Source organism: Streptomyces sp. ASQP_92 (assembly GCF_025399895.1).
Classification (GTDB): domain Bacteria; phylum Actinomycetota; class Actinomycetes; order Streptomycetales; family Streptomycetaceae; genus Streptomyces.
The window spans coordinates 1-57671 of sequence record NZ_JAODUA010000021.1 but is presented as its reverse complement, the minus strand read 5'-3'; the positions used below and the strand labels follow the sequence as shown (position 1 = coordinate 57671).

Annotated in this window: 45 protein-coding genes (1 of these 45 running past the window's edge); 30 read left to right on the top strand and 15 right to left on the bottom strand. The window is 72.3% G+C overall.

What is annotated here, in order from left to right:
* From N4G70_RS31280 to N4G70_RS31245, 8 genes are all read left to right on the top strand, one after another.
* Window positions 1-78, top strand: the 3' portion of a protein-coding gene (locus N4G70_RS31280; RefSeq protein WP_261716144.1) for an aldehyde dehydrogenase family protein. It extends 1368 nt beyond the left edge of the window; only the last 78 of its 1446 coding nucleotides appear in the window; its start codon lies off the left edge, out of view; its stop codon occupies window positions 76-78.
* A gap of 202 nt (window positions 79-280) precedes the next feature.
* Window positions 281-2203 (top strand): acyl-CoA dehydrogenase family protein, encoded by a 1923-nt coding sequence (locus tag N4G70_RS31275; RefSeq protein ID WP_261716143.1) that lies wholly within the window; start codon window positions 281-283, stop codon window positions 2201-2203.
* Between the two features lie 156 nt (window positions 2204-2359).
* The gene (gene dxr / locus N4G70_RS31270) at window positions 2360-3610 is read left to right on the top strand and encodes a 1-deoxy-D-xylulose-5-phosphate reductoisomerase (RefSeq protein WP_261716142.1); all 1251 of its coding nucleotides are present in this window, start codon (window positions 2360-2362) and stop codon (window positions 3608-3610) included.
* Entirely contained in the window at window positions 3607-4908 is a 1302-nt protein-coding gene (locus N4G70_RS31265) for an RIP metalloprotease (protein WP_261716141.1), read from the top strand. The genes dxr and N4G70_RS31265 overlap by 4 nt, the downstream gene beginning before the upstream one ends.
* Window positions 4909-5127: 219 nt before the next feature.
* A complete protein-coding gene (ispG, locus tag N4G70_RS31260; protein WP_261716140.1) occupies window positions 5128-6285 on the top strand; it encodes a flavodoxin-dependent (E)-4-hydroxy-3-methylbut-2-enyl-diphosphate synthase in 1158 nt (385 codons plus the stop codon).
* 321 nt (window positions 6286-6606) lie between these two features.
* Window positions 6607-7452 (top strand): GNAT family N-acetyltransferase, encoded by an 846-nt coding sequence (locus N4G70_RS31255; RefSeq protein ID WP_261716139.1) that lies wholly within the window; start codon window positions 6607-6609, stop codon window positions 7450-7452.
* 15 nt (window positions 7453-7467) lie between these two features.
* On the top strand, window positions 7468-8031 hold the full coding sequence (locus tag N4G70_RS31250; RefSeq protein WP_261716138.1) for a GNAT family N-acetyltransferase: 564 nt from the start codon (window positions 7468-7470) through the stop codon (window positions 8029-8031).
* 91 nt (window positions 8032-8122) lie between these two features.
* A complete protein-coding gene (locus N4G70_RS31245; RefSeq protein ID WP_261716137.1) occupies window positions 8123-9823 on the top strand; it encodes a proline--tRNA ligase in 1701 nt (566 codons plus the stop codon).
* A gap of 653 nt (window positions 9824-10476) precedes the next feature.
* Here the strand turns inward: N4G70_RS31245 and N4G70_RS31240 are convergent.
* From N4G70_RS31240 to N4G70_RS31230, 3 genes are read right to left on the bottom strand one after another with little or no spacing between them, the layout of a single operon-like run.
* Complete coding sequence (locus tag N4G70_RS31240) at window positions 10477-11388, bottom strand: aminoglycoside phosphotransferase family protein (RefSeq protein ID WP_261716136.1); 912 nt, start codon at window positions 11386-11388, stop codon at window positions 10477-10479.
* A gap of 38 nt (window positions 11389-11426) precedes the next feature.
* On the bottom strand, window positions 11427-11873 hold the full coding sequence (locus N4G70_RS31235) for a ferritin-like domain-containing protein (protein WP_261716135.1): 447 nt from the start codon (window positions 11871-11873) through the stop codon (window positions 11427-11429).
* Entirely contained in the window at window positions 11873-12382 is a 510-nt protein-coding gene (locus tag N4G70_RS31230) for a hypothetical protein (RefSeq protein ID WP_261716134.1), read from the bottom strand. Before N4G70_RS31230 ends, N4G70_RS31235 begins: the two co-directional genes overlap by 1 nt.
* Before the next feature lie 234 nt (window positions 12383-12616).
* Here N4G70_RS31230 and rimP point away from each other — a divergent pair, with 234 nt between their 5' ends.
* From rimP to N4G70_RS31185, 9 genes are all read left to right on the top strand, one after another.
* Complete coding sequence (gene rimP / locus N4G70_RS31225; protein WP_261716133.1) at window positions 12617-13165, top strand: ribosome maturation factor RimP; 549 nt, start codon at window positions 12617-12619, stop codon at window positions 13163-13165.
* 2 nt (window positions 13166-13167) lie between these two features.
* Entirely contained in the window at window positions 13168-14157 is a 990-nt protein-coding gene (nusA, locus tag N4G70_RS31220; protein WP_261716132.1) for a transcription termination factor NusA, read from the top strand.
* Window positions 14158-14274: 117 nt separating this feature from the next.
* Window positions 14275-14553 carry a YlxR family protein gene (locus tag N4G70_RS31215; RefSeq protein WP_261716131.1) on the top strand — a complete coding sequence of 93 codons (279 nt, stop codon included), beginning with the start codon at window positions 14275-14277 and terminating at the stop codon, window positions 14551-14553.
* 149 nt (window positions 14554-14702) lie between these two features.
* Window positions 14703-17837: a translation initiation factor IF-2 gene (gene infB / locus N4G70_RS31210; protein ID WP_261716130.1), complete on the top strand. Its 3135-nt coding sequence runs from the start codon at window positions 14703-14705 to the stop codon at window positions 17835-17837.
* A gap of 178 nt (window positions 17838-18015) precedes the next feature.
* Window positions 18016-18309: a DUF503 domain-containing protein gene (locus N4G70_RS31205; protein ID WP_161248660.1), complete on the top strand. Its 294-nt coding sequence runs from the start codon at window positions 18016-18018 to the stop codon at window positions 18307-18309.
* 33 nt (window positions 18310-18342) lie between these two features.
* On the top strand, window positions 18343-18780 hold the full coding sequence (rbfA, locus tag N4G70_RS31200; protein WP_261716129.1) for a 30S ribosome-binding factor RbfA: 438 nt from the start codon (window positions 18343-18345) through the stop codon (window positions 18778-18780).
* Window positions 18781-18782: 2 nt separating this feature from the next.
* A complete protein-coding gene (gene truB / locus N4G70_RS31195; protein WP_261716128.1) occupies window positions 18783-19688 on the top strand; it encodes a tRNA pseudouridine(55) synthase TruB in 906 nt (301 codons plus the stop codon).
* Between the two features lie 187 nt (window positions 19689-19875).
* Window positions 19876-23448 carry a serine protease gene (locus N4G70_RS31190; protein ID WP_261716127.1) on the top strand — a complete coding sequence of 1191 codons (3573 nt, stop codon included), beginning with the start codon at window positions 19876-19878 and terminating at the stop codon, window positions 23446-23448.
* A 44-nt stretch (window positions 23449-23492) separates the two neighbouring features.
* Complete coding sequence (locus tag N4G70_RS31185; RefSeq protein WP_261716126.1) at window positions 23493-24491, top strand: bifunctional riboflavin kinase/FAD synthetase; 999 nt, start codon at window positions 23493-23495, stop codon at window positions 24489-24491.
* Here N4G70_RS31185 and N4G70_RS31180 read toward each other — a convergent pair.
* From N4G70_RS31180 to eccE, 8 genes are all read right to left on the bottom strand, one after another.
* Window positions 24488-25480 carry an ABC transporter ATP-binding protein gene (locus tag N4G70_RS31180; RefSeq protein WP_261716125.1) on the bottom strand — a complete coding sequence of 331 codons (993 nt, stop codon included), beginning with the start codon at window positions 25478-25480 and terminating at the stop codon, window positions 24488-24490. The two genes, N4G70_RS31185 and N4G70_RS31180, sit on opposite strands and share 4 nt — an antisense overlap.
* Window positions 25477-26445: an ABC transporter ATP-binding protein gene (locus N4G70_RS31175; protein ID WP_261716124.1), complete on the bottom strand. Its 969-nt coding sequence runs from the start codon at window positions 26443-26445 to the stop codon at window positions 25477-25479. Before N4G70_RS31175 ends, N4G70_RS31180 begins: the two co-directional genes overlap by 4 nt.
* On the bottom strand, window positions 26442-27350 hold the full coding sequence (locus N4G70_RS31170) for an ABC transporter permease (protein WP_261716123.1): 909 nt from the start codon (window positions 27348-27350) through the stop codon (window positions 26442-26444). Before N4G70_RS31170 ends, N4G70_RS31175 begins: the two co-directional genes overlap by 4 nt.
* Window positions 27347-28414 (bottom strand): ABC transporter permease, encoded by a 1068-nt coding sequence (locus N4G70_RS31165; RefSeq protein ID WP_261716122.1) that lies wholly within the window; start codon window positions 28412-28414, stop codon window positions 27347-27349. Before N4G70_RS31165 ends, N4G70_RS31170 begins: the two co-directional genes overlap by 4 nt.
* Window positions 28415-28417: 3 nt before the next feature.
* Complete coding sequence (locus N4G70_RS31160; RefSeq protein ID WP_261716121.1) at window positions 28418-30265, bottom strand: ABC transporter substrate-binding protein; 1848 nt, start codon at window positions 30263-30265, stop codon at window positions 28418-28420.
* Between the two features lie 218 nt (window positions 30266-30483).
* Complete coding sequence (locus N4G70_RS31155; RefSeq protein ID WP_261716120.1) at window positions 30484-34302, bottom strand: SCO5717 family growth-regulating ATPase; 3819 nt, start codon at window positions 34300-34302, stop codon at window positions 30484-30486.
* Window positions 34303-34665: 363 nt separating this feature from the next.
* The gene (locus tag N4G70_RS31150; RefSeq protein WP_261716119.1) at window positions 34666-35400 is read right to left on the bottom strand and encodes a hypothetical protein; all 735 of its coding nucleotides are present in this window, start codon (window positions 35398-35400) and stop codon (window positions 34666-34668) included.
* Window positions 35400-36761 carry a type VII secretion protein EccE gene (gene eccE / locus N4G70_RS31145; protein ID WP_261716118.1) on the bottom strand — a complete coding sequence of 454 codons (1362 nt, stop codon included), beginning with the start codon at window positions 36759-36761 and terminating at the stop codon, window positions 35400-35402. Before eccE ends, N4G70_RS31150 begins: the two co-directional genes overlap by 1 nt.
* A gap of 180 nt (window positions 36762-36941) precedes the next feature.
* Here eccE and eccB point away from each other — a divergent pair, with 180 nt between their 5' ends.
* The 5 genes from eccB to N4G70_RS31120 all read left to right on the top strand — a co-directional run bounded on the left by eccB (window position 36942) and on the right by N4G70_RS31120 (window position 41410).
* Window positions 36942-38468, top strand: a complete 1527-nt coding sequence (gene eccB, locus N4G70_RS31140) for a type VII secretion protein EccB (RefSeq protein ID WP_261716117.1) — start codon at window positions 36942-36944, stop codon at window positions 38466-38468.
* 14 nt (window positions 38469-38482) lie between these two features.
* Window positions 38483-39724 (top strand): type VII secretion-associated serine protease mycosin, encoded by a 1242-nt coding sequence (gene mycP / locus N4G70_RS31135; protein WP_261716116.1) that lies wholly within the window; start codon window positions 38483-38485, stop codon window positions 39722-39724.
* Window positions 39725-40042: 318 nt separating this feature from the next.
* Window positions 40043-40459 carry a hypothetical protein gene (locus N4G70_RS31130; RefSeq protein ID WP_261716115.1) on the top strand — a complete coding sequence of 139 codons (417 nt, stop codon included), beginning with the start codon at window positions 40043-40045 and terminating at the stop codon, window positions 40457-40459.
* A 130-nt stretch (window positions 40460-40589) separates the two neighbouring features.
* On the top strand, window positions 40590-40955 hold the full coding sequence (locus N4G70_RS31125; RefSeq protein WP_261716114.1) for a WXG100 family type VII secretion target: 366 nt from the start codon (window positions 40590-40592) through the stop codon (window positions 40953-40955).
* 152 nt (window positions 40956-41107) lie between these two features.
* Window positions 41108-41410 (top strand): WXG100 family type VII secretion target, encoded by a 303-nt coding sequence (locus tag N4G70_RS31120; RefSeq protein ID WP_261716113.1) that lies wholly within the window; start codon window positions 41108-41110, stop codon window positions 41408-41410.
* A gap of 150 nt (window positions 41411-41560) precedes the next feature.
* Here the strand turns inward: N4G70_RS31120 and N4G70_RS31115 are convergent, their stop codons facing one another.
* Both N4G70_RS31115 and eccCa read right to left on the bottom strand, forming a co-directional pair.
* Window positions 41561-41869, bottom strand: coding sequence for a DUF397 domain-containing protein (locus tag N4G70_RS31115; protein WP_261716112.1), 309 nt, complete (start codon window positions 41867-41869; stop codon window positions 41561-41563).
* A 121-nt stretch (window positions 41870-41990) separates the two neighbouring features.
* Window positions 41991-45956, bottom strand: coding sequence for a type VII secretion protein EccCa (gene eccCa, locus N4G70_RS31110; RefSeq protein WP_261716111.1), 3966 nt, complete (start codon window positions 45954-45956; stop codon window positions 41991-41993).
* A gap of 230 nt (window positions 45957-46186) precedes the next feature.
* Between eccCa and eccD the strand changes: the two genes are divergently transcribed.
* The 6 genes from eccD to N4G70_RS31080 all read left to right on the top strand — a co-directional run bounded on the left by eccD (window position 46187) and on the right by N4G70_RS31080 (window position 53343).
* A complete protein-coding gene (gene eccD / locus N4G70_RS31105) occupies window positions 46187-47692 on the top strand; it encodes a type VII secretion integral membrane protein EccD (protein WP_261716110.1) in 1506 nt (501 codons plus the stop codon).
* A gap of 197 nt (window positions 47693-47889) precedes the next feature.
* A complete protein-coding gene (gene rpsO / locus N4G70_RS31100; RefSeq protein WP_120721052.1) occupies window positions 47890-48180 on the top strand; it encodes a 30S ribosomal protein S15 in 291 nt (96 codons plus the stop codon).
* A 325-nt stretch (window positions 48181-48505) separates the two neighbouring features.
* Window positions 48506-50725, top strand: coding sequence for a polyribonucleotide nucleotidyltransferase (locus N4G70_RS31095; protein WP_261716109.1), 2220 nt, complete (start codon window positions 48506-48508; stop codon window positions 50723-50725).
* Window positions 50722-52101, top strand: coding sequence for a pitrilysin family protein (locus N4G70_RS31090; protein ID WP_261716108.1), 1380 nt, complete (start codon window positions 50722-50724; stop codon window positions 52099-52101). Before N4G70_RS31095 ends, N4G70_RS31090 begins: the two co-directional genes overlap by 4 nt.
* 19 nt (window positions 52102-52120) lie before the next feature.
* Window positions 52121-52873 (top strand): 4-hydroxy-tetrahydrodipicolinate reductase, encoded by a 753-nt coding sequence (gene dapB, locus N4G70_RS31085; protein WP_261716107.1) that lies wholly within the window; start codon window positions 52121-52123, stop codon window positions 52871-52873.
* 17 nt (window positions 52874-52890) lie between these two features.
* On the top strand, window positions 52891-53343 hold the full coding sequence (locus N4G70_RS31080; RefSeq protein ID WP_261716106.1) for a hypothetical protein: 453 nt from the start codon (window positions 52891-52893) through the stop codon (window positions 53341-53343).
* An 18-nt stretch (window positions 53344-53361) separates the two neighbouring features.
* Here the strand turns inward: N4G70_RS31080 and N4G70_RS31075 are convergent, their stop codons facing one another.
* Both N4G70_RS31075 and N4G70_RS31070 read right to left on the bottom strand, forming a co-directional pair.
* Complete coding sequence (locus N4G70_RS31075; RefSeq protein ID WP_261716105.1) at window positions 53362-53922, bottom strand: hypothetical protein; 561 nt, start codon at window positions 53920-53922, stop codon at window positions 53362-53364.
* A 125-nt stretch (window positions 53923-54047) separates the two neighbouring features.
* The gene (locus tag N4G70_RS31070) at window positions 54048-54287 is read right to left on the bottom strand and encodes a hypothetical protein (protein WP_261716104.1); all 240 of its coding nucleotides are present in this window, start codon (window positions 54285-54287) and stop codon (window positions 54048-54050) included.
* Between the two features lie 457 nt (window positions 54288-54744).
* On the opposite strand from N4G70_RS31070, the gene dapA reads away from it, so the two are divergent.
* Window positions 54745-55644 (top strand): 4-hydroxy-tetrahydrodipicolinate synthase, encoded by a 900-nt coding sequence (gene dapA / locus N4G70_RS31065; protein ID WP_261716103.1) that lies wholly within the window; start codon window positions 54745-54747, stop codon window positions 55642-55644.
* Window positions 55645-55770: 126 nt separating this feature from the next.
* Window positions 55771-57456, top strand: coding sequence for a ribonuclease J (locus N4G70_RS31060; protein ID WP_261716102.1), 1686 nt, complete (start codon window positions 55771-55773; stop codon window positions 57454-57456).
* The last annotated feature ends 215 nt before the right edge of the window (window positions 57457-57671 follow it).

Here is a 57671-nt window from a genome sequence, read left to right as displayed (position 1 = left end):
GGCCGCGAGGGCGTCCGCTACGCGATGGACGACTACACCTACGAGCGCGTCCTGGTCCTGACGGGCCTCGCCCTGTAGGACACCGCGCCCCCGGGCCGGCGGCCGGAACCCATTGTGCGGGGGTTCCGGCCGCCGTCGTACGTCCGGGTGGGCACAAGGGGTGGTCCAACGCCGGGGAATCGGGTACATACGGTCGGGTAGCACCACCCGGTAACGGGTGGCACCACCCGGTGACGGGCAGCCGCCCGCAGCCGTCGGCCCGCGGCGAGGAGAACCCCTCATGACCGCACCACAGCACAAGCCCAAGGTCTCCGAGCGCGAGGCGCGCCAGGTCGCCGAGGCCGCCCGCGAGCAGGACTGGCGCAAGCCGAGTTTCGCGAAGGAACTCTTCCTCGGCAGGCTGCGCCTCGATCTGATCCACCCCCACCCCCAGCCCGCCCCCGAGGACGTGGAGCGCGGCGAGGCCTTCCTCGCGAAGATGCGCGACTTCTGCGAGACCCGGGTCGACGGCCGCCTCATCGAGCGCGAGTCGAAGATCCCCGACGAGGTCGTGAACGGGCTCAAGGAGCTCGGCGCCCTCGGGATGAAGATCGACACGAAGTACGGGGGCCAGGGGCTCACCCAGGTCTACTACAACAAGGCGCTCGCCCTGGCCGGTTCGGCCAGCCCCGCGATCGGGGCGCTGCTCTCCGCGCACCAGTCGATCGGGGTGCCCCAGCCGCTGAAGCTCTTCGGCACCCAGGAGCAGAAGGACACCTTCCTGCCGCGCTGCGCCCGTACCGACATCTCCGCCTTCCTGCTCACCGAGCCGGACGTGGGCTCCGACCCGGCGCGGCTCGCGACGGCCGCGGTGCCGGACGGGGACGAGTACGTCCTGGACGGCGTGAAGCTGTGGACGACCAACGGCGTCGTCGCGGACCTGCTCGTGGTGATGGCCCGGGTGCCGAAGTCCGAGGGCCACAAGGGCGGGATCACCGCCTTCGTCGTCGAGGCGGACTCGCCGGGGGTCACCGTCGAGAACCGCAACGCCTTCATGGGCCTGCGCGGCATCGAGAACGGCGTCACCCGCTTCCACCAGGTGCGGGTCCCGGCCGCGAACCGGATCGGACCCGAGGGGTCCGGCCTGAAGATCGCCCTGACCACCCTCAACACCGGCCGGCTCTCGCTGCCCGCGATGTGTGTCGGCAGCGGCAAATGGTGTCTGAAAATCGCCCGTGAATGGGCGGGCGCACGCGAGCAGTGGGGGCGGCCGGTCGCGCGGCACGAGGCCGTCGGCGCGAAGATCTCCTTCATCGCCGCCACCACGTTCGCCCTGGAGGCCATGACGGACCTCTCCGCGCAGATGGCCGACGAGAACCGCAACGACATCCGCATCGAGGCCGCCCTCGCCAAGCTGTACGGGTCCGAGATGGGCTGGCTGATCACGGACGAGCTGGTCCAGATCCGCGGCGGCCGCGGCTTCGAGACCGCGGACTCCCTCGCGGCCCGCGGGGAGCGGGCCGTGCCGGCCGAGCAGATGCTCCGGGACATGCGGATCAACCGGATCTTCGAGGGCTCCACCGAGATCATGCATCTGCTGATCGCCCGCGAGGCGGTCGACGCCCATCTGTCCGTGGCGGGCGACCTCATCGACCCCGACAAGACCCTCCAGGACAAGGCGAAGGCGGGCGTGGGAGCGGCCGGGTTCTACGCCAAGTGGCTGCCCAAGCTGGTCGCGGGTCCGGGGCAACTCCCCAACTCCTACGGTGAGTTCGGGCCACTGGCCCAGCACCTGCGTTATGCCGAGCGCTCCGCGCGCAAGCTGGCCCGCTCGACCTTCTACGCGATGTCGCGCTGGCAGGGCCGGATGGAGACCAAGCAGGGTTTCCTCGGCCGGATCGTCGACATCGGGGCGGAGCTGTTCGCGATGAGCGCGGCCTGCGTACGGGCCGAGCACCTGCGGGCCGCCGGCGAGAACGGCCGCGAGGCGGTCCAGCTCGCGGACACCTTCTGCCGCCAGTCGCGCATCCGCGTCGAGGAACTCTTCACCCGGCTGTGGAGCAACACCGACGACCTCGACCGCAAGGTCGTGGACGAGGTCCTCGCCGGTGCGTACACCTGGCTGGAGGAGGGCGCGCTCGACCCCTCGGGCGACGGCCCCTGGATCGCGGACGCGACGCCCGGACCGGCCTCCCGGGACAACGTCCACCGCCCCATCCGCTGAACCGCCCCCGGCGCCGGAGCGACAGGTTCCGCTCCGGCGCCGGGCCCCCGGGCGCCGCCCCGCGAGCGGGGTACGGGACGGCGCCCGCGCACTCGCCCGGGTCCTCTTCGCGGGAGCGCTGTCCTGGCACACAGCGGATGCGGCAACAATGGGGGCATGAGCGACAGCCCAGCCCCCCTCGCCGACCCCCACATCGCCTTCGATCCAGCCGTTGGCCGACGCGATGTGGTCGTCCTCGGATCCACCGGATCCATCGGTACCCAGGCCATCGACCTGGTCCTGCGCAACCCCGACCGCTTCCGGGTGACCGCGCTCTCCGCGGCCGGTGGCCGGGTCGAGCTGCTGGCCGAGCAGGCCCGGCGGCTGCGGGTGCGCACCGTCGCGGTCGCGCGCGAGGACGCCGTGCCCGCGCTGCGCGAGGCGCTGACGGCGCAGTACGGCGGCGAGCCGCTCCCCGAGATCCTCGCGGGCCCCGAAGCGGCCACCGAGCTCGCCGCGTCCCCGTGCCACACCGTCCTCAACGGGATCACCGGCTCGATCGGGCTCGCCCCGACGCTCGCCGCGCTCACGGCCGGCCGCACGCTCGCGCTCGCCAACAAGGAGTCGCTGATCGTCGGCGGCCCGCTGGTCAAGGCGATCGCGAAGCCGGGCCAGATCATCCCCGTCGACTCCGAGCACGCCGCGCTCTTCCAGGCCCTGGCCGCCGGAAAGCGCGCCGATGTGCGCAAGCTCGTGGTGACCGCGTCCGGCGGCCCCTTCCGGGGGCGTACCCGCGACGAACTCGCCGATGTCACCCCGGCCGACGCGCTCGCCCACCCCACCTGGGCGATGGGCCCCGTGATCACCGTCAACTCGGCGACCCTCGTCAACAAGGGACTCGAGGTGATCGAGGCGCATCTGCTCTACGACATCCCCTTCTCGCGCATCGAGGTCGTCGTCCACCCCCAGTCCTTCGTGCACTCCATGGTCGAGTTCACCGACGGCTCCACGCTGGCCCAGGCGACCCCGCCCGACATGCGCGGGCCGATCGCCATCGGCCTCGGCTGGCCCGAGCGGGTTCCGGACGCGGCGCCCGCCTTCGACTGGACCAAGGCCTCGACCTGGGAGTTCTTCCCGCTCGACCATGACGCGTTCCCGGCGGTGGGACTCGCCCGGCACGTCGGGGAATTGGGCGGGACGGCTCCGGCGGTGTTCAATGCCGCGAACGAGGAGTGCGTGGACGCGTTCCTGGCCGGCCGGCTCCCCTTCAGCGGGATCATGGAGACGGTGACGGAGGTCGTCACCGAACACGGGACGCCGGCCGCGGGAACTTCCCTCACGGTCTCGGACGTCCTGGAAGCGGAGACCTGGGCACGTGCCCGGGCCCGGGAACTCGCGGTGAACGCGACAGCGGAGGCGCACGCATGACGATCCTGTTGACGGTCCTCGGCATAGTGCTCTTCGCCCTGGGGCTGCTCATCTCCATCGCGTGGCACGAGCTCGGCCACCTCTCCACGGCCAAGCTCTTCGGGATCCGCGTGCCCCAGTACATGGTCGGCTTCGGCCCCACCATCTGGTCGCGCAAGAAGGGCGACACGGAGTACGGGATCAAGGCGATCCCGGCCGGCGGCTACATCCGCATGATCGGCATGTTCCCGCCCGGCGCGGACGGCCGCATCGCGGCGCGGTCCACCTCGCCCTTCCGCGGCATGATCGAGGACGCCAGAGCCGCCGCCTTCGAGGAGCTCCAGCCCGGCGACGAGGACCGGCTCTTCTACACGCGCAAGCCGTGGAAGCGCGTCATCGTCATGTTCGCGGGCCCGTTCATGAACCTGATCCTCGCGGTCGCGATCTTCCTCGGCGTGCTCATGGGCTTCGGCACGCCGACCCAGACCACCCAGGTCGACGCCGTCCAGAAGTGCGTGATCGCGGCGAGCGAGAAGCGCCAGGTCTGCAAGCCGGGTGACGCGGTCGCGCCCGCCGAGGCCGCGGGCCTGCGCGACGGCGACACCATCGTCGCCTTCAACGGCACGCCCGTGAAGAGCTGGTCCGACCTGTCGGACCGGATCCGCGCGACCATCGGCCCCGCCACGGTCACCGTGGAGCGCCAGGGACAGCAGATCACCCTGCACCCCACGCTCGCCAAGAACATGGTGGCGAAGAAGGACGCGGACGGGCAGGCGGTCCCCGACCAGTTCGTCCCGGCCGGCTACCTCGGCTTCCAGCCCAAGACCGTGATCCAGCCGCTCACCTTCGGCGAGTCGGTGAACCGCATGGGCGACATGGTCGAGAACAGCGTGCACTCGATCGTCGCCCTGCCCGGCAAGATCCCGGACCTGTGGAACGCGGCCTTCGACGGCGGCGAGCGCAAGGCGGACTCCCCGGTCGGTGTGGTCGGCGCGGCCCGCATCAGCGGCGAGGTGCTGAACATGGACGCCCCGACGGAGAACATCATCGCGATGTTCATGACGGTGCTCGCCGTCTTCAACCTGTCGCTGTTCCTGTTCAACATGCTGCCGCTGCTCCCGCTGGACGGCGGCCACATCGCGGGCGCCCTGTGGGAGTCGCTGCGCCGCAAGGTCGCGCGCGTCCTCAAGCGCGCCGACCCGGGCCCGTTCGACGTGGCCAAGCTGATGCCGGTCGCGTACGTGGTGGCCGGGATCTTCATCTGCTTCACCCTGCTCGTGCTCGTCGCGGACGTGGTGAACCCGGTGAAGCTCACCTGAGGGCGGTCAAGGGGCCGGCCCCGGGCGGTTGACCTGCGCGGGACGGACGGAGACGGACGGAGACGGAGGGGCGGTTCGGGCGCACGGCGCGCCGGAGCCGCCCCCTTCGCGTGAACTGTGGGGGCACCGTGTGCCCGGGGCCCCGCGGGTGACGTAACCTCGAAGGCTGGAGCCCGCCGATCTCGGGACCTTGATCCACACCTTGGGGTTGCACAGCAGATGACTGCGATTTCACTGGGAATGCCGTCCGTACCGACCAAGCTGGCCGAGCGTCGCAAGAGCCGTCAGATCCAGGTCGGTTCCGTGGCGGTCGGCGGGGACGCACCCGTCTCGGTGCAGTCCATGACCACGACGAGGACGTCGGACATCGGCGCGACGCTGCAGCAGATCGCCGAACTGACGGCGTCCGGCTGTCAGATCGTGCGGGTCGCCTGCCCGACGCAGGACGATGCCGACGCGCTGGCGACGATCGCGAGGAAGTCGCAGATCCCCGTCATCGCGGACATCCACTTCCAGCCGAAGTACGTGTTCGCGGCCATCGACGCGGGCTGCGCGGCGGTCCGGGTCAACCCGGGCAACATCAAGCAGTTCGACGACAAGGTCAAGGAGATCGCGCTGGCCGCGAAGGACGCGGGCACGCCGATCCGGATCGGCGTCAACGCCGGCTCGCTGGACGCGCGGCTGCTGAAGAAGTACGGCAAGGCCACGCCCGAGGCGCTGGTCGAGTCGGCGCTGTGGGAGGCCTCCCTCTTCGAGGAGCACGGCTTCCGCGACATCAAGATCTCGGTCAAGCACAACGACCCCGTCGTCATGGTGAACGCCTACCGCCAGCTCGCGGCGCAGAGCGACTACCCGCTGCACCTCGGCGTCACCGAGGCGGGCCCCGCCTTCCAGGGCACGATCAAGTCGGCGGTCGCGTTCGGCGCGCTCCTCGCCGAAGGCATCGGCGACACGATCCGGGTCTCCCTCTCGGCTCCGCCCGCGGAGGAGATCAAGGTCGGCATCCAGATCCTGGAGGCGCTGAACCTGCGCCAGCGCCGTCTGGAAATCGTCTCCTGCCCGTCCTGCGGTCGCGCCCAGGTGGACGTGTACAAGCTGGCCGAGGAGGTCACGGCGGGCCTGGAGGGCATGGAGGTTCCGCTGCGGGTCGCGGTCATGGGCTGTGTCGTGAACGGCCCGGGCGAGGCGCGCGAGGCGGACCTGGGTGTCGCCTCCGGCAACGGCAAGGGCCAGATCTTCGTGAAGGGCGAGGTCATCAAGACGGTGCCCGAGTCGAAGATCGTGGAGACGCTGATCGACGAGGCGATGAAGATCGCGGAGCAGATGGAGAAGGACGGGGTTGCCTCGGGGGAGCCGAGGGTGTCCGTGGCGGGCTGAGTTTCTCCCCACCCCGCCCCTTCCCGAGACCCTCCGGGGGCGGGGGTCGGCTGCGGACTGCGGTCGCTTCTCGCGCAGTTCCCCGCGCCTCTAACCCCCTCTCGACTGCGGGCCGTGGTCGCTTCTCGCGCAGTTCCTCGCGCCCCTTAGCTGCTCGGCGCCGGCCCGCATCGGGCAACCTCAGCCCGTCCGGCGTTTGAGGACGAGCGCCGTTCAGGCGCGATACGGGGTCTGGGGCGGAGCCCCAGGGGTGTGGGGGCGTCGGTGGCGCGGTGGCGGGTACAGTGCGGAGATCAGCAGTCCGTCCCGTGAGGCCCCCTCGTGTTGATGCAGACCACCACCCGGGTCCTCGAACCCGGCGACCTCGGCGCGGCGCTCGCCATCCTGGAGAGCGACCCGGTCGCCAACGCCTTCGTGACCTCCCGCGTACAGATCGCCGGCCTCGACCCCTGGCGCCTCGGTGGCGAGATGTGGGGCTGGTACGCGGACGGCCGCCTCCGCTCCCTGTGCTACTCCGGCGCCAACCTCGTACCGATCTGCGCGACCCCCGAGGCGGTACGTTCCTTCGCCGACCGGGCCCGCCGCACGGGCCGCCGCTGCTCCTCGATCGTCGGCCCCGCCGAACCCACCGCCCGGCTGTGGCGGCTGCTCGAACCGCACTGGGGCCCGGCCCGCGACGTACGCCCGCACCAGCCCCTGATGGTCGCCGAGCGGATGCCCGACGACATCGCCCCCGACCCGTACGTCCGCCGCATCCGCAAGGACGAGATGGACGTGATCATGCCGGCCTGCGTCGCCATGTTCACCGAGGAGGTCGGCGTCTCCCCGCTCGCCGGTGACGGCGGACTGCTCTACCAGGCCCGGGTCGCCGAACTCGTCGGCGCGGGGCGCTCGTTCGCCCGTATCGAGGACGGCAAGGTCGTCTTCAAGGCCGAGATCGGCGCCGCCACCAACCAGGCCTGCCAGATCCAGGGCGTGTGGGTCGCCCCCGAACACCGCGGCAAGGGCCTGTCGGCCACCGGCATGGCGGCCGTGCTGCGCTACGCCCTCGCGGACGTCGCCCCCATCGTCAGCCTCTACGTGAACGACTTCAACGCCCCCGCCCGCGCCTGCTACCGGCGGGTCGGCTTCCGCGAGACCGGAGCATTCATGAGCGTGCTCTTCTGAGGTTAGGGTGCGCCCATGCCTGATGACTCTGACGTGACCGTCGGACCGCTCGACCTCGCGGCCCGCGTGGACGAGGCGCTCGCCGTACAGGCGATCGCCTTCGGACTCAGCGCCGAAGAGGTCGGGGTGCGCCGCCACATCGTGCTGCGGCACCTCTCCTACCCCGGTGCCCGGGCACTCGGAGCCACCACCGCCGACGGGCGCCTGGCGGGCTTCGTCTACGGCATGCCCAACGACCGGGCCCACTGGTGGTCCACCGTCGTGGAGCCGTATCTGCGCAACAACGCCACCGACCACTGGCTCGACGACACCTTCGTGATCACCGAGCTGCACGTCCACCCCGACTTCCAGAACCGGGGCGTGGGGCGGGCGCTCATCACCACCATCACCGACACCGCCGCCCAGCCCCGCTCGATCCTCTCCGCGATCGACACCGAGAGCCCCGCCCGCGCCCTGTACCGCGCGCTCGGCTATGTCGACCTCGCCCGCCAGGTGCACTTCCCGAGCGCGGCACGGCGGTACGCGGTGATGGGCGCCCCCCTTCCGCTGCTGCGGCGCGACCCGCCGGACCACCGCTAGCGAGCGGGACCGCGGGAAACGGATTTCCGCGCACTCGGGGCGCCCGGTTAACCTCCAGGCATCACCCCGTGCACGTACAGGAGAGAAATCCATGGCAGCCGCCCAGGTTCAGCGCATGTCCAATCTGATGGCCAAGACATTGCGCGACGACCCGGCGGACGCCGAGACGCTCAGCCACAAGCTCCTGGTCCGCGCCGGATACGTGCGCCGCAACGCCGCCGGCATCTGGACCTGGCTGCCGCTCGGCAAGAAGGTCCTGGACAACATCTCCACCGTGGTCCGCGAGGAGATGGACGCCATCGGCGCGCAGGAGGTGCTGCTGCCCGCGCTGCTGCCCAAGGAGGCGTACGAGGCGAGCGGCCGCTGGGAGGAGTACGGCGACCTGCTGTTCCGCCTCAAGGACCGCAAGGGCGGTGAGTACCTGCTCGGCCCCACGCACGAAGAGGTCTTCACGCAGACCGTCAAGGACCAGTGCACGTCCTACAAGGACCTGCCGGTGATGCTCTACCAGATCCAGACCAAGTACCGCGACGAGGCCCGCCCCCGCTCCGGCGTGCTGCGCGGCCGCGAGTTCCAGATGAAGGACTCGTACTCCTTCGACACCACCGACGAGGGCCTCGCCGAGTCGTACGCCCTGCACCGCGCGGCCTACCAGAAGATCTTCGCGCGCCTCGGCCTCGACTACCGGATCGTGTCCGCCGTCTCCGGCGCCATGGGCGGCTCCGCCTCCGAGGAGTTCCTGGCTCCGGCCGCCGCGGGCGAGGACACCTTCGTGGACTGCCCGGCGTGCGACTACGCGGCCAACACCGAGGCCGTGACCTTCGTCGCCGCCCCGGTCGACGGCTCCGCGCACGGCCCCGTCGAGGAGATCGACACCCCCGACACCCCCACCATCGAGACCCTCGCCGCACACCTCGGCGTCCCCGCCTCGGCCACCCTGAAGAACCTCCTGGTCAAGGTGGACGGCGAGATCGTCGCCGTCGGCGTGCCCGGCGACCGCGAGGTGGACCTCGGCAAGCTCGGCGAGCACCTGGCCCCGGCGGTCGTGGAGCTCGTGACGGCCGAGGACTTCGCCGACCGCCCCGACCTCGTACGCGGCTATGTCGGCCCGCAGGGCCTGGAGAAGGTCCGCTACATCGCCGACCCGCGCATCGCCCCCGGCACCGCCTGGGTCACCGGCGCCAACAAGGCCGACACGCACGCCCGCAACGTGGTCTGCGGCCGCGACTTCGAGGTCGACGACTACCTCGACGTCGTCGTGGTCGAGGAGGGCGACCCCTGCCCGTCCTGCGGGGTCGGCCTCAAGCTGGACCGCGCGATCGAGATCGGCCACATCTTCCAGCTCGGCCGCAAGTACGCCGACACCTTCCAGCTCGACGTCCTCGGCAAGGAGGGCAAGCCGGTCCGGGTCACCATGGGCTCGTACGGCATCGGCGTCTCGCGCGCCGTGGCGGCCCTCGCCGAGCAGACGGCGGACGACAAGGGCCTGTGCTGGCCCGCCGAGATCGCGCCGGCCGATGTGCACGTCGTCGCCGCGGGCAAGGCGGTCCAGACCGAGGCGGCGCTGGACGCGGCCGAGCAGCTGCGTGCGGCGGGGCTGCGGGTGCTGGTGGACGACCGGGCCGGGGTCTCGCCCGGCGTGAAGTTCACGGACGCCGAGCTCATGGGTGTGCCGCAGATCCTGGTCGCCGGGCGGCGGGTCGCCGAGGGTGTCTTCGAGCTGAAGGATCGCCGTACGGGTGAGCGCGAGGAGCTGCCGCTGGCCGAGGCGATCGCCCGCCTGTCGGCCTGACCGCCGGGTTTTCTCCCCCACCCCGCCCCTTCCCGAAACCCTCCGGGGGGTGGGGGACGGCCCGGCGCCCGCCCGCGGGCCGTGCTCGCTTCTCGCGCAGTTCCTCGCGCCCCCAACCCCTCTCGACCCTGCGGATCGTGGTCGCTTCTTGCGCAGTTCCTCGCGCCCCCAACCCCTCTCGACCTGCGGATCGTGGTCGCTTCTTGCGCAGTTCCTCGCGCCCCCAACCCCTCTCGACCTGCGGATCGTGGTCGCTTCTTGCGCAGTTCCCCGCGCCCCCAACCCCTCTCGACCCTGCGGATCGTGGTCGCTTCTTGCGCAGTTCCCCGCGCCCCCAACCCCTCTCGACCTGCGGGCCGTGGTCGCTTCTCGCGCAGTTCCCCGCGCCCCTAAAGGCCCTTCGGTCTGCGGATCGTGGTCGCTTTTCGCGCAGTTCCCCGCGCCCCCAGCTAGTCGGTGCTGGCCCGCACTGGCTACCTTGGGCCGCCGCCGTGTTCCTTGACTGCTCGGTGCTGGCCCGCACGGGGCACCTCAGCCTGTCCGGCGATTGAGGACGAGCGCCGTTCAGGCGCGAACGGGGTCTGGGGCGGAGCCCCAGGGGGCCCGGAACCAACCAACCCCGCTGCACGGGTGGGGGGCGGAGGCCCAGGGGGTTATAGCCAGCCGGCGAATTCCAGGAGGAGTTCCGCGTCCTGGTGGCGGCCCGCCGCCCGCGCCCGCAACCCGGACTCGACCGCCCGGAACAGCGTCCACCCGTGCAGCCGAGCCGGATCGACGTCCAGGGAGTCGGCCAGCTTGTTGACGCGGCGCCGCGCGGCGGACGCCCCGCTCGGCGCCGCGATGAGGTCCTCCACCCGGTCCCGTACCAACCGCGCCAGATCGTAGGCCCGTTCACCCACCAGCGGCTCGGGCCCCACGGTCAACCACGGCGCCCGCTCGCCCGAAAGCACCTTGCTCTGGCGGAAGTTGCCGTGAAGGAGCAGCAACTCCGGCGCGGCGGCGGCCAGTTCGTCGCGGGCGGCGAGCGCGGCCGAGACGAGCGGGGCGAGTTCGGGATCCCGCGAGGCCCGCATCGCCGCGCTCTGGCGCTCCGTGCGGTCGGCCACCGTCTCGAAGGCGTGGCCCGCGGGCGGCTCGACCCACAGCCGCCGCACGATACCGGCCGCCTCCAGCAGGGCCTTGGCCTCGGGCAGCGAGCGCAGCGACACCTCGGGGTGCAGCCGCTCCAGCAGAAGCGCGTCGTCGGGCGTCTCCCCGGACGTCTCCTCGTCCAGCAACTGGGCGGCCCCCCACCCGTGCCAGTGCGCCAGCGCCGCGCGCTCCAGATCGGGGCGGGCGAAGGACGGGGCGACCTTGAGGGCGGCCGGGGTGCCGTCGGGACGGCGTACGAGAGCCACCAGGCTGGAGCGGCCCCCCGGCGCCTGCACCCGGTCGACGGCGAGGCCCCGCCGGGTGGCCGACTCCTCGGCCAGCGCGGGCAGTCGGTCGAGCCAGGGCCCGGCCAGCGCGTCCCCGTACGTCTCGCCGAGCGCGCGGACCAGCCGCTCAGGCGGTTCGAAAGCCATGCGTGTATTGCCCCTTGCTCAGGTACAGCCGGTGGAACTCAGGTACTGGCCGGTGGAACCGGTGCGCTCGGGCGTTCCGCGAGCCCAGGAAAGGCTACGCTGCCGCCCCGCCACCGCACGGCCCGCACCGCCGCCTCACGCAGGGCGAGGGCCGCCTCCTGGCGCAGCGGCCCCTCGGCGGCCCGGACGAGATCGGAGTAGACCCCGGCGACCCGGTCCTCCAGCTCGGTGGCCAGCCGCAGCGCCGCGGACGCGTCCGGCACGGCGAACGGCAGCGCGTAGGCCGGGGCCGCCGCCACCGGCGATCCGCCCAGGTCACGCACCGTACGGGCCAAAAAGTCGCGGCGCGAGCGATGTGCGGTGAGCGCGTCGTGGGCCTCGGTGGCGCGGGCTCCGGCGAGCCGGCCGCCGAGCACCCCGTACCCGTACACCGCCGCGTGTTCGGCGGCCAGCGCGGCCTGCGCGGCGTTCAGGGGCTCGGCCATCAGGCGCCCCCGCCCAGGAGGTAGGCGTGGCCGGCGCCGGAGGCGGCCACCGAGGCGAGCAGCCGGGCGAGCTCCGGCGGTGCGGTGGCCAGGGCCGTCAACTGGGCGTCGGAGGTGCGCCGTTCGGCCTGGGCGAGCTGTTTGAGCGCCTCGTCGGCGTCGGCCGGCACGGAGGAGATGGCGGACGGGGAGGACGGCGCGGCGGCGGAGGGCGTGGGGGAGGAGGACCCGGGGGAGGCCTGCGCGGAGGCGGGCGGCGCGAGCGCCGTGCCGTGCTGTGCGGCCTGCTCGCGCAGCGGCGCGAGGCGCTCCCGCAGCGTCGGATGCATCGCGAGGACCGCGTCGTACTGGGCGACCAGGGCCCGGCTCGCCGCCGAGGTCCGGGCGCGCAGCGCCGCCTCCGTGCGGGCCGCGGCCTCCCGGGCGCCCGGCGCAGAGCTGCGCGTCCCGCCCTCGGAACCCGCGTCGGAGCAGCCGGCCAGCACCCCTGCGGCCGCCGCTCCCGTCACGGCCAGCACACACCTTCGCGTGGTCCCCGGGTGCCGCACGTGTCTCTCCCTGTGTGCCGGTCCGCCGGTGACCGAGTGATCACCGCAGGCGAGCGTACCCGCGGCCGCCGGGCGGTGGACGGCAACACCCTCCCGGACCGGATACCCTTTGACCTGACGGCGGCGGTCGAACGACGGCCGCCGTACGCGACGACGATCCCCCACAACAGCAGACGCGGCCGAGGAGTCACCCGGATGAGCACGACCCAGAGCGACAGGCTGCGCGGTCTCCTGGAGCCGCTCGTCAGCGCGAAGGATCTGGACCTCGAGGAGATCGAGGTGTCCCGGGCGGGCCGCCGGCGCGTACTGCGAATCGTGGTCGACTCCGACCAGGGCGTCGAGCTGGACACCTGCGCAGAGCTGAGCAGGGCGGCCTCCGAGCTGCTCGACGAGAGCGACGCGATGGGCGAGGAGGAGTACGTCCTCGAAGTGACGTCTCCGGGCGCCGAGCGCCCGCTCACCGAACTCCGCCACTACCAGCGCGCCACCGGCCGGCTCGCCCGTCTCCAGCTCAACGACGGCACCGAACTGGTCGCGCGCATCCTCAAGGCCGACGACGACGGCATCGACACCGAGATCCCGGGCGTGAAGGGGCGCAAGCCCACCGCCCGCAGGATCGGTTTCGCCGAGATCGCCAAGGCACGGGTCGAGATCGAGTTCAACCGCAAGGACGGGAAGAACGAGATCGCAGCAGACAGCGAGAACGACATCCTGAACGACATGCACAACGAAGAGGAGGCGTAGCCGTGGACATCGACATGAGTGCCCTGCGGGGTCTGGTCCGGGAGAAGGAGATCTCCTTCGACCTGCTGGTCGAGGCGATCGAGTCGGCGCTCCTCATCGCCTACCACCGCACCGAGGGCAGCTTCCGGCGTGCGCGCGTGAAGCTCGACCGTGAGAACGGTCATGTCACGGTGTGGGCGAAGGAAGACCCGGCCGACCTCGAAGAGGGCCAGGAGCCCAAGGAGTTCGACGACACTCCGTCGGACTTCGGCCGGATCGCGGCGAGCACCGCCAAGCAGGTCATTCTCCAGCGGCTGCGCGACGCCGAGGACGACATCACCTTCGGTGAGTTCGCCGGGCGTGAGGGCGACGTCATCACCGGCGTGGTCCAGCAGGGCAAGGACCCCAAGAACGTCCTGGTCGACATCGGCAAGATGGAGGCCATGCTGCCGGTGCAGGAGCAGGTGCCCGGCGAGGAGTACACGCACGGCCTGCGCCTGCGCACGTACGTCGTTCGGGTGGCCAAGGGTGTCCGCGGTCCTTCGGTGACGCTGTCGCGCACCCACCCCAACCTGGTCAAGAAGCTGTTCGCGCTCGAGGTCCCGGAGATCGCCGACGGTTCGGTGGAGATCACCGCCATCGCCCGCGAGGCCGGTCACCGCACGAAGATCGCCGTGCGGTCGACGCGTTCCGGCATCAACCCGAAGGGTGCCTGTATCGGCCCGATGGGCAGCCGCGTGCGCAGCGTCATGGCCGAGCTGCACGGCGAGAAGATCGACATCGTCGACTGGTCGGACGACCCGGCCGAGATGGTGGCCAACGCGCTGTCCCCGGCCCGGGTCTCCAAGGTCGAGGTCGTGGACCTCGGGGCCCGCTCCGCGCGGGTGACCGTGCCGGACTACCAGCTCTCCCTCGCCATCGGCAAGGAGGGCCAGAACGCCCGGCTCGCCGCCCGCCTCACCGGCTGGCGCATCGACATCCGCCCGGACACCGAGCAGTCCGACCAGGACTGACGGGAATAAGAAGTGGCCCCGCCCCGGTTCCACGGGGCAGGGTGAAGCTTTCTGGACAACAACCGTTCGATTTTTGCCCCCAAGGGGTGAGGTCGCTACGGGGAGGTAGACTTAAACGTGTCTGGCCGGACGCACGCCCGCGCCTGCCCTGAGCGAACCTGCGTGGGATGCCGGGAGCGAGCGGCCAAGAGCGATCTGCTGCGCATCGTGGCGGTCGAGGGTGCTTGCGCCCCCGATCCTCGCGGTACGCTGCCCGGCCGGGGTGCGTACGTCCACCCCGCCTCGGTCTGTCTCGACCAGGCGGTCCGCCGCCGGGCGTTCTCCCGGGCCTTCAGGGTCCAGGAAGCGCTCGACACCGCGGACCTGCGGAAGTACGTCGAGCAGGCCGCAACGTAAGAAAGAAGTACGGCACGGAATCCCGTGCGGTCAGGTACCTCGCGAGTTGGAAGTAGGTCGAGATTGCGATGAGCACTCGATGAGTACGCGATGAGTACGCCCATGAAGTAGCGACGGTCCGGCGGTAACCCGGACCTAAAAGGAGCGAAGTGGCTAAGGTCCGGGTATACGAACTCGCCAAGGAGTTCGGAGTGGAGAGCAAGGTCGTCATGGCCAAGCTCCAAGAACTCGGTGAATTCGTCCGTTCGGCGTCCTCGACGATCGAGGCGCCGGTTGTACGCAAGTTGACTGACGCACTGCAGGGGCCCGGCGGCAACGCCGGCAAGTCCGCTGCGAAGCCCGGCGCGCCCCGCAAGGCCGCGCCCGCCAAGCCCGCGGCCCCCGCCGCGGCACGTCCCGCTGCCCCCAAGCCCGGCGCACCGGCCCCCAAGCCGGCCCCCGCCGCGCCTGCGGCCCCGGCCGAGCCGGTCACGCCGGCGGCCCCGGCGAGCAGCACCCCCTCCACGGCTCCGGCCGCCTCGGGCCCCCGCCCGGGCCCGAAGCCCGCACCGGCCAAGCCGGCCCCGGTCACCCCGGTGCCCGCCGCCGAGTTCTCGGCTCCGGCTCCGGCCCAGCCCGCGGCGCCCCAGGCTCCGCGTCCCGCCGGCGCCACCCCCGGCCCGCGTCCCGCAGCCCGTCCGGCCCCGGCCGCCGGTCAGCGTGACGGTGGCCAGCGCGACGCCGGCCAGCGCGACGGTGGCCGTGGCGGCGACCGTCCGGCCCGCCCCGCGGGTCAGGGCGCTCCCCGCCCGGGCGGTGCCCGTCCGGCCGGTCCGCGTCCCGGCAACAACCCCTTCACCTCGGGTGGCTCCACCGGAATGGCGCGCCCGCAGGCGCCCCGTCCCGGCGGCGGCGCGCCCCGTCCCGGCGGTGCCGGTGCCCCCGGTGGCGCCCCGCGTCCGCAGGGCGGCCCCGGCGGCGCTCCGCGTCCCCAGGGTCAGGGCGCAGGCCGTCCGAGCCCGGGTGGCATGCCCCGTCCGCAGGGCGGCGCCCCGCGCCCGGGTGGTGCTCCCGGCGGTAACCGTCCCAACCCCGGCATGATGCCGCAGCGTCCGGCCGCGGCTCCGCGTCCCGGTGGCGGCCCCGGTGGCCGTGGTCCCGGTGGCCCCGGTGGCCGTCCGGGTGGCGGCGCCGGTCGTCCCGGTGGTGGCGGCGGCTTCGCCGGCCGTCCGGCCGGTCCCGGTGGCGGCGGTCGTCCCGGTGGCGGTGGCGGCTTCGGCGGTCCCCGTCCGGGTGGCGGCGCTCCCGGTGGTGGCGGCGGCTTCGGCGGTCGTCCCGGTTTCCAGGGCCGTCCCGGTGGCCCGGGTGGCCGCGGTGGCACGCAGGGTGCCTTCGGCCGTCCCGGCGGGCCCGCCCGTCGTGGTCGCAAGTCGAAGCGTCAGAGGCGCCAGGAGTACGAGGCCATGCAGGCCCCGTCGGTGGGCGGCGTCATGCTGCCCCGTGGCAACGGACAGTCCGTCCGCCTGTCGCGCGGTGCCTCGCTGACCGACTTCGCCGAGAAGATCGGCGCCAACCCGGCGTCGCTCGTCGGCGTGATGATGAACCTCGGCGAGATGGTCACTGCCACGCAGTCCGTCTCCGACGAGACGCTGAAGCTCCTCGCGGACGAGATGAACTTCATCCTCGAGATCGTCAGCCCCGAGGAGGAGGACCGCGAGCTGCTCGAGTCCTTCGACATCGAGTTCGGTGAGGACGAAGGTGGCGAGGAGTCCCTCGTCGCGCGTCCGCCGGTCGTGACCGTCATGGGTCACGTCGACCACGGTAAGACCCGCCTTCTGGACGCGATCCGCAAGACGAACGTCGTTGCGGGCGAGGCCGGTGGCATCACGCAGCACATCGGTGCGTACCAGGTCGCCACCGAGGTCAACGGCGAGGACCGCAGGATCACCTTCATCGACACCCCGGGTCACGAGGCGTTCACCGCCATGCGTGCCCGTGGTGCCAAGTCCACCGACATCGCGATCCTCGTGGTGGCGGCGAACGACGGTGTGATGCCCCAGACGATCGAGGCGCTGAACCACGCCAAGGCGGCCGACGTGCCGATCGTGGTCGCGGTCAACAAGATCGACGTCGAGGGCGCGGACCCGACCAAGGTGCGCGGTCAGCTCACCGAGTTCGGTCTGGTGGCCGAGGAGTACGGCGGCGACACGATGTTCGTCGACATCTCCGCCAAGCAGGGCCTCAACATCGAGTCCCTCCTGGAGGCCGTCGTCCTCACCGCCGACGCCTCGCTCGACCTGCGGGCCAACCCGGAGCAGGACGCGCAGGGCATCGCGATCGAGTCCCACCTGGACAAGGGCCGCGGCGCCGTCGCGACCGTCCTGGTCCAGCGCGGCACCCTGCGGGTCGGCGACACGATGGTCGTGGGCGACGCCTACGGCCGTGTGCGCGCCATGCTCGACGACAAGGGCGAGAACGTGGAAGAGGCGGGTCCCTCGACCCCGGTCCTCGTCCTCGGTCTCACCAACGTCCCGGGCGCCGGCGACAACTTCCTGGTCGTCGACGAGGACCGTACGGCCCGTCAGATCGCCGAGAAGCGTGCCGCCCGTGAGCGCAACGTCCGCTTCGCCCGCAAGGGTGTGCGGTTCTCCCTGGAGAACCTGGACGAGGCCCTCAAGGCCGGTCTGGTGCAGGAACTCAACCTCATCATCAAGGGCGACGCGTCCGGTTCGGTGGAGGCCCTGGAGGCCTCGCTGCTCCAGCTCGACGTCGGCGACGAGGTCGACATCCGCGTCCTGCACCGCGGTGTGGGTGCGGTCACCGAGTCCGACATCAACCTGGCGACCGGCTCCGACGCCATCGTCATCGGCTTCAACGTCCGCGCTGCGGGCCGCGCGGCGCAGATGGCGGAGCGCGAAGGCGTCGACGTCCGGTACTACTCGGTCATCTACCAGGCGATCGAAGAGATCGAAGCGGCCCTCAAGGGCATGCTCAAGCCGGAGTACGAAGAGGTCGAGCTCGGCACGGCGGAGATCCGCGAGATCTTCCGCTCGTCCAAGCTGGGCAACATCGCCGGTGTCCTGGTCCGGTCGGGCGAGGTCAAGCGCAACACCAAGGCGCGCCTGCTGCGCGATGGCAAGGTCATCGCGGAGAACCTCAACATCTCGGGTCTGCGTCGCTTCAAGGACGACGTCACCGAGATCCGCGAAGGCTTCGAGGGCGGTATCAACCTCGGAAACTTCAACGACATCAAGATCGACGACGTCATCGCGACGTACGAGATGCGCGAGAAGCCGCGCGGCTAGTCCGTGCAGCCGATCCGTACCCCGGGAGGCCCGGCCTCCTGAGGAACGAAAGTCGGGGCCGATCGGCGGGAAGGTATTTCCGTCGATCGGCCCCGGCCGTTCCGGTACGGTTCTTGATGTCCCTGCCAAGGCTTTGGCGGGGTCCTCTAACCCGTACCGGCGGGACATCCGGACATCCATGTATGTGGGGACGCTGTCCTTCGATCTGCTCCTCGGCGACGTACGGTCGCTGAAGGAGAAACGCTCCGTCGTCCGGCCGATCGTCGCCGAGCTCCAGCGCAAGTTCGCGGTGAGCGCGGCCGAGGTCGGCGACCAGGATCTGCACCGCAGGGCCGAGATCGGCCTCGCGGTGGTGTCCGGGGAGACGGGGCACCTCACGGACGTACTCGACCGGTGCGAGCGGCTCGTCGCCGGCCGGCCCGAGGTGGAGCTGCTGTCGGTCAGACGCAGGCTCCACAGCGACGAAGACTGAACACCGAGCAAGGCTTGAGAAGGAGTAGGACCAGTGGCCGACAACGCGCGGGCGAAGAAGCTGGCGGACCTCATCCGGGAGGTGGTGGCCGAGAAGCTGCTGCGTGGCGTCAAGGACCCGCGCCTCGGAACGCATGTGACGATCACCGACACCCGGGTCACCGGCGACCTGCGGGAGGCCACGGTCTTCTACACGGTGTATGGGGACGACGAGGACCGGGCCGCCGCCGCGGCCGGCCTGGAGAGCGCCAAGGGCGTCCTGCGCTCCGCGGTCGGCTCCGCCGCCGGCACCAAGTTCACGCCCACCCTGACGTTCATCGCGGACGCGCTCCCCGAGAACGCCAAGACCATCGAGGACCTCCTCAACAAGGCGCGGGCCTCGGACGCCGCGGTGCGCGAGGTGTCCTCGGGCGCCCAGTTCGCGGGCGACGCCGACCCGTACAAGAAGCCCGGCGACGAGGACGACGCCTGAGCATGAGCACCGCAGCAAAGACGCCCGACGGGCTTGTCATTGTCGACAAGCCGTCGGGCTTCACTTCGCACGACGTCGTGGCCAAGATGCGCGGCATCGCCAAGACCCGCCGCGTGGGCCACGCGGGCACCCTCGACCCGATGGCGACCGGTGTGCTCGTCCTGGGCGTCGAGCGGGCCACCAAGCTGCTCGGGCACCTCGCCCTGACCGAGAAGGAGTACCTCGGTACGATCCGGCTCGGCCAGGACACCATCACCGACGACGCCGAGGGCGAGATCATCTCGTCCACCGACGCCTCCCGGGTGACCCGCGAGGGCATCGACGCGGGCGTCGCGGAGCTGACCGGCGCCATCATGCAGGTGCCGTCCAAGGTCTCCGCGATCAAGATCGACGGCAAGCGGTCCTACGCGCGGGTGCGCGGCGGCGAGGAGTTCGAGATCCCGGCCCGCCCGGTGACCGTGTCCTCGTTCCGGGTCTACGACGTCCGCGAGGCCGTCGCCGAGGACGGCACGCCCGTCATCGACCTGGTCGTCTCCGTCGTCTGCTCCTCCGGCACCTACATCCGCGCCCTGGCCCGCGACCTCGGGGCCGGGCTCGGCGTCGGCGGTCACCTCACCGCGCTGCGCCGCACCCGCGTCGGCCCCTACGGCCTGGACGCGGCCCGCACCCTGGACCAGCACCAGGAATCGCTCACCGTGATGCCGGTCGCCCAGGCCGCGGCCGCCGCCTTCGCCCGCTGGGACGTGGACGCGCGCCGCGGTTCGCTGCTGCTCAACGGCGTCCGCCTGGACATGCCGGACGAGTACGAGACCGGCAGGGCGGTCGGGGTGTACGGGCCCGACGGGACGTTCCTGGCGCTGGTCGAGAGCCAGAAGGGCAAGGCCAAGAGCCTGGCCGTGTTCGGCTGAGACGCCCCCCCACCGTGGAGCGGGCGGGCCGGCCCGCTCCACGATCCCCCTCGCAAGGGGTCTATCCGCGCCACCCCGGTGATTCACCCCATCGAGCAGGCGCTCGGAGTGAACGACGGGAGCACAGGGGGGCGCTTTGCCGTGACGTCCTTCTCGGGCGGATCACCCCAGAACTACCGTTTCGGACATGCGACGCGGGGCGGGGGACGAGGGCGGCGAGACGCTCGTACGGATCTGTGATCTGGCCGGACGGACCCGGGGGACCGGCTTCGTCGCCGACGACCGGGGCACCGTCGTCACCAGTCACGAGGCCGTCGACGGTCTGAGCAGAGTCGTGCTGCACGCCCCCGGCGACCGCACCTGGCTGGCCGAGGCCGATGATCTCGACCCGCTCCCCGAGGCGGGCCTCGCCCTGGTGCGCACCGACGGGCTCGGGGTGCGGCCGCTGCCCATCTCCGCGCGGACCGGGATCGGGGCGGGCAGCTATGTCCGGGTCGCCGCCCACGGCTGGCGCGAAGCGCGCGTACTGGGCACCTCGCCCGTCACCTACACCGCCACCGACCGCTTCCATCTCCTGGGCGGCGTACTGGAGTTGGCGATCGGCACGGCGGGCAGCGAGGCCATGCGGCTCGGCGGGGTGGCCAGCGGCGGTCCCGTCGTCGACACCACGACGGGCGCCGTCCTCGGCGTCGTCGGCACCGCGCTGCACGCCTCGCACCAGGCGTCCGGTTTCGCGATGCCGCTGCGCGCCGAACAGGGCCCGCTCGCCGAACTCCTGCGGCGCAACGCCGCCACCGTGCCCGCCTACGGGGCCGATCTGAACCTGGCGGGCGCACTCCAGCTCACCGCCACCTCCGTGGGCTCCGCCGGCGGCCCCCGCAGGGGGCGCGAGCCCGTCGAACGGCCTTCCACACTCCGGGAGTTGGACGCCTTCGCCGCAGGGGACGCCCTTGTGCTCGGGCTCGTCGGAGACCCCGGCACCGGGCGCACCACCGAACTCGCCGCGCTCGCGGGCCGCCGGGCGCGCGGCGCCGAACCCGCGCCGACCGTATGGCTGCGCGGCGCCGACCTCCGGTGCGACGACACCTCCCTCGCCGACGCCGTCTCCCGCGCCCTCGCCCACGCGGCCCGCATCGTCGCCGCCCCGGCGGAACGGGGCGAGCAGGCGGCCACCCCCGACCGGGTGGCGCGACTGGCGCGCGAGGCCGGGCGGCCGCTGCTCGTCCTGCTCGACGGACCCGAGGAGATGCCGCCCGTCCTCGCCCACCGCCTCGCCGCCTGGACCGCCGCGACGGTGGAGTGGCTCGCCGCGGCCGGAGCGCGGATGGTCGTCGCCTGCCGGCCCGAGCACTGGGAACAGGCGGGCGCGCACTACCCCGGGGGTGCCCTGCATCCGGCCCGGCTGCCCCGCCTCCCGGACGGCGTGCACATCGGCGACCTCGGGCGCGAGGAGGCCGCCCGGGCGCGCGAGCGCTACGGCCTCGCGGACGGCGTGCTCGGCGAGCGCGACGCGCGGCACCCCCTGACGCTGCGGCTTCTCGCCGAGGTGCGGGCCGCGCTGCCCGCCGAGGTCGAGGGCGCTCCGGAGCGCGAGGAGGTCTTCGCCGCCCACCTGGACCTGATGTGCCTGCGGATCGCGGTCCGCGTCGCTGCCTCCGCCCGGCCGCCCGTGCGCGGCAGCGCGGTGCGACGCCTGGCGGCACGCGTCGCCGGGCAGGTCCACGAGGCGGCCCGCCGCTGTCTGGGCCCGGGCCAGGGCGAACTCGACCGCGAGTCGTTCGAGGAGATCTTCCCGTGGCGTACGGGATCGGCCTCGGCGGTCCTCACCGAAGGGCTGCTGGTGCCCGCCGGAGCCGGCTACCGCTTCGCCCACGAAGAGCTCGCCGACTGGGTGCAGGCGGCCCATCTCGACCTGGACGCCGCCCTGTACGCGCTGGTGCACCGCTGGTACGACGAGAGCGACCCCGCCGCCGTCGTCAAGCTCCCCTCGCGCCCCGCCGTCAGCGCCGTACCCGAGGGCCATGTGCCACCGCCGCCGGGCTCGGGGCCCGCCCCCACCGAGCGCACCCTGCCGGTGCCCCGGCATCGCATCGGGCCCGTCCTGGAAGCCATGCTGCTGCTCGGCAGCCATCAGGGATCAACCCAACTCGTCCTGAAACTCAAGGAGTTGGTGGACGTTCTGGACCGCACGCCCCACGCGTCCGCCGCCCACGACCGGCTCGCGGACGCCCAGTGGTGGGCGGTCCACCTCCTAGCCGAGACCCTGCTGCGCGTTCCCGACGTACGCCCCTACCAGGAGGTGCTGCGGCTGCTCGCGGACCGGATCACCCGCCGGTCCCTGCGTGAGGGAGGGCCCGCCGGGCTCGGGCCATTCGGCGCGTTCGGGGCGTGGTTCTGGACGCGGCTGAGGGTCGGCGACGACCTGCGCCTCGAACTGCTGCGCCGTCTGGTGCCGGCCGACGGGGTGCCGGGGGCCGCGCCGGACTGGGAGCGCTACCTGGACGCGGCCGACCGTCGCCTCACCGCCCAGCCCCGGGACGTACAGCCGCTGTTGTGCCGCTGGTTCACCGACGAGACGCCGCTGCCCGTGGCGCCGGGGGCGACGGTGCGGCCCACTGTCGCGCGGGCCGCGCAGGCCCTGCTGTACGCGCGCCGGGCGCTGGCCGTCGACGACCTCACCGAGGTGCTGGTGGCGACACCCCACGCATGCGCCGAGGAACTCCTCGCCCAGCTCGCCGAGGACGAACCGTCCGCGCTGTGCCGGGCCGTGGACCGCTGGGCCCACGACGACCGGCCCGAACGGCGCGCCGCGGCCGCCGCCCACGGGCCGCGCGTCGCGCTCGGCATCCGCACCCCCGCCGATCGCGACCTGCTGCGCTACGCGGCGCTCGCGCTGCTCGCGCGCCCCGGGGACGCCGCCCTGCACGGCGCCGCGCTCGCCCTCCTGGTGCGCGACCCGGCGACCCGCGCCCGCTACCTCGACCGGGCGCTGGCCGCGTACACCGCGGGCGATCCCGCCGTGCCCACCTCCGCGCTCGCCGCCGCCCTCACCACCCACCCCGAGCCCGTCATCGCCGCTCTGCGGGCGCGGCTGCACCGGGGCGGCGCGGGGGCCACCGACGTCCTCGACGCGCTCGCCGGGATCACCACCCCGGCGCTGGCCCGCCGCGCCGCGGCCCTGGTCCAGGAACACACCGGGCGCCACCCCGAGGCGGCCCACGACGCGGCGGCCTTCGTGGACCGGCGCCTCGCTGACGGCCCGGCGGCCCGCGCCGTGCTCTTCCCGATGGTGACCAGCCTGCTGCGCGACCCCGCCCACCCCGTCCGCCACGCGCTGGCCCCCGTCCTCGCCGCGCCCGGCACCGCGGCCTCCCGGCCGCTGCGGGCCGAACTGCTCGACGTGCTCCTCGCCTTCGAGCGCCAGGCGTCGCGCGGTCCGGCCGTGGCCGACGCCCTGCTCACCGCCGCCGCCCATGGCTCGGGGGAGCGGGCCGAGGCGCGCACCCGCGACCTCGTCCACCGCACCGGGCTCCTCCTCGCCCGTACGCCCGAGGGCGCGGCCCGCTTCGAGGAGCGCCTGGTCGAGCTCTGCCAGGAGGTGCCGGGCTTCGCCGCGCAGGTCGCGCGATGGCTGTGCGAAGCTCCCCACGAGTGGGCCGCGGTGGTCGGTCCCGGCGCCCGTCGCGCGGTGGAGACGCTGGGCAGTCCCATGCCGATGCGATCCCGGGCCGCCGGGCATGGCAGTCTTAGACCTGCATGACGCGTAAGGGTCAACGACGTACACGGGTTCGAGGAGCGGTCACAGTGCAGCGCTGGCGTGGCTTGGAGGACATCCCGCAGGACTGGGGACGCGCTGTTGTCACCATCGGGTCCTACGACGGGGTGCACCGCGGACACCAGCTGATCATCGGGCGGGCCGTGGAGCGCGCCCGCGAGCTGGGCGTGCCGTCCGTCGTGGTCACCTTCGACCCGCACCCCAGCGAGGTCGTGCGCCCCGGCAGCCACCCGCCGCTGCTCGCCCCGCACCACCGGCGCGCCGAACTGATGGCGGAGCTCGGCGTGGACGCCGTGCTGATCCTCCCCTTCACCAGCGAGTTCTCGAAGCTCTCCGCGGCCGACTTCGTGGTCAAGGTGCTGGTCGACAAGTTGCACGCCAAACTCGTCGTCGAGGGCCCCAACTTCCGCTTCGGGCACAAGGCGGCGGGCAACGTCGAGGTCCTTGCCGAGCTCGGCCGGATGTACGACTACGAGGTCGAGGTCATCGACCTGCGGGTGCGCGGCGAGGCGGGCGGCGGCGAGCCGTTCTCCTCCACGCTGACCCGCCGCCTGGTCGCCGAGGGCGACATCGAGGGTGCCGCCGAGATCCTCGGCCGCCCGCACCGCGTCGAGGGCGTCGTCGTGCGCGGCGCCCAGCGCGGCCGCGAGCTCGGCTACCCGACGGCCAACGTCGAGACTCTGCCGCACACCGCGATCCCCGCCGACGGCGTCTACGCGGGCTGGCTGACGGTCCCCACGCTCCCGGCCTCGCCCGAGCAGGGGGGACTCCCCTCCGGCGAGCGGATGCCCGCGGCCATCTCGGTCGGCACCAACCCGCAGTTCGACGGCACCGAGCGCACGGTGGAGGCGTACGCCATCGACCGCGTGGGCCTCGACCTGTACGGCCTGCACGTCGCCGTCGACTTCCTCGCCTATGTGCGGGGCATGGCCAAGTTCGACTCCATCGAGGACCTCCTGGAAGCGATCGGCAACGACGTGAAGCGGTCCACCGAGCTGATCGAGGCGTACGACGCCCGGCGCGCCTAGGCTCCGGTGCGGGCCGCCGCCCAGTGGCAGGCGACCCGCGCCGCGGTGCCGCCCGCCAGGACCGGCAGGTCCTCGGTGCGGCAGCGGTCCGCGACGCCCGCCCGCTCCGCCTCGCCCGAGGCCAGGACCTGGCAGCGGGCATGGAAGCGGCAGCCGCCCGGGACGCGCGAGGGGTCCGGGGGCTCGCCGGTGAGCACCACCGGATCGCCCGGCGACTCCGGCAGGACCGACAACAACGCCTGGGTGTACGGGTGTTGAGGGTGCGTCAGCACATCCTCGACGGGGCCCGTCTCCACGATGCGGCCCAGATACATCACCGCCACCCGGTCCGCGATGTTCCACGCCAGACCCAGGTCGTGGGTCACCACCAGCGCGGACAGGCCGAGCTCGTCCCGCAGGCGCAGCAGCAGCGCCAGGATCTCGCCGCGCACCGACGCGTCCAGGGAGGCCACCGGCTCGTCGGCGACGATCAGTTCGGGGTCCAGGACCAGCGCGCCCGCGATCACCACGCGCTGGCGCTGGCCGCCCGACAGCTCGTGCGGATAGCGCAGGAAGAACCGCTCCGGTGGGCGCAGCCCGGCCCGTGACAGCGCACGGGCCACCAACTCCCGCTCATCGCCCGGGGATCCGTGGATGCGCAACCCCTCGGCGACCGCGTCGTACACGGTGTGCCGGGGGTTGAGCGAGCCGCTCGGATCCTGGAGGACCAACTGCACCCGCCTGCGGTACGCCTTGAGGGCGCGGGCGTGCCGGTCGAGGGGGCTGCCGTCGAAGGCCACCGTGCCGGCGGTCGGCGCGACCAGGCCGAGCAGGGTGCGGGCGAGCGTCGTCTTGCCGCAGCCCGACTCGCCGACCAGGGCGACGATCTCGCCCCGCCCGACGGTGAGTTCGACGCCGTCGACCGCCCGGGCCGGCGGGGCGCCGCGCCGCCCGGGGAAGGCGACGCGCAGCGCGGACGCGGCGAGCAGCGGGGCCTCGGTGGTGGTCATGCGGTGCTCCTCGACAGGGACCCGGCGTGCACACAGGCCGCCCGGTGTTCGGGGCCCGCCTCGCGCAGCGGCTGGTCGTCCCGGGCGCAGAGGTCGAGCGCGACCGCGCAGCGCGGGTGGAAGGCGCAGCCCGGTGGCAGGGCGGACGGATCGGGCGGGTCCCCCGGCAGGCCCCGGGGAGCCCGGCGCGAGGAGGGGTCGCCGACGCGCGGGAACGCGGCGGACAGGGCCCGGCCGTAGGGGTGTTGGGCGGCGGCGTGGACGGCGTGAGCCGGGCCCTCCTCGACGATGCGGCCCGCGTACATCACCGCGAGCCGGTCGCAGGTGTCGGCGAGGACCGCCAGATCGTGGCTGATCATCAGCAGGCTGATGCCCGTCTCGGCCACCAGCCGCTCGATCAGCCGCAGGATCTGGGCCTGGATCATCACGTCGAGGGCCGTCGTCGGTTCGTCCGCGACGATCAGTTCGGGCGTGCAGGCCAGCGCCATCGCGATCATCACCCGCTGGCGCTGACCGCCGGACAGCTCGTGCGGATAGGCGTGGGCGCGCGCGGCGGGAAGGCCGACCTGTTCGAGGAGTTCACCGACGCGGGCGCGGGCCCCCGCCGGGGTGGCCAGGCCGTGCAGCAGGATGGGCTCGGCGATCTGGTCACCGACGCGGTGCACCGCGTTCAGCGAGTGCATCGCCCCCTGGAAGACGATGGACGCCCCCGCCCAGCGGACCGCCCGCAGCCGCCCCCACCGCATCGCGAGCACGTCCTCGCCGTCGAGCAGCACCGAACCGCGCAGCACGGCCGACGCGGGCAGCAGCCTCAGGAGCGCCATCGCGAGCGTCGACTTGCCGCAGCCCGACTCGCCCGCCACGCCCAGCTTCTGGCCCGGCGCGATGGTGAGGTCCACGCCGCGCACCGCCGCCGCCCCGTTCCCGTACGTGACGTGCAGGTCCCTGATCTCCAGCAGACTCACCGGACCCCCAGCTTCGGGTTGAGGACGGTCTCGACGGCCCGGCCGCAGAGCGTGAAGGAGAGCGCCACCAGCGCGATCGCGATGCCGGGGGGCGCCAGATACCACCAGTGCCCCGAGGAGACCGCGCCCGCCTCACGGGCGTCCTGGAGCATCCCGCCCCAGGACACCACCGTCGGATCGCCCAGGCCCAGGAAGGCGAGGGTGGCCTCGGTGAGGATGGCGTTGGAGATGCCGAGGGTGGTCTGCGCGAGGACCAGCGGCATCACGTTCGGCAGCACGTGCCGGGACATGATGTGCCGGTGGCCGCCGCCGAGCGCGCGGGCCCGCTCGATGTAGGGGCGCGACTCCACCGCGATGGTCTGCGCGCGCACCAGCCTCGCCGTCGTCGGCCAGGACGTCACACCGATCGCCAGGATCACCGTCCAGACGCTGTGCGACATGACGGTGGCGAGCACGATCGCGAGGACCAGCGTCGGCATCACGAGGAACCAGTCGGTGATCCGCATCAGGGCCGTGGCGAGCCAGCCGCCGTAGTGCCCGGCGAGGATGCCGACCAGGGTGCCGATCGCCACGCTCAGCGCCGCGGCCAGCAGCCCCACCGCGAGCGAGATCCGGGCGCCCCAGACCAGCAGGCCGAGCAGCGAGCGCCCGAACTGGTCGGTGCCGAGCGGGAATTGGCCGCTCGGGGGCTCCAGGGCGGTGCCCGGCGCACTGGTCACGCTCTGCACGTCCGCGCCGACCGTGAGCGGCGCCGTCAGCGCGATCAGCGCGATGACCACCAGACCCGCCAGCCCGTACAGACCGGCCCGGTGGGCGCGGTAGGAGCGCCAGAAACGGGTGAGCGAGCCGCGCCGGCGCGCCCAGGCCAGCGAGCCGGCCCGGTCGGCGGCTGTCGTCGAGGTCATCGGCCCACCCTGGGATCGAGCAGCGGATAGAGCAGGTCGGCGAGGAGGTTCATCACGATCATGGCGCCCGCGAAGACCACGAACAGGCCCTGCACCAGCGGGAGATCGGGCACGCTCAGCGCCTGGTAGAACAGGCCGCCGAGCCCCGGCCAGGAGAACACCGTCTCCACCAGGATCGAACCGGCCGCAACATGACCGAGGTTGATGAAGAGCATCGTGACCGTGGGGAGCAGCGCGTTGGGCACCGCGTGGTGGCGGCGCACCGCGTCGTCGCGCAGGCCCTTCGCGCGGGCCGTCGTCAGATAGTCGCCGCCCATCTCGTCGAGCAGCGAGGACCGCATGACGAGCAGGGTCTGCGCGTACTGCACCGCGACCAGGGTGAGCACCGGCAGCACCATGTGGTGCGCCACGTCCAGGACGTACCCCATGCCGCTCGTGTCGCCCGACTCCATGCCCCCGGTCGGGAACAGGCCCGGGATCGGGCCCGCACCGACGGAGAACGTGATGATGAGCAGCAGCCCCAGCCAGAACGACGGCACCGACCACAGGGTGAGCGCGAGCGAGGTGTTGAAGCGGTCGCCGAGGCCGCCGCGCCGCCAGGCCGAGCGGGTGCCCAGCCAGATGCCGAGCGTCGAATACAGGACGACGGCCGTGCCGGTCAAAAGGAGCGTCGCCGGGAGCTTCTCGGCGATGAGCGAGCCGACCGGTGCGTGGAACTGGTAGGAGGTGCCCAGGTCCCCGGTCAGCGCCTTGCCGCAGTAGTCGGTGAACTGCCGCCACACCGGCAGGTCGAGCCCGAACTGGGCGCGCAGATTGGCCAGTTGCTCGGCCGAGACCTGCCGGCCGTGGGTCATGGTGCGGACCGGGTCGCCCGGGATGATCCGGAACAGGAAGAAGCTGGTGACGAGGACGGCGGCCAGCGAGACCACCGCCCCCGCCAGCTTGCCGCCCACGTAGCGCAGATAGCCGAGCGCCGGGCCCGCGGCCGCGCGACGGCGGCCGTGCGGCGCGGTGATCGCCTCGGCGACCACCCCGGGGGTGTCGGCCGAACTCGCGGTGGTCATCGGCTACTCGCGGTCGTCGGCGCCGGCGCGACGGCGCAGCACGAGGAAGGAGGCGAGCCCGGCCAGCACGATCGCACCCGCGACGATGCCGAGGACGACGCCCGCCGAGGAGCCCCCGCCCGGCTTCGCCCCCGCGCCGGCCGCCGGGACCGCCGACCACCAGCTCCAGTAGCCGTCCTGACCGTAGATGTTGCCCGCGGCCTCGGGCATCGTGGTGAGGGACCGGATCTGATCGGTGCGGTACGCCTCGACCGCGTTGGGGTACGCCATGACGTTCATGTACCCGGTGTCGTACAGCCGCGACTCCATCCGCTTGACCAGGTCCGCCCGCTTGGCGGTGTCGTACTCGGCCAACTGCTTCGCGTACAGCTCGTCGAACTGCCGGTCGCAGATGAAGTCGTCCGTCTGTCCGGTCGCCTTCGGGGTGGCGGGCAGCGCAGCGCAGGTGTGGATGGACAGGACGTAGTCCGGGTCGGGGTTGACCGAGTAGCCGTCCAGGGCCAGGTCGAACTCGCCGGCCGTCCACGGATCGGACACGTTGTCGACGCACCCCACCTCCAGCCCGATGCCGAGCTTGCCCCACCACTCCTGGAGGTACTTGCTCACCGCCTTGTCGTTGGGGTCGATGGCGTGGCACAGCAGCCGCAGACCGAGCGGCTTGCCGTCCTTGCCGACGCGCTTGCCGTCGGACCCCGTCCGGTAGCCCGCCTCGTCGAGCAGGGCCGCCGCCTTCGCCGGGTCGTACGCGATCTTCTGCTCCGGGGCCGGCTTCCAGAAGTAGTCGGCGAACCGGGGCGGGATGTAGCCCTCGCCCTCGACCGCGTGCCCCTGGAAGACCTTGTCGACGAGCGTCTTGCGGTCGACGGCCGCGAACAGGGCCCGGCGCACCCTGGGATCGAGCAGCGCCGGGTTGCCGTCGCCGAACTTCTTGCCGTCCCTGGACTGTGCGCCCGGGTTGGTGGCCAGCGCGAGGAAGCGCCTCCCGGGCGCGTCATTGACCTTGACGTGCGGCACCGACTTCAGCGAACTCGCCTGCGCGGGCGACAAGTTGGAGACGAAGGACACCTCGCCCTTCTGGAGCGCCGCGACCGCCGCGTCGTTGTCCTTGTAGTACTTGAAGACCAGCGCGTCGAACTTGGGCGCGCCCCGCCAGAAACCCTTGTTGGGCTTGAGCTTGATGTACTGGTCGACCTTGTAGTCGGTCAGGACGAACGGCCCGTTGCCGACGACGGGGAACGACTGATCGTTGTTGAACTTGCTGAAGTCGCCGACCTTCTCCCAGACGTGCCGGGGCACGATCGGCACGTCCAGGGCCGTCATCGTCGCCTGCGGCTTGGCGAGTTCGATGACGAGCGTCGTCGGATTGGGCGCGGTGACCTTCTTGAAGTTCGCGATGAAGCTGCCGTTGGCGGTCGCCGCGCCCTTGTCGGTCATCATCTTGGTGAACGTCCAGGCCGCGTCGTCGGCCGTGACCCGCTGCCCGTCGGACCAGTTCGAGTCCTCGCGGATCGTGTACGTCCACGTCAGCTTGGACGGCGACGCCTTCCAGGCGGTGGCGAGGCCCGGGACGGCATGGCCGTCCTTGGGGTCGTAGTTCGTCAGGTACTCGTACATCAGCCGGTGCACACTGCTGGTGATCAGGCGCTGGGCGAGGAAGGGGCTCAGGGAGTCGACGCTCTGCGAGACGGCGACGGTGAGGACCTTCTCGCCGCCCTTGGCGTCATCGGCCGCCGCGCCCTGGGCGGGGACCACGGCCCCGGCCGCCAGCGCGAGGGTGGCGGCGCCCCCGGCCATCAGGCGGCGGATCCGCGACGGTCGCACGGTCTTGCGCGATGGAACTGTTCTTGCCATGGGACGGTGACCTCGCGTCATCACTCGCACGGAAAAGCAGGGTTGATCGCAGGTGGAGCGCCGGGGAAGAGGAGGTGGCGGCCGGTGTGGGCGCAGGTCTACCAGCGGTGGTCTAGACGTGTCAACGGCGCCTCGCAGGCCATTTGGTCTGCGAAAACACCGAAGGGCCCGCACCGTGGGAACGGTGCGGGCCCTCATTGGTCGAGTCCTCTGACGCCTTACTGCTGAGGGGCTGACGGCGGCTGCGGAGCGTGCCCGGCGCCGTCCTCGGCCGGAGGCTGGGGCTGCTGCGTCTGCCAGCCGGCGGGGGGCTGGGGAGCACCGGGGTAAGGCTGGCCCGGCTGCGCCGGAGGCATCTGCCCCGGCTGTCCGGGCTGGCCCGGAGGCATCTGTCCCGGCTGTCCGGGCTGGATCCCGTACGGCTGACCGGGGTAGGGCTGGCCCGGCTGCGGCTGGCCCTGGGGCGGGAAGGGCTGCCCCGGTTGCGGTTGCTGCGGTTGCGCCTGCGCCTGCTGCGGGAACGGCTGGCCCGGCGCGGGCTGCCCCTGGGCCGGGTAGGGCTGACCGGGGTAGGGACCGGGCTGGGCCGCACCGGGCTGGGGCTGTTGCTGAGGCTGGGCCTGGGCCTGAGGCTGGCCGGGCGGGTAGGGCTGGCCCGGCTGCTGCTGCGGATGTGTCTGCGGCTGAGGCTGGGCCTGGCCCGGGAACGGCTGCCCGGGGTAAGGGCCGGGCTGTCCCTGGCCGGGGAACGGCTGGGCGGGTGCGCCCTGTTGGCCCGGCATCGGCGGGGCCATGTGCGGCGGCGGGTTGAGACCGTCACCGGTCCACAGCCCCTGCTGCTGCTGGGCCCGTACGAAGTCCTCGGCCACCATCGCCGAGAGGTTGAAGTACGCCTCCCTCGTCTTGGGCCGCATCATGTCGAGGTCCACTTCGGCGCCCGCCGCCAGGTGCTCGTCGAACGGCACCACGACCACACCGCGGCAGCGCGTCTGGAAGTGCTGGACGATGTCGTCCACCTTGATCATCTTTCCGGTCTCGCGAACGCCCGAGATGACGGTGATGGAACGCTGCACGAGGTCGGCGTAGCCGTGCGCGGAGAGCCAGTCGAGCGTGGTCGAGGCGCTGGAGGCGCCGTCCACGGACGGCGTCGAGATGATGATCAACTGATCGGCGAGGTCGAGCACACCGCGCATCGCCGAGTACAGCAGGCCCGTACCCGAGTCGGTGAGAATGACCGGGTACTGCTTGCCCAGGACGTCGATCGCGCGGCGGTAGTCCTCGTCGTTGAACGTCGTGGACACGGCCGGGTCGACGTCGTTCGCGATGATTTCGAGACCGGACGGCGCCTGCGAGGTGAAGCGGCGGATGTCCATGTACGAGTTGAGGTACGGGATCGCCTGGACCAGGTCGCGAATGGTGGCCCCGGTCTCCCGGCGCACCCGGCGGCCGAGCGTGCCGGCATCCGGGTTGGCGTCGATCGCCAGGATCTTGTCCTGCCGCTCGGTGGCCAGGGTCGCGCCGAGCGCGGTCGTGGTGGTCGTCTTGCCGACGCCGCCCTTGAGGGAGATGACCGCGATGCGGTAGCAGGACAGGACGGGCGTACGGATGAGGTCGAGCTTGTGCTGCCGCTCGGCCTCCTCCTTCTTGGCCCCGAACTTGAAGCGCGCGGCTCCCGCGGCCGGGCCTCGACTGCTCTTCGGCTTCGGCTTGTTGTTGCGCAGCAGCCGGTCCGAGGACAGCTCGACGGCGGCCGTGTACCCGAGCGGGGCACCCGGCATCGACCGCTCCCGCTGGTCGTGCGCCATGGGCGAGGGCCAGGCGGCCCCGGCCCGGGGGTCGGCGGGCGGCGCGGCCTGATGCGGCTGGGGGTTGGCAGGCCCCTGCGGGTCGGCCTGCTGCCACTGCGGGTCCGGCTGGCCGGGGTGGCTCTGCGGGTTCTGCGAGCCGGGCAGGCCGGGCTGGCCGGGGTGGCCGGGGTGGCCCTGCGGGTTCGGCTGGCCCTGGGCGTGCGGCTGACCGGGCTGCGGGAGGCCACCCTGCTGAGGGAAGCCGCCCTGCGCGGGCGCCGGCGCGGGGGCGGGCTGCGCCTGGGGCTGGGGTGCGGTCGGGGGGTTGGCGGCGGGGTTGGGGAAGCCGTAACCCCCTTGCTGCTGGGGCGAGTTGGGGCCGGGCTGCGCTTGGGGCTGGGCGGCGGCCGGGGGGCTGGCGGCCTGGTGCGGGAAGCCGTAGCCACCCTGTTGGGCAGCGGCGGCCGTGGCGTCGGCGGGTGCGGCTCCCTGGTGGGGGAAGCCGTAGCCCCCCGGCTGGGCGGCGGCGTCGGCGGGCGCGGGAGCCTGGTGCGGGAAGCCGTATCCACCCTGGTGGGCAGGGGCAGGGGCAGGGGCCTCGGGTGCGGGGCTCTGGTGTGGGAAGTCGTAACTGCCTTGCGGGGCAGGGGGATTGGGGGCGGGCGGTGGCGTGACGCCCTGCTGACCCTGGGGTCCCTGCTGTCCCTGGTGGGGGAAGCCGTAGCCGCCCTGCTGCTGGGGCTGCTGGGGCTGCTGGGGCTGCTGGGGCGCCGGGGCGGCCGCGCCGGGGAACTGGCCCGGGGTCGGCTGAGCCTGAGGCTGCGCCGGCCACTGCGGTGCGGCGGGGGGCGACGCGGGCTGGAACGCCGGAGGCAGCGGAGGCAGCCCGGTCGGCTGCGGTCCGGCCGTCGCGGCCCACGGCTGACCGGTCGGGGGCGCGTCCTGGGGCTCGGGAGCGGCAACGGGCGCGTCCGGAACGGCGTTTGCGCCAGGAACGGCGTCCGCTACCGGAACGGCGTCCGCTACCGGAACGGCGTCCGCGACCGGGACGGCGTCCTCGAACACCGGGGCCTGGCTCGGCTCCGGGCTCATGGGCTCGGGCGAGGCGTCGGCGGGTGCAGCGTCGGCCGGTACGGCGTTCGTGGGTACGGCGTCCGCCGGGACGTCGTCGGCGGGCTCGGGGGTGGCGGGGGCCAGGGTCGGCTCGTGCGCCGTGGCGGTCGACGCCGTGTCCTGGAGGGGGGAGGCATCCGAATCGTCGGTCGTGGCCTCGGGCGCCTCGGATGTCTCAGATGCCTCGGGCGTCTCGTCGGCATCGCGCGTCTCAACCGCCTCGGGCGCCTCGGGCGCCTCGGACGTCCTCTCGTCACCGGCCGGCGCCACGGACGTACCGCTGGACTGCTCGCCGGGGGAGGCGATGAGGTAACCGGACTCGCCGGGTTCATCCGGGTTCTCGGAGTCCGCCGGGGCCGCCGAGTCGCCGGAGCGCGATGCGTCCGGCGCCTGCGTGTCCGACGACTCCGCGGAGTCCCACGGGTCCCACGCCGCCGGGTCGTTCGCCTCGGCGGGGGACTCGGATGCCTCGGTGGAGGCCGCCTCGGCGGGCCCGGAAGCCTCTGCCTCGGGCACCTCGTGCGCCTCCGGCGTCACGACGGACGGCTCACCGGCACTCGCGGCCGGGGTCGGGGCCGGGGCCGCGGAAGGGGCCGGGCTCGACGCGGGCACGGCTTCGCCGCGGGCCGCGGCCGCAGCCGCTTCCAACTGCTCGAACTCCCGCTTCAGCGCGGTGGGCGAGAAGCGCATCGTCGCGCCGCTCTCGATGTCACCGTTGCCGAAGCCCTCGCCGTCGTCCATGGGCCGGCCGGCCTCGGGTGCCTGCGGGGCGGGAGCCGGCGGCACCGGGAAGACGGGCGGGGGAGTGGCCGATGCCGAGTGCGCCGGGGCCGGAGGCGGGGGCGTGACGGGCCAGTTCGGCTGGAAGCCGCCGGCCTGCGGAAGGCCGGGCACGTTCAACGGCGCACCGGTCGGCGGCGGGAGCGGCGGCAGCGGAGCCTCCGGGGCGCTCTGCTCACCGGCGGGCGGGGCCGGGGTCGATGTCGGGGCGGGCGGGGTGTCCTGCGCGCCCTGGGTGTACCAGGCGGGCGGGGTGTAGTCGATGGTGAACTCACCCGTGGTCTCGGGATCGGCGTCGGACCGATTCTCGTCGCGCGCGTTCCCGCCGGTGCGGAACTGGTCCTGGTCGCTGTTCACCGGTTTCCTTTCGTTTCGCCTGTGACCGGGTGTAGGCCGTGGGTTTCATTGGCATGTACGAGCGGGGGTGGGGCAGCCCCTGTGCGATGGGCGCGGAGTCGTGCGCGGTCGCCCGCCCCCTGCTCCACCGCGAGTGCCGCGTCGTCCGGAACGTATGGACCGCGCACTCTCGCCGTGGAGTCCCTGCCCCCGGTCCGTCCCACCCTAATCGTCGGCAATACCGGCGCGGCAGGCCCGGCCGCCCCGAGCCCCTGTCCCTTTCGTCACCCTCGCCTCACGAAGGGCGTCGAAGTGACCGCCCGGGGGCGGAACTCAGGGGGCAAACCGGTCGCAAGGGGTCAACTCGCTCCGCTGTCCCGTGGTTCAGTCGACCCGTCGGGCGTTCCCCAACAATCCGGTCTCGGTGTCGGTCGCCTGCGTCATCGCGAAGGAGCGGTCCCGCTCGTTGCACCACAGGGTCACTCCGTCGGCGAGCGTCGAGAGTGTTTCCTGTTCGGCCCGCGGCAGATTCAGGATGCGGCCCAGCTGCCCGGCCTCGTCCGGGGAGACCCGCTGCACGCCGACGAGCCGCGCCTGCCGGACGAGCCGGGGCGCGACCGGGCTGACATAGGGCAGCAGCGTGAGCACCGCCCGCCAGGGCGCCGACACCACCCGCCCGCGTGGCGGACGCATCCCGCAGTCGCGCACCACGAGCACCGGCTCCCCGGCCGAGGCGCCGAGCGGGGGCACCCGGCCCACGTCGTGCACGGTCATGCCGCTCTGGCTGGCGATCGCGTGCACCAACTGCGCCCAGGCTCCCGGCCGGCCGGTCTCCACCGCGACCCGCACACCGGTCGCGGCCGCCCGCAGCGCGAGCACCTGCGCGGTCCAGAGTCCGCCGATCAGCACGATGTCGTACGCGGTCGGTCTGCTCACCCCGAGCACCGCGGGCCGCCCCTCGGTGTCCACCCCGACGACCACCCCGTCGTCACCGATGGGCAGCGCCAGGGTGTCCAGCTGCTCGGTGGGCAGGGTGTGGCGGCGGTGGCGGGGGCCGATGAGGCCGAACCCGGTGCGCGGGTCGCGACGCGGGGCCGGCGCGGGAGTCGTCGTCGCCATCAGCGGGCACCTCCGAACGGCAGGGTGGCCAGCATGCCGGGCAGTTGCTCGTGGTCCAGCCGTACAAGACCGGCCTTCGCCTCGCGCGCCGAACGCTCCAACTCCCGCCGCGCCGCGTCCAGTTCGGCCTCGCCGCGGCCGGTCACCCGCAGATGCCCGCTGAGCCCGCTCTCGCCGGTGCCGGCCGGGGTGAGGGTGAGGCTGAAGGTGGTGGCGAGCGCGGGAACCGCGGTGAGCAGGGCCACGAGGTGCGGCAGCCCGCCGGCCGTGGAGTCCGCGTCGACCCTGGGCCAGCGGCGCACCCAGTACGTGGTGTGCCGGCGGTTGTCGCAGCGCCAGGAACGGCTCGACTCCTCGGTGCGCCGCTGGGGCGCCTCGGCCCGGCCCGCCTGCGCGGTGACCAGCGGATTGGCGCAGGCCGAGGTCGCCACGGCCTCCGCCAGCTCCTCCTCGGTCAGCACCGTGGCGCGCAGGCCCGCCCCGGTGAGCCGGCTCGCGAGGTGGAGCGCGGCCCGCGCCACGCACTTCTGGGCGCCTTCGAGACCACCACCGCGCGCGGCCACCGCCTCCGGGCACAGCAACGGGTCGAGCTTCAGCGCGACCCAGGTGATACGGACCGCCGGAGTGGAGGTCCGGGCGTGCAGCGGCGCGTAGTTGGTGACGGCCAGCGACTGCTGGGGCAGCCGAAGGGCGGGCGCGGGCTGGGTGTGCAGCACGATCTGCGCGGATTCGAGGCGGATGTCGTCGACTTCGAGCGCGTCGCGCACCAGCCGTATCGGAAGTGGGCGCCGGCCGCGCTCCGCACGCAGCGCCGTCGCCTCCGACTCCACCTGGAGGACGACGGTGAGGAAGCCGCCGTCGCCGATCATCCCGATCGGCCGCCGGTCGCGGTCCCCGTGGCTGTAGGTGCGCAGCGCGGGGTCGCATTCCACGGCCGGAGCCAGGCCCGGCAGTGTGCCGGGCGCCACGACGGCGGCTGTCGCGCGCCGCCGCCGGACCCGCAACGCCCAGGCGGTGCCCAGCCGTTCGGGCAACGAGCGCCCTCGGTGGCGTACCAGCGCGAGCAGTACGAGGGCCGTCGCGACGATCCCGGCGGGCACGAGCGCCATCATGTCCACGACCCCTGCGGCGAGCAGCAGGGCGGCGGCGCACTCGATCAGCAGGAGTTGTTGCATACGAAACGAACCCAGGCGTCCGGAGCGCGACTTGAGGCGCGGTGTCACCGCACCCACGGCGCCCGGCGAGGGTGTTCCCCGCCGCGCCGGGGCCGGCCGCGCGGGCGTACCCGACCGCGGATCCACGCTGTTCGAAGGGCGTGAGCCCGCGCGGAAGCGTGAGCGCGTCCCTGTCGGCGAAACCATCCCCGAACCCCCCGGCCCCTCGAAAACCCCTGGCCAGTAGGGCCCTTGAGGACCCGGTCACCCTACCCGCCCCGGACGTACGATCACGTAACAGGCATAGTAGGGGGCCGGTCTGACAACGACGGGCGCGGGACGGGCTCCCCAGGAGCCGCTCGGGGACAACGGAGAACGCGGACACTCATGGCATCACGGCGGGACGAGCTCAACGCGTACACCTTCGCGAAGCGTCGCACGCTCGCGTCGTTCATCCAGCCCTCGCCGACGGGCTCGGAAGAGGGGGCCCCGCGTCCGCTGCGGGCCGTGCTGCCGGGCGCCGTCATGGCGGTGGTGCTGCTCGCCGCGTTCGGGGCGTGGGGGATGTTCAAGCCCGCCGCGCCGCCCGGCTGGGACACCCCCGGCGAGAAGGTGATCATCGCCAGCAAGTCCACCACCCGCTATGTCGTCCTGACCACCGACGGCACCAAGGAGCTGCACCCCGTCCTCAACATGGCGTCCGCGAAACTCCTGCTCGACCCGAACAAGGGCCAGGTCGTCAACGTGGACGAGTCCGTCCTGGACAAGGGCTCACTGCCCCATGGCGCCACGCTCGGCATCCCGTACGCCCCCGACCGGCTGCCCTCTCCAGAGGAGGCCGGGGCCGCCAAGCGCTGGGCGGTCTGCGAGCGCCCCGGTGACGGGGGCCGCGCCATCCAGAAGGCCGCGTTCGTCCTCGCCGACCGCGACAGGAGCCGCACGGACGGCGCCGAGCGGCTGACCGGCGGCGAGCTGATGTACGTGGTGGGCGCCGAGGACAGGACCCGCTACGTCGTCGACGCGCGGGGCACCAAGTACCCGGTCGGCTCCGACGAACTCCTGCTGCGCGCCCTGGTCGGCGCGGGCCGTGAACCCGAGAGGGTGTCCAAGGAGTGGCTGGACACCCTCCGTTCGGGCGACCCGGTCGCGTTCCCCTCCGTCGAGGGAGCGGTCGGCGCCCCCGCGGGGGTTCCCGGCACCCTGCCCCGTGAGGCGAACCGGATCGGCATGGTCCTGCGGGCGCCCAACGGCGCCGGCGCCCAGTACTACCTCGTCCAGCGCGGCAAGGTCTCGCCGGTCTCCGACTTCACCGCGAAGCTGCTCCTCAACAGCCGCCAGCTGGGCGGCCTTCTGACGACCGGCCGCGCGATGGAGACCAACGCCTCCCCCTTCACGCCCGAGACGGCCGAGTTCCCGGCCGGGCGCGACTGGCCGCGCGAACTGCCGGTGGCCGTCAACGCCGCGGGCACCGTCGGCGGCGGCCGCACCACGGTCTGCAACGTGCTGCGGGACGTCGACAAGGGCACCGGCGCCACCACCCTGAGCACCTGGGCCGGCACCGACTTCCCCGCGCCGCTGCCCACCGGTTCCAGCAGCGCGTATGTGACACCCGGATCCGGCCAGCTCTTCCGCCAGATCCAGGGCTCCCAGACCACGGCCGGAGGCGTCTTCCTGGTCACCGACACGGGCCTGCGCTACGCCATGCAGTCCAACAGCGACAGCGCCGCCGGGGACTCGGGCGCGGGGCTGACCGCCGAGCAGCGCAAGCAGCTCGACCAGGAGGCCCAGCAGGCCCAGACGCGGCTCGGCTACGCCAAGACCGAGCCGGCCCCGATCCCGATGACCTGGTCCACCTTCCTGCCCACCGGACCCCGCCTGTCGACCGGGGCGGCCCGCCAGCCCCAGGGCTCCTGAGGGGCGGTACGACCATGGCGTACGCCCTCAAGTCCCTTGCCCTGTCGGCCGCGACGAGCCTCACGCTCCTCACGGCCCCGGCGGCCGCCGCCCCCGCCGACGACGGGGGCGGCGACCAGTGCACCTTCCCCGCCAGGCCGTACCCCGGACGCCCCTGGGCGCTTCAGCGCGTCCTCCTGGACGAGCTGTGGCGCCGCTCGACCGGGAAGGGCGTACGGGTCGCCGTGATCGACACCGGAGTCGACACCAGGAACGCCCAGTTGACGGGCGCGGTCGACGCGGCCAAGGGCAAGAACGTGCTGCCCAGGGACCTCAAGGACGCCAACGACCAGCCCCTGGCGCGCGGCGCCGAGAACGGCACGACCGACACCGTCGGACACGGCACCAAGGTCGCCGGCATCATCGCGGCCCGCCCCGCCGCGGGGACCGGATTCGTGGGCCTCGCGCCCGACGCGACGATCATCCCCATCGAGCAGAACGACGCCGAGGGCCACGGCACCGCCCTGACGCTCGCCGAGGCCATCCGTTACGCGATCGGCGCCGGCGCCCAGATCATCAACATCTCCCAGGACACGGCCAACGCGGTGCAACCGGCGCCCGCGTTGAAGGAGGCGGTCGACGCGGCGCTCGCGAAGGAGATCGTGGTGGTCGCCTCGGCGGGCAACGACGGCCTCGGCGGCAACGTCAAACCGACCTACCCCGCGTCCTACCCGGGCGTCCTCGCGGTCGCCGCGTCCGACCGCAACAACGAGCGGGCGGCGTTCTCGCAGTCCGGCGCGTTCGTGGGCGTGGCCGCGCCCGGAGTCGACATGGTCTCCACCGTGCCGGGCGGCGGCCACTGCGCCGACAGCGGCACGAGCTTCTCGGCCCCCTATGTCGCGGGGGTGGCCGCGCTCATCAAGGCCAAGCACCCCGCCTGGACCCGGCGCGAGATCGTCGCCCAGATCCAGCAGACCGCGGAACGCTCGGTGGCCGGCCACGACCGCCTGGTGGGGTGGGGCGTGGTCGACCCGGTCCGCGCCCTCACCGAGGACGACCATCCCCTCCAGGCCCCGGTCGCCCACGAGGGCGTCACCCCGGCACGGGCCCCGACCCCCGCGGCCCTCCACCTCGGCGAGACCGAAGAACAGCGCACCCGGCGCCTGGCCACGTATGTGGCCACCGGCGTGGCGGTGGTGGCGGCGGTCCTGAGCGGGGCGGCGGTCGCGATCAGGGACGCACGGCGCAGACGCCGGAGGCCTGCGGGGGCGGGGTGAACGCGGGCCGTCCGGGCGGCGGTGGACTCGGCCGCCGGCCGGCCCGCCGCCCCGGGGCGAGCCGAAGTGAGTAGCCGTACTCAGGCGGTGCCCGATGGCCCTTCCTAGGCTTCGGGTGGGGTGGCCGGGACAACTCGCTTGTCCGGGAAGTCTGTTGGGCCTGTGAAGGGGTTTGGCTAGAGTGACCGCGGTGCGACAAGCGGTGTCAATGGGGCGGTATGCGAACGATTCGCACACCGGGACACCGGGGGCGCACCGGGACGGGGTCACGGGAGGGTGTCATGAGGCTTCGCGCCTCCAGGGGCGGAGGCGGCGGTCGTGAGCGATGACCTGAAGAAGGGCCCGGAGGCGCTGAAGACCTTCAAGAAGCGGGTCGAGGCGCTGCACACCGAGTTCGACGGCTCCCACGGCGGCCACACCCACCTCACGACCCGGTGGATCTCCCGCACGTCCTTCAGCGCGGGCGCCGCCGCGTTCCCGGAGGCCGACGGCCTGTTCACCCAGTACCACCGGGTACACGAACGGCTGACGTCGCTGTCGCAGTCGCTCAGTCATCAGATCGAGGCGACGGGGATCGCCGCGCTCGGGGCGGAAAGGGGCACCGACCCCCTCGCGAGGGAGAACGGCACGGGCATCGCCGCCCCGAGGGTGAGGCCGCCCGGCGGAGCACGGGGGCGGGCGGAGGGGGCAGGGCGCCGTGGCTCGGCGGCGGGGTCGTCGCCGGGGGCCTCGTGACCGGGGGCGGCGTCTTCGGCGCCCTCAGAGCCCGGCGCCGCGCCTAGCCGGCCCGGCGCCCGCCGGAAACGGCACCACCATCCCGACCAGCACCAGCACCACCATCACCACCACGAAGGGAAGGCCTGACATGTCTCAGGGACAGCGGGTATCGGACAGCGACATGATCGCGCTCGAGGGGAAGATCCTCGAGCGGTTCGAATCGGTGAAGGGCCAGCTCAATCACCTGCAGAACGTGATCAACAGCCTCGAAGGCGCCTGGGAGGGCATCGGTGCCCACGCTTTCGACCGCAAGCAGAACAGCATCAACAACCAGATGGTCCACATGGGGCGGCTGCTCCTGGACTTCCTGGAGGCGATGAAGGCGACCCGCACGCTCAAGGGCGACACCGAGGAAGAGGTCCGCAAGGCCCTCATGGGCATCGACGTCGTGGACGGCTACAGCCACGACGCGGGCGCCACGAGCGCGATCACCTCGAACCTCAGCACGTACTAGCGCGTACCAGCACTAAAAGGGGGACGCGGCCGGTGCGTACCGGTACGCACCCACGTAACCGGAGCCGTTCCCCCGTGCGCCCCGGCCGCGACCACCGCGGCCGCCGCGCCACCTCCGCAACCAGCTTGTTCACCACAGAGATTGGGGAAGCCATGCCCAGCAGCAACGGCGATGTCCTCGGAGTCAAGTACGGCAGCCTCGAACTGGCCGCCGCTGACATCCGCAAGCAGGCCGACAAGCTCAACCAGGACCTCGACGAGATCCGCGCCCTCGTGGCGCGGGCCGCCCAGAACTGGGAGGGCCAGGCCCACGAGGCGTACGCGACGAAGCAGCGGGACTGGAACAACACCGCCTCCAGCGTCCACACCTCGCTGATGCAGATCGCCCAGGCCGTCGCCGAGGCGGGGCCGACCTACCGCGCCGGGGACCACAAGGCGGCCGGCTACTTCCAGTAGAACGCCGGGGTGTGACGGACGGGGTGGGCACGTGCGGGAGGTGCCCACCCCGTCGTGCCGGGCGGGACAGCGGCGGCGGATCCCATGCGGGCCGCGCCGCCGAGCCGCACCCCTGACTCACCCAGGGCCCGCGGACTCGCGGCGGCCCCGCTACTGCGGAGCCGGGCCCGGCTCGATGCCCCCGTTGCGTACCGACGGCTCCAGGTCGAACTCGCCGTCCCGCGCGCCCAGTACGAACGCCTGCCACTCGGCCTCGGTGTAGCGCAGCACGGTGGTGGGGTCCACGGAGGAGCGCATGGCGACGGCGCCGGCCGGCAGGTAGGCGATCTCCACGCGCTCCTCGTCCTCGGCGGTGCCCGGCGCGCTGTGCCACTCGACCCCCGAGATGTCGAGCGCGTACAGCTCGTTCTTCTCGCGCTCCTTGCGCTCCTGGAGTTCCCTGTCCTGTTCCTCAGCCATGACGGAGCGATTCCTTCCAGACGTGCCGACCCGGACCTGTTCGAGCGGGAGATGGACCACCAACCCGTGGTCCGCTCACCCTACTTGGCGGCGCGGGCCCGCACCGGTGGCTCCCGGGGAATCACTCCTGCGGCATCAACCCCGTCTGGACCAGCGGCTTCCCCCGCTTGCGGGAGACGAACACGCCCCTGCCGACCGGCATCGGGCGGGGGCGGACCCCGGCGAGGATGTCACCCTCGGCCGGGTCGCCGGCCAGGACCACGCCCTGCGCGCCCAGCTCCTTCACGCGCTGGATGAACGGCTCGTACGCGGCGCGGCCCGCGCCCGCCGTGGAGCGGGCGATGATGAAGCGGACGCCGACGTCCCGGGCGAACGGCAGCAGCTCGGTCAGCTTGGCGAGCGGGTTGCCGCTGGACGTCGACACCAGGTCGTAGTCGTCCACCACGACGTACACCGTGGGGCCGCGCCACCAGCTGCGGTCGCGCAACTGCCGCGCGGTCACGTCCGCGCTGGGCGCCCGGCGCCGCATCAGATCGGCCAGGGCGTCCATGTGGTGGTCCATGGCGTTCGACATGGGGATGTACTCGGCCAGGTGCGAGGCCGGGGTCACATCGAGCAGGGCGCGCCGGTTGTCCACCACGAACAGCTTGCACGCGTCGCCCTCGTACCGCCGCGTGAGCTGGGTGATCAGGAGGCGCAGCAGGTTCGACTTGCCGGACTCGCCCTCGCCGAAGATCAGGAAGAACGGGTCCTGCTCGAAGTCGACGAACACCGGCTCCAGGTTGTTCTCGTCGAGCGCGAAGGCGATGCCCCGCTCCGGCGCGGCGTGACCGGGCGGGAGGTCGCCCGCCGGGAGTTCGCGCGGCAGCAGGCGCACCGCGGGCGCGCCCGGCGCCGTCCAGTGCCGGGCGACCTCGGTGGTCAGGGCGGCGGTCGCCTCGGCGAGGCCGCTGTCGGACTGGAGGCCGTCGATGCGCGGCACGGCCGCCATGAAGTGCGCCTTCTGCGGGGACTGGCCCCGACCGGGCACGCCCACGGGGACGTTGGCGGCCACCTTGCGGTCGAACTCGGAGTCCATGGTGTCGCCGAGCCGCAGCTCCAGGCGGTTCATCAGATGGTCCTTGAGGTTGGCCCGCACCTCCATGGAGCGCGAGGCGGTCAGCACCAGGTGGATGCCGTAGCCGAGCCCGCGCGCCGCGATGTCCAGGACGACCTGCTCCAGACCCTCGTAATCGGTACGGAAGTTGCCCCAGCCGTCGATGACCAGGAACACGTCGCCCCACGGCTGGTCGGCCACCGAGACGGTGCCGCGCGCCCGCCGGGCCCGGAAGTCCGCCATCGAGGCGATGCCCGCCGAACGGAAGTACTCCTCGCGGCGGGTCAGCACGCCATACACCTCGGCGACCGTACGCCGCACCCGCTCGGGGTCCAGGCGCGAGGCCACGCCACCGACGTGCGGCAGACCGGCCATCGCGGACAGGCCGCCGCCGCCGAAGTCGAGCCCGTAGAACTGGACCTCCTGCGGCGTGTGGGTCAGGGCGAACGACGCGAGCAGGGTGCGCACCAGCGTCGACTTGCCGGACTGCGGGCCGCCCAGGATCTGAAGATGGCCGGCCGCCCCCGAGAAGTCGCACCACAGCGGGTCGCGGCGCTGCTCGTACGGCTTGTCGACGAGTCCGAGCGGCACGACCAGCCGGCCGGGGCCCTCGTACCCGGGCTGGGTGAGCCCGCGCCCCGGCACCGGGGTCAGGCCGGGCAGCAGCGTGTCGAGCGCCGGCGGGCTGTCGAGCGGCGGCAGCCACACCTGGTGGGCGGCAGGCCCGCGCGCTTCGAGACGGCGCACGATGACGTCGAGCACCGTGTCCGCGAGCGCCTCGTCGGTGCGCGGCGTGCTCGCCGGGCGCGGCCCCGGCACCGTCGGGGCGTACGTCACCGGCACCTCGGCGGCGGTGAACAGCACCGGCCGCCGGTCCACGGGCACCGCACCGCCGAGCGCGGCGGAGCGCTCGGCGGTGCGGTGGACACCGGAGACGTACGCCGCCTTGAAGCGGGTCATCTCGTCGGTGCCGAACTTCAGATACCCCGAACCCGGGACGCTCGGCAGGTGGTAGGCGTCGGGGACGCCGAGCGCGGCGCGCGACTCGGCGGCGGAGAAGGTACGCAGCCCGATCCGGTAGGAGAGATACGTCTCCAGACCCCGCAGCCGCCCTTCCTCCAGGCGCTGGGACGCGAGCAGCAGATGCACGCCGAGCGAGCGCCCGATGCGGCCGATCTGCACGAACATCTCAATGAAGTCCGGCTTGGCGGTGAGCAGTTCGCTGAACTCGTCGATGACCAGGACGAGCGAGGGCACCGGCTGGAGCGGGGCGCCGGCGAGCCGGGCCCGCTCGTAGTCGTGGATGTTGGCGTAGTTGCCCGCGTCGCGCAGCATCTCCTGGCGGCGGTTGAGCTCGCCCCGGATGGAGTCGCCCATGCGGTCGACGAGGGTGAGGTCGTCGGCGAGGTTGGTGATGACGGCCGCGACATGCGGCATCTGGGCCATGCCGGCGAAGGTCGCGCCGCCCTTGAAGTCGGCGAGGACGAAGTTCAGGGTCTCCGAGGAATGGGTCACCGCGAGGCCGAGCACCAGGGTGCGAAGGAGCTCCGACTTGCCCGAACCGGTCGCGCCGACGCACAGGCCGTGCGGGCCCATGCCGTCCTGCGCGGCCTCCTTCAGGTCGAGCATCACGGGCCGGCCGTCCTCGCCCACCCCGATCGGCACCCGCAGCCGCTCGGAGGCGGAACGCGGCCGCCAGGTGCGGGCGGTGTCCACCGAGTCCGCGTCGCCCAGGCCGAGGAGGTCGGTGAACTCCAGGTTGGCGAGCAGCGGTTCGTCGTCGTCGCCGCCCGAGGCCATGCGCAGCGGGGCGAGCTGGCGGGCCAGCGCGTCGGCCGACTCGTAGGACAGCAGGTCGGGCGTGCCCTCGTACACGAGGCCGTGGCCGGACTCCAGGCGCAGCGTGCGCGGATGCACCTGCACCGCCAAGTCGCCGCGCGCGCCCGTGAGTTCGCCCGGTACGACCTCGACGACGGTGACGCCCTGGAGGCCCTCCGCCGAGGCCAGCACCGACATCGGGGGAGGCGACACCCCGTCGAGCACCACGACGATGTGCGGCTCCTCCGGCAGCGGCGCGCCCTCCGGGTGGAAGCGGGGGCGGCCGGCGAGGCGGGCGGCGAGCAGCTCCTCCAGCTCGGCGGCGCTGCGGCTGAACAGACGCCGGCTGCCCGCGCCGTCGAAGAGGCCCGGCGCCTGGGTGTGCGGCAGCCACTTGGTCCACTCCCAGTGCGCCGCCGCCGAGGGCGAACAGGCGACCGCGATCACCAGGTCCTCGGGGGAGTGCAGACAGGCGAGCGAGGCGGTCAGGGCGCGGGCGCAGGCGCGCACCGTCTGCGCCTCGCCGCTGAGGGTCATGTGGTAGAAGGCACGCAGCGAGACCGCCATCGGGAGGTCCTCCACCGTCTGGTGGGTGGCCAGAAACCGCTGCATGGCCCCCGCCGTCAACGGCTCCAACTGGTCGACCGGCGCGGTCTGCGGCGGCACCAGCGGGGTGGCCAGCGCCTGCGGTCCGAGCCCGACGCGCACCTGGCCGAAGTCCTCGTCGCCCGACCGGCGTTCCCACACCCGGCTGCCCTCGGCGACCAGCGCCCAGAGCTGCTCGGGGGAGGGGTGCAGGTAGTACTGCGCGTCACGCTGCTTGCGCGCGACCCGCGCGGCCGCGCGCCGGGTCTGGCCGAGATGGCGCAGATAGTCGCGGCGCAGGTCCGCCAACTGCCCCTGGGAACCCCTGCGATAGCGGACGATCATCGCCACCGACATGGCCACCGTCGAGGCGACCATCACCATGCCCATGATCTTCATGAACGGCTGGGAGTTCGGCATGAAGAAGAACACCACCGAGCCGCCCATGCCCAGCATCGGCAGGAGTTGCATCAGCGCACCCTCCTGCTGGCCGCGCGGCAGCTCCGGCGGAGGCTGGAGGACGACCTCCTCCGTGGGCACCTCGGACGGCAGGGCCCTCGGCGGACGCTTGACGATGATGTGGCTCACAACGCACCAATTCTGTTGACGGTCGGGGAAGTTCAAGCCCGCCGCCCCGTGTCCGGCGAACGCCGACCGCGCTGGGATCCTACTGACATCCGATCCCACCGGCCGGCGATAGGGTGCGCTCTGTTCGCACCAGCACCCGCGCAACCATCCGCGGGAGCCGAACGACCGGGGGGCCGGGCCGCGGGGCGCCGCGCGCCCGCCGCCGCAGAAGAGTTGAGGGGGAGCCGAGGGTGAGCACGACCACCACCGCGACGACGACGGCGGCCGAGCCGAACCGGCCGGCCCAGGGAGCCGGGGCGGGCCTCGGATTCTGCCGGGTGACCATCGTCGCCCCGGACGGCCGCGTCGACGTGGCGCTGCCCGACGACATCCCGGTCGCCGACATCTACCCCGAGATCCTGCGGCTCGCCCAGCAGAGCCCCGCCGAGGGCGCCCCCGTCGGCTACTCCCTGGTGCGCCGCGACGGCACCGTCCTCGACAGCGCCCGCTCGTTCGCCGCCCAGTCGATCCTCGACGGCGAACTGCTCACCCTGCGCCCGTTCTCCGAGTCGCTGCCGCCCGCCGTCTTCGACGACGTGTCCGAGGCCGTCGCCTCCGCCGTCACGCAGGACCGCACCCTGTGGAACGCCGGCCTCACCCGCGCCGCGGGCCTCGTCGCCGGCGGCATCCTGCCCGCGCTGCTCGCCTTCGCGGCCTGGAGCGGCGACCCGCGGCACGACATGCACGGCCTGCCCGGCATCCTCGCCGCCGTTGCCGGGGTGCTCCTGCTCACCCTCGCGGCCGTACGCGCCCGGATCTACGACGACCAGCCCTCCGCCGTCGCCCTCGGCCTCGGCGCGCTGCCCAACATCGCGGTGGCCGGCTCCGGACTGCTGCCGCTGGCCACCCATCACGGCATCGGCCGGCTCCAGGCGCTGCTGGCCTGCGCCGCCGTCCTCATCGCCGCCCTGGTGCTCACCCTGCTCTCGCCCCGCGGCGACGGGCCCTTCGTGGCCTGCGTCCTCGCCTCCGCGGCCGGCGCGCTCGTGGTGTTCGCCGCGATCCTGACCGGCATGGCGCCGACCGGGGCCGCCGCGATCTGCACCCAGCTCGCCGTCGGCGCGCTCGCCTTCCTGCCCGGCCTGTCCATGCGCTTCGCCCGGCTGCCCATCGGCTTCGCCGCCCCGCACAGCGCCCAGCGCGGCGACCTCGGCGACGACGCCGACGTCCGGCCCGTGGACGCCGAGCGCATCGCCGCCCAGGCCCGGCGCGGCCACGAACTGCTCGTCGGCCTGGTCGGCGGCTGCGCCCTGCTCGCCGTCGGGGGCTGCGCCGTGCTCGGCTTCAGCGACAACACCTGGGGCCGCCTGCTCGCCCTGGCAACCGGCGTCGCGCTCCTGATGCGCGCCCACCTCTTCCGCTACACCGCCCAGGTCGCCGCCACCCTCGCCGCCGGTCTCGGCGCGCTCGTCCTGCTCGGCCTCGGCCTGTGCGTCCACGCGCCGCACGACCTGATGGCCGACGCGCTCCAGGGCGACACCGCCGCCCTGGACGTCCGTACGCTGTGGCTGGTCGCCGCGATCGCCGCGGCGGCGGCCCTGGTCACCGCGATCGCGCTGATCGTGCCCCGCCGGGGCGTGACCCCGTTCTGGGGCCGCTTCCTGGAGATCGCCGAGGGATTCGTCCTGCTCACGCTGCTGCCGCTGACCCTGGCCGTCTTCGACGTCTACGCCCGGGCCCGCGCCCTGACGAGCTGAGCGCCCCGGGCCCGGAACGGCCCCCGGTCGGCCGCCACCCGGGGTGCTGGTACGCTGTGTGACGGCCGTTTGTCTACGCGTTTCCGGAGCATCTGGAAGCTGCGCTCATCGGACCTTCGCCTCCGAGTCATGGAAGCCCCCCAGAGATCAAGACCTGGGGCACTCGTGGGCGCATCGAACACTACTGAGGAGTAAGCGTGCCGCTCGACGCCGCTACGAAGAAGCAGATCATGTCCGAGTTCGGCCAGAAGGAAGGCGACACCGGCTCCCCCGAGGTCCAGGTCGCCATGCTTTCCCGCCGTATCTCCGACCTGACGGAGCACCTCAAGACGCACAAGCACGACCACCACTCCCGTCGTGGCCTGCTGATCCTCGTCGGCCAGCGCCGTCGCCTTCTCCAGTACCTGGCGAAGAAGGACATCCAGCGCTTCCGTGCGCTGGTCGACCGCCTGGGCATCCGCCGCGGTGCGGCCGGCGGCGCCCGCTGAGTATGCAGTCGAGGGAGCGGTTCCCACCTTTGAGGGGGCCGCTCCCTTTGCTGTACGTGCGAGACGTACTGAACGCTCAGTAGTCTGGGTACGGACAACAGAACACGCTTCACCGAAGACGCTTCACCCGTGACGAGCGAGCAGAAGCCCTCCTCCGCCGCCGGTCCTCGGTAGTGGCCCCCGGAAACATGGAAGACCGGGTGCTTCGATCGAAGACCGGCCCGCCCTCAGGAGCGCTTCTCCGCCGTCGCCCACCGCCTCCCGTGCCACACGGGCCCGGAGGCGAAAAGACGACAATGCAGCCAAGCAAATGGAGAAAACACTAGTGGAGAACGAGACCCACTACGCCGAGGCCGTCATCGACAACGGCTCCTTCGGCACCCGCACCATCCGCTTCGAGACGGGCCGCCTGGCCAAGCAGGCCGCCGGCTCCGCCGTGGCGTACCTGGACGACGACACCATGGTGCTGTCGGCCACGACCGCCTCCAAGAAGCCCAAGGACCAGCTCGACTTCTTCCCCCTCACGGTGGACGTCGAGGAGCGGCAGTACGCGGCCGGCAAGATCCCCGGCTCGTTCTTCCGCCGCGAGGGCCGCCCCTCCGAGGACGCGATCCTCACCTGCCGCCTGATCGACCGCCCGCTGCGCCCGTCCTTCAAGAAGGGCCTGCGCAACGAGATCCAGGTCGTCGCCACGATCATGGCGCTCAACCCCGACCACCTGTACGACGTCGTCGCGATCAACGCCGCGTCCGCGTCCACCCAGCTGGCCGGCCTGCCCTTCTCCGGCCCGATCGGCGGCGTCCGCGTCGCGCTGATCAACGGCCAGTGGGTCGCGTTCCCGACGCACACCGAGCTCGAGGACGCCGTCTTCGACATGGTCGTCGCCGGTCGCGCCCTCGAGGACGGCGACGTCGCGATCATGATGGTCGAGGCCGAGGCCACCGAGAAGACGATCCAGCTCATCAAGGGCGGCGCCGAGGCGCCCACCGAGGAGGTCGTCGCCGCCGGTCTGGACGCCGCGAAGCCCTTCATCAAGGTCCTCTGCAAGGCCCAGGCCGACCTCGCCGCCAAGGCCGCGAAGCCGACCGGTGAGTTCCCGGTCTTCCTCGACTACCAGGACGACGTCCTGGAGGCGCTCACCGCCGCGGTCAAGGGCGAGCTCGCCCAGGCGCTGACCATCGCGGGCAAGCAGGACCGCGAGGCCGAGCTGGACCGCGTCAAGGAGATCGCCGCCGACAAGCTGCTCCCGCAGTTCGAGGGCCGCGAGAAGGAGATCTCCGCCGCGTACCGCGCGCTGACCAAGAAGCTGGTCCGCGAGCGCGTCATCACGGACAAGGTCCGCATCGACGGCCGTGGCATCACGGACATCCGTACGCTGGCCGCCGAGGTCGAGGCCATCCCGCGCGTGCACGGCTCGGCGCTGTTCGAGCGTGGCGAGACCCAGATCCTGGGCGTCACCACCCTCAACATGCTCCGCATGGAGCAGCAGCTGGACACCCTCTCCCCGGTGACCCGCAAGCGCTACATGCACAACTACAACTTCCCGCCGTACTCGGTCGGCGAGACCGGCCGCGTGGGCTCGCCCAAGCGCCGCGAGATCGGCCACGGAGCGCTCGCCGAGCGCGCCATCGTGCCGGTGCTCCCGACGCGCGAGGAGTTCCCCTACGCGATCCGTCAGGTGTCCGAGGCCCTCGGCTCCAACGGCTCGACGTCCATGGGCTCGGTCTGCGCCTCCACCATGTCGCTCCTGAACGCCGGTGTGCCGCTCAAGGCCCCCGTCGCCGGTATCGCCATGGGCCTGATCTCGCAGGAGATCGACGGCAAGACGCACTACGTCGCCCTCACCGACATCCTCGGTGCCGAGGACGCGTTCGGCGACATGGACTTCAAGGTCGCCGGTACGAAGGAGTTCGTCACCGCGCTCCAGCTCGACACCAAGCTCGACGGCATCCCGGCCTCCGTCCTGGCCGCGGCCCTCAAGCAGGCCCGCGACGCCCGCCTCCACATCCTCGACGTGATGATGGAAGCGATCGACACGCCGGACGAGATGTCCCCCAACGCCCCGCGGATCATCACCGTCAAGATCCCCGTGGACAAGATCGGCGAGGTCATCGGCCCCAAGGGCAAGATGATCAACCAGATCCAGGAGGACACCGGCGCCGAGATCACGATCGAGGACGACGGCACCATCTACATCGGTGCCCAGGTCGGCTCGCAGGCCGAGGCCGCCCGCGCCACGATCAACTCCATCGCCAACCCGACCATGCCGGAGGTCGGCGAGCGCTACCTGGGTACGGTCGTCAAGACCACCACCTTCGGTGCGTTCGTGTCCCTGATGCCGGGCAAGGACGGTCTGCTGCACATCTCGCAGATCCGCAAGCTCGCCGGCGGCAAGCGCGTCGAGAACGTCGAGGACGTGCTCGGTGTGGGCTCCAAGGTCCAGGTCGAGATCGCCGAGATCGACTCCCGTGGCAAGCTCTCCCTGGTCCCCGTGATCGAGGGCGAGACGGCCGATGAGGCTGAGAAGGACGAAGCTGCAAAGTGACGTCCCGTAGTTCCGCGACGACGGCCCGCCCCTCTTCGAAGGGGCGGGCCGTCGCCCGTACCCAAACGCTTCTGAAGGGCCAGGGCGGCATCGGCACCGTGCGCCGCACGACCCTCCCCGGCGGCCTCAGGGTCGTCACCGAAACCCTTCCCTCCGTACGGTCCGCGACCTTCGGCATCTGGGTCCAGGTGGGTTCGCGCGACGAGACACCGACGCTCAACGGAGCCACCCACTACCTGGAACACCTCCTCTTCAAGGGCACCCACAAGCGCAGCGCCCTCGACATCTCCTCCGCGCTCGACGCGGTCGGCGGAGAGATGAACGCCTTCACGGCGAAGGAGTACACCTGCTACTACGCGCGGGTGCTCGACACCGATCTGCCGCTGGCCATCGACGTCGTGTGCGACATGCTGACCGACTCGCTGATCCTCGCCGAGGACATCGACGCCGAACGCGGCGTCATCCTCGAAGAGATCGCGATGACCGAGGACGACCCGGGCGACTGCGTGCACGACCTGTTCGCGCACACCATGCTCGGCGACACCCCCCTCGGCCGCCCGGTCCTCGGCACCGTCGACACCATCAACGCGCTCACCCAGGCGCAGATCTCGCGCTTCTACAAGAAGCACTACGATCCCCGCCACCTGGTCGTCGCGGCCGCCGGAAACGTCGACCACGCCACCGTCGTACGCCAGGTCCGCAAGGCCTTCGAGAAGGCCGGCGCGCTGTCCCGCACGGACGCCGTCCCCCTCGCCCCGCGCAGCGGCGCCCGCACCCTCAAGGCCGCGGGCCGGATGGAAATCCTCAACCGCCGCACGGAGCAGGCCCATGTGGTCCTCGGCATGCCGGGCCTGGCCCGCACCGACGAGCGCCGCTGGGCGCTCGGGGTCCTCAACACGGCCCTGGGCGGCGGCATGTCCTCGCGCCTGTTCCAGGAGGTCCGCGAGAAGCGCGGCCTGGCCTACAGCGTCTACTCCTACACCTCGGGCTTCGCCGACTGCGGCCTGTTCGGCGTGTACGCGGGCTGTCGCCCCAGCCAGGTCCACGACGTCCTGAAGATCTGCCGCGACGAACTGGACCGCGTCGCGAACGAGGGCCTGACGGACGACGAGATCGGGCGCGCGATCGGCCAGCTCTCCGGCTCCACCGTGCTCGGCCTGGAGGACACCGGCGCGCTGATGAACCGCATCGGCAAGAGCGAGCTGTGCTGGGGCGATCAGATGTCGGTCGACGACATGCTGGCCCGGATGGCCGAGGTCACCCCGGACGACGTCCGCGAGGTGGCACGTGATGTCCTGGGGCAGCGTCCCTCGCTGTCCGTCATCGGCCCGCTGAAGGACAAGCAGGCCGACCGCCTCCACGAAGCGGTCTCGTAACCCCTAAGGAATCAAGCGAATGAGCAAGCTGCGCGTGGCGGTCCTCGGAGCCAAGGGCCGGATCGGCTCCGAGGCGGTACGAGCCGTGGAGGCCGCCGAGGACATGGAGCTGGTCGCGGCCCTCGGCCGCGGCGACACGCTGGAGACGCTCGCCGAGAGCGGCGCCCAGGTCGCGGTCGAACTGACCACCCCCGCCTCGGTGATGGACAACCTGGAGTTCTGTGTACGCCACGGAATCCACGCCGTCGTCGGCACCACGGGCTGGACCGAGGACCGCCTCGCGCAGCTCGGCACCTGGCTCGCCGCCTCGCCGGCGACCGGGGTGCTCATCGCCCCGAACTTCTCCATCGGCGCCGTCCTGACGATGAAGTTCGCCCAGCTCGCCGCCCCGTACTTCGAATCCGTCGAGGTCGTCGAGTTGCACCACCCCAACAAGGTGGACGCCCCCTCCGGCACCGCCACGCGCACCGCCCAGCTCATCGCGGCCGCCCGCGCCGAGGCGGGGGTCGGCCCCGCGCCGGACGCCACCACCACGGCGCTCGACGGCGCCCGCGGCGCCGACGTGGACGGCGTTCCCGTGCACGCGGTGCGGCTGCGCGGCCTCCTGGCCCACCAGGAAGTACTGCTCGGCGCCGAGGGCGAGACCCTCACCGTGCGCCACGACTCCCTCCACCACAGCAGCTTCATGCCGGGCATCCTGCTCGGCGCCCGCCGCGTGGTGACCACTCCGGGCCTCACCTTCGGCCTGGAACACTTCCTCGACCTCAACTGAGCGGCACCGTCGGCCTCATGCGCGCAAAAATCACCTATCTCGTCACGGCCGCCGTCCTGGTCTTCTACTTCGTCCTGGCCGGCAGCCGCGGCGTGTGGCTCCTCGAAGAGGGCACCTGGATCACCGTCACCCTGGGCGTGGCGGTCCTGATCCTGCCCGTCATCGGCATCTGGTTCCTGTGGGCCAACACGCGGTTCGTGGCCCGGGCCAACAGGCTCGCGACGGAGCTGGAGGCCGAAGGCGGCCTGCCCGTCGACGAGTTGGTCCGCAGCCCGGGCGGCCGCGTCGACCGTGACTCGGCCGACGCCGTCTTCGCCCGGCGCAAGGAGGAGACGGAGGACGCGCCGGACGACTGGCGCTGCTGGTTCCGTCTCGCCGTCGCCTACCAGGACGCCCGCGACACCCCCCGGGCCCGCAAGGCGATGCAGCGGGCGATCGCCCTGCACGACAGGAAGCCGGCCCGGGCCTAGAGCGCGAGGACCGCCCGCTCAGCCGGCGCGGTACTCGTCGCCCCACGCCTCCAGCAGATCGGCCGCCCGGTCGAACGCCTCGGCGCGGCCCAGGAAGTCCGCGTTGTGGTCGGTGAGCAGCGGCGGGAGCGTCTCGCCGTCCTGCCGCTCGGCGAGCAGCGCCTGCCCCTGGACGGTGCGCGGCAGGCCCAGCCAGCGCACCGGCTGCTGCACCGTGCGAACGCCGCGGATCCGGGGCCAGGCCACGGTGGTGGTGGTGAAGAAGGCGACCCGGCGCAGCCCGGCCCGGCTGACCCACACCCCGACCCGCAGCAGCCGCAGCGCGGAGGCGATCACCAGGACGGCCACGCCCAGGACCACGATCGCGGCCGCGGGCGCTCCGGCGGCCACGATGACCACCGCGGCGAGCAGCACGAACGAGGCGAGGAGCAGCAGCAGCGCCGCCGCACCGACCCGCCAGGGACCGGGCCGGTAAGGCCGCCGCCAACGGTCGCGGTCGTCGAAGGGCAGGGCGACGTCGTCGGAGTACTCACCGGGTGCGTCGACCGCGCGGTCGGCCGTCAGAAAGGGCAGGGGCACGACTGATCCTCACTCACAAGCACGCTCGATTGGGCTGTGCGGGGTGAGGCTACCGAGGAGGCCACCGTGCGGCCACCTCCGGGGGTCCGGGCGCGCGTCGGCGCGTCCGCGCCGGTCAGCGGCGGTCAACGGCCCTGGGAGGCCTCGGACTGCTGACTGTGCCCGGGGTCCTGCGGGCTCTGCATGGCGGGCATTCCGAACAGCAGCGCGCCAGTGAGCCCGGCTATCACGGTGAGCCCGACCAGCGTCCTGCCGAGGAGCTGACCCGCGCTCGCACGCTGGCGAGGCGGGGGCTCGACGTTGCTGCGGTAGCGGTCGGCCTCGGCGACGAATGCGAACGGAACGGGCTCACGCCGGCGGAACATGGGGGCACATCTCCTTGGGGACTCGAGGGGCTGTCGAACTGTCTGCTGCTTACTGGTACAGACGCACGACACTGTCGATTGGTGCCCGAATTCCCCGAATTGGCCGAAGAATGTGATGACGGCCCGTCAGGGGCGGCATCGCCCGCGCCGACCCGGTCCAGTGGACGGCGTCCGGACGGCGCACCCCGCGCGGACCGCCGGCGGCCGATCCTCGACCCGCGCGCCCGGCGCGAACCGGAGGGGCTGCCGTCCTGCCGGACGACGCCAGGACCCATACCGGCACAGATGTGCGGATACGCCGCGCAAAGTGTCCGTATTGCGGCGTTTCGTGAAGTTCATCTAGGCTGATCAAACGGACCCGGCACTGCTTGAACCCCCGAGCAGGCAGTGCCGGGCTCCCTTTACCACCTGCCCCCGAGGGGGGACCCGGCGCTGAGCAGCGAGTAGCGTGTTACCCATGGCTCCGATCTCCACTCCGCAGACCCCCTTCGGGCGGGTCCTCACCGCCATGATCACGCCCTTCACGGCGGACGGCGCACTCGACCTCGACGGCGCCCAGCGACTGGCGGCCCATCTGGTCGACGCAGGCAACGACGGACTCATCGTCAACGGCACCACCGGCGAGTCCCCGACCACCAGCGACGCGGAGAAAGACCAGCTCGTACGAGCCGTACTGGAGGCCGTCGGAGACCGGGCCCACGTCGTGGCCGGGATCGGCACCAACGACACCCGCCACACCCTCGAACTCGCCCGAACGGCCGAACGCTCCGGCGCACACGGCCTGCTCGCCGTCACGCCGTACTACAACAAGCCCCCACAAGAGGGCCTGTTCCGGCACTTCTCGGCCATCGCCGACGCCACCGAGCTCCCCGTGATGCTGTACGACATCCCCGGCCGCAGCGGCGTCCCGATCGACACCGAGACCCTGGTACGGCTCGCCGAGCACCCCCGGATCGTCGCCAACAAGGACGCCAAGGGCGACCTCGGCCGGGCAAGCTGGGCCATCGCCCGCTCCGGCCTCGCCTGGTACTCCGGTGACGACATGCTCAACCTGCCCCTGCTCTCGGTCGGCGCCTGCGGCTTCGTCTCCGTGGTCGGCCACCTCGTCACCCCCGAGCTGCGCGCCCTCCTGGACGCCCACCTCGCGGGCGACGTACGCAAGGCGACTGAGATCCACCAGCAGCTGCTCCCCGTCTACACGGGCATGTTCCGTACCCAGGGAGTCATCACCACCAAGGCGGCGCTGGCCCTCCAGGGCCTGCCCGCCGGACCGCTCCGCCTTCCCATGGTCGAGCTCACACCGGAAGAATCCAGCCAGCTGGCGCTCGATCTGGCCGCCGGTGGGGTACAGCTCTAACCACAGACTTCACAACTGAATACGCGCCGCAAAACGCGCGAAACCCCATACACAACAGCAAGTGCACGAATGACATACGCGCCACGTGCCCTACAGGTACGTGGCGCGTGTGGTGAGGAGAGTCTTTTGAGTCATCCGCATCCCGAACTCGGCACCCCGCCGAAGCTTCCCAAGAACGGCCTGCGCGTCACACCGCTCGGCGGTCTCGGCGAAATCGGCCGGAACATGACCGTCTTCGAGTTCGACGGCCGCCTGCTCATCGTCGACTGCGGCGTCCTCTTCCCCGAGGAGGAGCAGCCCGGCATCGACCTGATCCTGCCGGACTTCAGCTCGATCAGGGACCGCCTCGACGACATCGAGGGCATCGTCCTGACGCACGGCCACGAGGACCACATCGGCGGCGTGCCGTTCCTGCTCCGCGAGAAGCCGGACATCCCGCTGATCGGCTCCAAGCTGACCCTCGCGCTGATCGAGGCCAAGCTCCAGGAGCACCGCATCCGCCCGTACACGCTGGAGGTCGTCGAGGGCGACCGCGAGCGCCTGGGCCCCTTCGACTGCGAGTTCATCGCGGTCAACCACTCCATCCCGGACGCCCTCGCGGTGGCCATCCGCACCCCCGCGGGCCTGGCCGTCGCCACCGGCGACTTCAAGATGGACCAGCTCCCGCTGGACGGGCGCCTCACCGACCTGCACGCGTTCGCGCGTCTGAGCGAAGAGGGCATCGACCTCCTCCTCTCGGACTCGACCAACGCCGAGGTCCCCGGCTTCGTGCCGCCGGAGCGGGACATCTCCAACGTCCTGCGCAACGTCTTCGCCAACGCGGACAAGCGGATCATCGTGGCCAGCTTCGCCAGCCACGTGCACCGCATCCAGCAGATCCTGGACGCCGCCCACGAGTACGGCCGCAGGGTCGCCTTCGTCGGCCGCTCGATGGTCCGCAACATGGGCATCGCCCGCGACCTCGGCTACCTGAAGGTCCCGGCCGGCCTCGTCGTCGACGTGAAGACGCTCGACGACCTGCCGGACGACGAGGTCGTACTCGTCTGCACGGGCTCGCAGGGCGAGCCGATGGCCGCGCTGTCCCGCATGGCCAACCGCGACCACCAGATCCGGATCGTCCCGGGCGACACCGTGATCCTGGCGTCGTCGCTCATCCCGGGCAACGAGAACGCGGTCTACCGCGTCATCAACGGCCTGACCCGCTGGGGCGCCAACGTCGTCCACAAGGGCAACGCCAAGGTGCACGTCTCGGGCCACGCCTCGGCCGGCGAGCTGCTGTACTTCTACAACATCTGCAAGCCGAAGAACCTGATGCCGGTCCACGGCGAATGGCGCCACCTGCGGGCGAACGCGGAGCTCGGAGCCCTCACGGGCGTCCCGAAGAACCACATCGTCATCGCCGAGGACGGCGTGGTCGTCGACCTGGTCGACGGCACCGCGCGCATCGTCGGCAAGGTGCAGGCGGGATACGTGTACGTCGACGGCCTCTCGGTCGGCGACGTCACCGAGTCCTCCCTCAAGGACCGCCGCATCCTCGGCGACGAGGGCATCATCTCGGTGTACGTGGTGGTGGACTCCAGCAGCGGCAAGATCACCAGCGGCCCGCACATCCAGGCCCGCGGTTCCGGCATCGAGGACTCGGCGTTCGGTCCCGTCGTCTCCAAGATCGAGGAAGCGCTGAACCGGTCCGCCCAGGACGGTGTCGTCGAGCCGCACCAGCTCCAGCAGCTGATCCGCCGTTCGGTCGGCAAGTGGGTCTCGGACACCTACCGCAGGCGTCCGATGATCCTTCCCGTGGTCGTCGAGGTCTGACCCCACGACGTACCTCCGGAGCGGGGCGCCTCGATTTGCATCGAGGCGCCCCGCTCCAGTAGGTTTAGGTCCCCGCCTGAACGGGAACCCGACACGGTCGCGTGTCGCATGGGAACCCTGATCGGGGCGGGAATCCGGCTTCAGAATCTCTGATAAAGTCGGGCCACGCCGAAAGGGAAACGCGAAAGCGAAAACCTGAAAGCGAATCCCCAATT

Bases quoted from the DNA above. Each gene is read 5' to 3' on its own strand.
- N4G70_RS31275 (WP_261716143.1), top strand. From the start codon at position 281: ATGACCGCACCACAGCACAAGCCCAAGGTCTCCGAGCGCGAGGCGCGC.
- dxr (WP_261716142.1), top strand. From the start codon at position 2,360: ATGAGCGACAGCCCAGCCCCCCTCGCCGACCCCCACATCGCCTTCGAT.
- N4G70_RS31265 (WP_261716141.1), top strand. From the start codon at position 3,607: ATGACGATCCTGTTGACGGTCCTCGGCATAGTGCTCTTCGCCCTGGGG.
- ispG (WP_261716140.1), top strand. From the start codon at position 5,128: ATGACTGCGATTTCACTGGGAATGCCGTCCGTACCGACCAAGCTGGCC.
- N4G70_RS31250 (WP_261716138.1), top strand. From the start codon at position 7,468: ATGCCTGATGACTCTGACGTGACCGTCGGACCGCTCGACCTCGCGGCC.
- N4G70_RS31245 (WP_261716137.1), top strand. From the start codon at position 8,123: ATGGCAGCCGCCCAGGTTCAGCGCATGTCCAATCTGATGGCCAAGACA.
- N4G70_RS31240 (WP_261716136.1), bottom strand. From the start codon at position 11,388: ATGGCTTTCGAACCGCCTGAGCGGCTGGTCCGCGCGCTCGGCGAGACG.
- N4G70_RS31235 (WP_261716135.1), bottom strand. From the start codon at position 11,873: ATGGCCGAGCCCCTGAACGCCGCGCAGGCCGCGCTGGCCGCCGAACAC.
- rimP (WP_261716133.1), top strand. From the start codon at position 12,617: ATGAGCACGACCCAGAGCGACAGGCTGCGCGGTCTCCTGGAGCCGCTC.
- N4G70_RS31205 (WP_161248660.1), top strand. From the start codon at position 18,016: ATGTATGTGGGGACGCTGTCCTTCGATCTGCTCCTCGGCGACGTACGG.
- truB (WP_261716128.1), top strand. From the start codon at position 18,783: ATGAGCACCGCAGCAAAGACGCCCGACGGGCTTGTCATTGTCGACAAG.
- N4G70_RS31190 (WP_261716127.1), top strand. From the start codon at position 19,876: ATGCGACGCGGGGCGGGGGACGAGGGCGGCGAGACGCTCGTACGGATC.
- N4G70_RS31180 (WP_261716125.1), bottom strand. From the start codon at position 25,480: ATGACCACCACCGAGGCCCCGCTGCTCGCCGCGTCCGCGCTGCGCGTC.
- N4G70_RS31170 (WP_261716123.1), bottom strand. From the start codon at position 27,350: ATGACCTCGACGACAGCCGCCGACCGGGCCGGCTCGCTGGCCTGGGCG.
- N4G70_RS31165 (WP_261716122.1), bottom strand. From the start codon at position 28,414: ATGACCACCGCGAGTTCGGCCGACACCCCCGGGGTGGTCGCCGAGGCG.
- N4G70_RS31160 (WP_261716121.1), bottom strand. From the start codon at position 30,265: ATGGCAAGAACAGTTCCATCGCGCAAGACCGTGCGACCGTCGCGGATC.
- N4G70_RS31150 (WP_261716119.1), bottom strand. From the start codon at position 35,400: ATGGCGACGACGACTCCCGCGCCGGCCCCGCGTCGCGACCCGCGCACC.
- eccE (WP_261716118.1), bottom strand. From the start codon at position 36,761: ATGGTTTCGCCGACAGGGACGCGCTCACGCTTCCGCGCGGGCTCACGC.
- eccB (WP_261716117.1), top strand. From the start codon at position 36,942: ATGGCATCACGGCGGGACGAGCTCAACGCGTACACCTTCGCGAAGCGT.
- mycP (WP_261716116.1), top strand. From the start codon at position 38,483: ATGGCGTACGCCCTCAAGTCCCTTGCCCTGTCGGCCGCGACGAGCCTC.
- N4G70_RS31125 (WP_261716114.1), top strand. From the start codon at position 40,590: ATGTCTCAGGGACAGCGGGTATCGGACAGCGACATGATCGCGCTCGAG.
- N4G70_RS31120 (WP_261716113.1), top strand. From the start codon at position 41,108: ATGCCCAGCAGCAACGGCGATGTCCTCGGAGTCAAGTACGGCAGCCTC.
- N4G70_RS31115 (WP_261716112.1), bottom strand. From the start codon at position 41,869: ATGGCTGAGGAACAGGACAGGGAACTCCAGGAGCGCAAGGAGCGCGAG.
- dapB (WP_261716107.1), top strand. From the start codon at position 52,121: ATGAGCAAGCTGCGCGTGGCGGTCCTCGGAGCCAAGGGCCGGATCGGC.
- N4G70_RS31080 (WP_261716106.1), top strand. From the start codon at position 52,891: ATGCGCGCAAAAATCACCTATCTCGTCACGGCCGCCGTCCTGGTCTTC.
- N4G70_RS31070 (WP_261716104.1), bottom strand. From the start codon at position 54,287: ATGTTCCGCCGGCGTGAGCCCGTTCCGTTCGCATTCGTCGCCGAGGCC.
- dapA (WP_261716103.1), top strand. From the start codon at position 54,745: ATGGCTCCGATCTCCACTCCGCAGACCCCCTTCGGGCGGGTCCTCACC.